Genomic DNA, 48,804 nt, shown 5'->3' on the forward strand with positions numbered 1-48,804 from the left:
CCCCGCCGAGGTGTTCCGGGAAAAGATGATGGAGGAAATGGGTCGACGCCCCTACCCTCAACGCCAATAGGAGTCGCTGTTCAAGTATCGCTCACATTGTGACCAAGGCGCGCCCGCTCGCGGACACGCCTGTCAGGCATGGCGTAAAGCCTCCCTTTGGGGCTCAGCAGCGCCGGTCAGGCAAAGAGATCATGCGCCAGTTCGAGCGCGTCGATCAGCGCGTCGACCTCGGCCTCGGTGTTGTACATGCCGAAGGACGCCCGGCAGGTCGCTGTCACGCCCAGATGGTCCATCAGCGGGCCGGCGCAGTGATGGCCGGCGCGCACGGCGACGCCCTTCTTGTCGAGGATGGTCGAGATGTCGTGCGCGTGCGCCGCGCCGTCGAGTGTGAAGGAGAAGATCGCCCCCTTGCCCTCGGCCTTGCCCTGTATCTGCAGCCAGTTCAGGCTGTCGAGCCTGCCACGGGCATAGCGGGTCAGCGCCGCCTCATGCGCCGCGATCTCCTCCATGCCGACGCCCATCATGTAGTCCAGCGCCGCGCCAAGGCCGATGGTGGCGACGATGCCGGGGGTGCCGGCCTCGAACTTCATCGGCGGATCGTTGTAGATCACCTCGTCGCGGTGGACCTCCTTGATCATGTCGCCGCCGCCGAGGAAGGGGCGCATCTCGGCCATCCTGTCCTTGCGCATGTAGATCGCGCCGGAGCCAGAGGGGCCATAGAGCTTGTGGCCGGTGATGGCGTAGAAATCGCAGCCGAGATCATCGACATTGACCGGGCCATGCACGGCGGCCTGAGAGCCGTCGATCAGCGTGGCAATGCCGCGTTCGCGGGCGGCGGCGCAGATCGGCTTCACGTCAACCCTTGTGCCCAGAACGTTGGACATCTGGGTGATCGCCACCAGCTTGGTCTTCGGACCCATGGCATCGATCACCTTTTGCGGGTCGAGCGATCCGTCGGGCTCGATCTCGACCCATTTGATCACCACCCCCTGGCGCTCGCGCAGGAAGTGCCAGGGCACGATGTTGGCGTGGTGCTCCATCACCGACAGGATGATCTCGTCACCGGCCTGCAGATGCGGCATCGCCCAGCCATAGGCCACGGTGTTGATGCCCTCGGTCGTCCCCGAGTTCAGCACGATCTCGTGCTCGTCGGCGACGCCCAGGAACCGGGCGACGGTGCCGCGGACCGCCTCGTATTTCTCGGTGGCGAGGTTCGACAGGAAGTGCAGCCCGCGGTGCACGTTGGCGTATTCCATCGAATAGGCTCGGGTCACCGCGTCGATCACCACCTGGGGTTTCTGCGCGCTGGCGCCATTGTCGAGATAGACCAGCGGCTTGCCGTTGACCTCGCGGCCGAGGATCGGGAAATCGCCCCGGATTGCGTTGACGTCATACATGTACGGCACCTCCAACAGTGCTTGCCCCGATCACCGAGAGCAACAGGATCAGGCCGAGGACGATGCCGATCCCGGCCATGGCGATCACCCCCAGGGCCTTGAGCGGCGAGCCGAAGCGATGCGCCACGTCGATGAAATTCACGAAAATCCACAGCCCGTAGAGATTGACGATCATGACCAGCATCAGCGCCAGCCCGGGCGCCAGCAGCGTCAGCACCGTGGCCACAAGCTGCACGCCCAGCCGCAGCGCCTGCAGCCAGACGATGAGCACCAGGATATCCTCGAGCCGCGCCTCGCCGCCTAGCCAGCGGCCGACCCGGGCAATGGCAAAGACCGTCATGAGCGCACCCAGCCCCAGCGTCACCGCAAAGGCAAAGGGCGTGGCCATCATGCCGGGCAGAGGCTCGCTCGGCGGCGAGCTCAGCAGGCCGAGGTGAAAGGCCATGGCATTGAGGATGATCATCAGCCCCAGCCCCTGCCACAGCACTGGGCGCGGCAGGTCGAGCATGATCAGTCGCGCGGCGGCCACCCGCGGCGCGACGATGGTTTCGGTCAGAAGGTCACGCCAACCACTTCGGGTCATGTCTCTAGCCCTTTCAAGGGACGTTCCGCCGCCACCAGCCCACCGAACCAGAACCACAGGAAGACGACAAAGGAGAAGAACTCCACCGCCTTGGGCCCCGGTCCCGGGCCGATGAAACCGGCCAGCAGGCCATTGAGCAGGATCAGCGGAGAGGCCGCCAGCAGCGCCCAGAAGAGCGCCAGCCGCGCCCCGAAGAAGCTGCCCTGCCCGCCAAGCGCCCGCGCCGCCAGATGGCTGAGCGCTGCAAGGCCGTAGAAGATCAACGGCGCGATCATCACCCAGGCCAGCAGCGCACCGCCCAGCAGCGGATTGAGCTCCTGACCGTCAAGATGCGCCTGCCGCGCCAAGGGCGGCCATTGCGACACGAAGACCAGAAGGCAGCCCGCCATCAGGATGGCAAGCGCCCGGTCTTCGCGCTGGCCGCGCGCCAGCAGCCGGCGCATCACTGCGCCGGGGCCGCGATAGGTGGCGACGATGTCCTGCGAGAGTGCCATGGCGCCGCGTCAGTCCCGATGGCGGATGAGCCATCCCTCGACGCGACGGGTGATCTCTCCGGCCAGCGCTTCGTCCTCGATCTCGGCCACCGCTTCGGCCAGGAAGGCCAGGGTCAGAAGGTTGACCGCCTGATCCTCGGGCACACCGCGCGAGCGCAGGTAGAACAGCGCCTCTTCGTCGATCGCGCCGGAGGTCGAGCCATGCGAACAGGCCACGTCATCGGCGTAGATCTCAAGCTCTGGCTTGGCGAGGAACTGGCTGTCCTCGTCGAGCAGAAGCGACTGGCTGATTTGATAGCCATCGGTCTTCTGAGCGCCCGGTTTGACGAGGATCTTGCCCTGGAAGACGCCGGTCGCGCCGTTGCGCAGCACCTTCTTGAAGACCTGACGGCTTTCGCAGTTCACCGCGTCATGGGTGATGAAGACCGTGTCGTCGTGGTGGAAATCCCCGTCGCCCACGCAGGCGCCGGCGACATGGGCCACGGCATCGTCACCGGTCAGCTCGAGCACGCATTCATTGCGCGTCATCACGCCGTTGGCGGTGAGCGTGAAACTCTTGAACACCGATTCCGTGCCGAGACGGGCAAACAGATGGGTCACCGCCTGGCGTTCATGGTCGCGGCCCTGAACGCGGACATGGTGCAGCTTGGCGCCGTCGGCGACGTCTGCCTCCATCACCTTGTTGAACCGCGCTGCCGCCGGGCCGGCCTCGAGAATGGTCACCTCGGCACCGCTGTCGACCTTGACCACGTGGTGCAGGATCGCATCGGACGTTTCGGACTTGTGCTCGTAGCGAATGCCGATCGGCTTGGACGGTTTGCCGGTCACGTGGATCAACAGGCCATCGGTGGCAAAGGCGGTGTTGAGCGTCGCCAGCGGGCGCTGCACCGGCTTCTGACCGTTGGTCTCGAGCGTGCCGTAGAGGCCCTGTGCCCAGTGCAGATCGCTGCCGGCTTCGGCCAGACGCTCGATCTTGACGCCTTCGAGCGCCAGATCGTCAGAGGCCTCGGCGTCGAATACTCCGTCGACGAAGACGATATTGAGCCGGTCGACCTCCGAGAAAGTCGGCGCCTCGCCGGTCTCGAACAGCGCCGCACGCGGGGCTTCGACCTGGGTCAGCGTGTCGGGGCGGGTGTATTTCCAGTATTCGTCGCGCCGCCCGGGCAGGCCCATCTCGCGCAGCCGGCCGAGGGCCGACTGACGTGCCGCGTCGGCCCAGCCGCCCTTGGGCAGCGTGAGCGCCGCGATGCGCGCCTCGGTGGCGTCCTGTTTGACTTGCGGCAATGCCATTACGCCACCTCCTCCACCAGATGGGCATAACCACGCTCTTCGACCTCGAGCGCCAGCTCGGGGCCGCCGGTCTTGATGATGCGGCCGTTTGCCATGATGTGCACCACGTCCGGTTTGATGTGGTCAAGCAGGCGCTGGTAGTGGGTGATCACCAGAAAGCCCCGACCTTCGGAGCGCAGCGCGTTGACGCCATCGGCCACCAGTTTCATCGCGTCGACATCGAGGCCCGAGTCGGTCTCGTCGAGGATGCACATCTTGGGCTCGAGCATCGCCATCTGCAGGATCTCGTTGCGCTTCTTCTCACCGCCCGAGAAGCCGACGTTGACCGGACGCTTCAGCATCTCGGCGTCGATCTTCAGGTCCTTGGCCTTGGCGCGGATCATCTTGAGGAAATCGGTGGCGTTCAGCTCTTCCTCGCCGCGCGCCTTGCGCTGTGCGTTCAGGGCGGTGCGCAAAAAGGTCATGTTGCCGACGCCGGGAATTTCGACCGGGTACTGGAACGCCAGGAACAGGCCCGCCGCGGCGCGCTCTTCCGGCTCCATGTCGAGCAGGTCGTTGCCTTCGAGCGTCGCTTCGCCTTCGGTCACCTCGTAGCCGTCGCGGCCCGAGAGCACATAGGACAGCGTCGATTTGCCAGAGCCGTTGGGGCCCATGATGGCATGCACCTTGCCGGCTTCGACCTTCAGGTCGACGCCTTTGAGGATCTGTTTGTCCTCTTCTTCAAGTTTGACGTGCAGGTTCTTGATTTCGAGCATTTTTCTACCTCGTGTAAACGCGTGAAGGCAGCGCCGCCCGAAGGGGCTGCGCCGCGCTGATTTCGGATTTTTCGGTTGTCAGTCGAGCGGCAGGCTCAGCTCTGAAAAGAGAAAGCTCTCGCCGCGGAACAGGATGGACATGGGTTCGGTCGTGCTGCGGACCGTGTTCACCCATTTGCCCGAGAAGGCCATTTCGAAGACCTCGGGGTACAGATGCACCAGGTTGTGCATCATCCCCATGGCCGCCGCGATCCCCAGCAGGCGCACCGCCACCAACAGCTTGGTCGGAGCGGAAAAGACCACGGCCAGCACCGCCAGAACGGCCATCGCCCCGGCGCCGTCCAGCGCCATGCGGATGTCGGGGGTCATCGATGGATCGGGGAGACCGAGAAAGTGAAAGCCCGCCGCCTGCGACAGCGCATAGGCCAGCGCGCCGAGAACGAAGGCCCAGATCATCGCCAGCGGATGCGACCGCGCCGCAGGTGCCCGCGAACCCTTCAGGCGCGCGACCTTGGCCGGGCTGACCCAGGCCGTGCCGGTGCCGTCCGAGACGCCCGGTTGCGGCATGCAGCTGACCTGCCCGGAGTTGATCCGCGCAATCCGCGCGTGAAAACTGGCCTGCCCTTGCGTGCTGATCATGATTTCTGCCTCTTCCGACGTCTCTTTTATTAAGAGTTGTCTGAAAATCGCGGCAGAAATGCGACGAGTTGCCTATCATTGTGAGAAAAATCACAGACATCAGGCGTCACCCGACGCCAGTTCTTCACCAGATTCGGCGCTCTCGGGGCCCGGCGCCGTCGCCGCATGGGCGGCTTTCAGGCGGTCCACGTCGGCGGCATCGCAGATCAGGTGGTTCTTGTTCAACCGATAGCGCTGGTGGGTCGAGACAACCGCATAGCCCTGCGCCGCCACCCAGTCGAGGAACGCCGCCTCGACCGAGTTGTCGACCTCGACCATCATCACCGGCCGCGCCCGTTCCAGCACGCCGGACAGGCCCGCCAGAACCTGCAGTTCCATGCCTTCGACGTCGATCTTGATGAAGTCCGGGGTCACATCTTCCAGCAGCGCATCGCCGCGATGCACCGCCAGTTCGCCCTGCCCCTCGAGCATCCTGGCGCCGCCCAGGTTGCGGTCGCGGTCCTGCATGGCAAATCCGCCGGCCTCGGCATCAGAGACGCCGACCCCCAGGCGCGACAGATCGACGATATCGCGCAGCCCGTTGACCAGCACATTGCTGACCAGAAGTTCGAAGGCCTTTGGGTTCGGCTCGAAGGGAATGACCCTCGACGCGCCCAGAAACAGCGCTGCGAACAGCGTGTGATTGCCGACATTGGCGCCGATATCCACGAAGACCCCGCCCTCTGGGAACACCGACGACAGCCGCGACAGCTCGCTCATCTCGTAGAACTGGCCGCGCCGGTGGTTGCGCTGCACCGGGTCGTTCTTCATGTTCACGCAAAAGGTCACCGGGCGCTCCTGCACCCGCGCATGGACAAGCTGCAGCTCCACGCTCTCGACCGGACGGCCGAGGCGCAGACGTTTCTCGATACGTTTGATACGTGGGATCATCTCTGCCTGCCTGTTCTCGCGGGCGCTCGCACCCTCACACCCTGCCCGTGCGGCACCGGGCGGGCCGAAGGGCCCGCCACGCGCCTCGTGTCACCCGACAGAGCCTTCGAGCGAGATCGCCACCAGCTGCTGCGCTTCCAGAGCGAACTCCATCGGCAGCGCCTGCAGTACTTCCTTGGCAAAGCCGTTCACGATCAGCGCCACCGCTTCCTCTTCGTCCATGCCGCGCTGGCGGCAATAGAACATCTGGTCGTCATCGACCTTGGAGGTGGTGGCCTCGTGCTCGACCCGCGAGGAATTGTTGCGGACCTCGATGTAAGGCACAGTGTGGGCGCCGCATTTGTCGCCGATCAGCAGGCTGTCGCACTGGGTGTAGTTGCGGCTCTCCTTGGCCTTCGGGTGCATCGACACCAGCCCGCGATAGGTGTTCTGGGCGACGCCGGCGCTGATGCCCTTGGACACGATGCGCGACTTGGTGCGCTTGCCGAGGTGCACCATCTTGGTGCCGGTATCGGCCTGCTGGTGGTTGTTGGTGATGGCGATCGAGTAGAACTCGCCCTGGCTGTCATCACCGCGCAGGATGCACGACGGGTATTTCCAGGTCACGGCAGAGCCGGTCTCGACCTGGGTCCACATCACCTTGGCGCGGTCGCCGCGGCAATCGGCCCGCTTGGTGACGAAGTTGTAGATGCCGCCCTTGCCGTTCTCGTCGCCCGGATACCAGTTCTGGACGGTGGAGTATTTCACCTCGGCGTCTTCCTCGACGATGATCTCGACCACAGCGGCATGCAGCTGGCTGATGTCGCGCTGCGGCGCGGTGCAGCCTTCGAGGTAGGAGACGTAAGAGCCCTTGTCGGCAATGATCAGCGTCCGCTCGAACTGGCCGGTGTTCTCGGCGTTGATGCGGAAGTATGTCGACAGCTCCATCGGGCAGCGCACGCCCGGCGGCACATAGACGAAGGAGCCGTCAGAGAAGACAGCGCTGTTCAGCGTGGCATAGAAGTTGTCGCTGACCGGCACCACGGAGCCCAGGTATTTCTTCACGAGCTCGGGATGCTCGCGGATCGCCTCGGAAATCGAGCAGAAGATCACGCCCGCCTTCTTCAGCTCCTTCTGGAAGGTCGTGCCGACCGAGACCGAATCGAACACCGCATCCACGGCCACCTTGCGGCCCTCGGCAGGGGCCTCCTCGGCACCTTCGACACCGGCCAGGATCATCTGTTCCTTCAGCGGAATACCCAGCTTTTCATAGGTCGCCAGCAGCTTGGGATCGACCTCGTCCAGCGACTTGGGCTTTTCCATCATGCTCTTGGGACGGGCGTAGTAATACTGGTCCTGAAAGTCGATCTCGGGGTAGTCGACCATCGCCCAGTCGGGTTCCTTCATCTTCAGCCAGCGCTCGTAGGCCGCCAGCCGCCACTCGGTCATCCACTCGGGCTCTTCGTTGTTCTTCGAGATCAGCCGGACGATGTCATGGGTCAGCCCCTTGGGGGCGTAATCCATCTCGATCTCGGTTTCCCAGCCATACTTGTAGGTGCTGACCTCGCGAACCGCGTCCACGGTCTCCTGATCGACGCCTTCTTTGACCTGGGTCTGGTCAAGAGCTGCCATGATATCTACCTCCGGTGTCACGCCGCGCGGGCGCGATGCTTTTCATATGCTCTGCACCACGCCTCGGCAAAGCGCAGCACATCCTCTTCTGTGGTCGAAGGGCCAAGGCTCACGCGGATCGCGCAGGCGGCCTCTTGCTCTCCATATCCCATCGCGCGCAACACGCGGCTGGATTTGACCTTGCCACTGGAACAGGCCGATCCGGCACTGATCGCAAAGCCGGCAAGGTCCATCGCCATGACCTGCGTCTCACCCTTCCAGCCCGGTGCGATCAGGCAAAGGGTGTTGGGCAGGCGCGACGTCGATTTCCCGACTAAAATAATCTCTTTTTCACGAGCCTCAATGGCTTTTTCTAGAATATTTCTAAGTTCGGCAACCCGTTCCCAGGTGCCATTGGCGAGATCCTGCGCCGCCCGGGCCGCCGCGGCGCCGAATCCGGCGATGCCGATGACGTTCTCGGTGCCCGAGCGCCGGCCCATTTCCTGGCCGCCGCCCTTGATTTGGGTCGCGACGTCGAGCCCACGCTGCAGCACCAGCGCGCCGACCCCCTTGGGCCCGCCCAGCTTGTGCGCCGAGACCAGCGCCATCTGCGCCCCCGACCAGGCAAAGGAGAAGGGCACCTTGCCGAAGGCCTGCACCGCGTCGGTCAGCGCCAGCCCCTGCGGCAGGTCCTGCAGGATGCCGGTCTCGCTGTTGGCCGCCTGCAGCGCCGTGGTGGCGGGATCGCTCACCGCGACCCGCCCCGCGCCGTCCACCGGCAGCGCGCAATCGGTCCAGGCGCCGACGCAATCATGCTCGACCGCACCAGAGGTGATGCCCCGCCCGGCCAGCGCCAGCCCTGCCGCCTCGGTGGCGCCGGAGGTAAAGACGATATCCGCCTCGCCTGCGCCGAAAGCCTCGGCCACCTGCCGCCGCGCGGTCTCGATCAGCCCCTTGGCGCGCCGCCCCTCAGAATGCACCGACGAGGGGTTGCCGACCACATCCATGGCCGCAATCATCGCCTCTCGCGCCGCATCACAGAGCGGCGCGGTGGCATTGTGATCGAGATAGACCCTAGGCACGCGGCAGCCCCTTCTTCTCTTTGAAAATACCGCGGGGGTCCGGGGGCAAAGCCCCCGAAAGACGCTCAGCCATCATCGACCACCGCAAACAATCCGGGCACGGCAGGACAGGGCGCCAGCTCGTTGCCGACGATGTCCGACAGCCGGGTCTGGTGCAGGAAGACATAGACATGCGCCGAGAGCCCCTCCCACAGCCGGTTCGACAGTGATTGCGCCCGGCTGCCCGACAGCCCGCCACTGGCGCCGGCGCCCTTGTGCATCGCATCCACCGTCTCGTCCACCGCGGCGAGGATCTCGACCACGCGGATCTCGGTGGTGGGCCGGGCCAGGCGATAGCCGCCGCCGGGGCCGCGCACCGAGGCCACCAGCTCGGCCCGGCGCAGCTTGACGAACAACTGCTCGAGGTAGGGCAGCGAAATATCCTGCCGCTGGGAGATCTCTCCCAGCGTCACCAGCCGCCCGTCAGGTTGCAGCGCAATATCGACCAGCGCCACCATCGCGTAGCGCCCCTTTGTACTCAGCTTCATCGGTTCTCCCCCGGGACACCCGCTGGCCAGTTGACCTCAGTAACCATTAGGCTTATCTGCCACAAGCCCCGATCCGTTCCCGGCATCGGGTTTAGAACCATTCTAAGGTAACCGAGCAATTGCGTCAACAATTGCCACGCCTTTGCGAGGAGTACAGCCCGTTATGCCCGAGGTCATCTTTCCCGGTCCCGAAGGACGGCTCGAAGGCCGCTATCACCCTCAGAAAGAGCGTGATGCGCCGATCGCCATCGTGCTGCATCCGCACCCGCAGTTCGGCGGGACGATGAACAACAAGGTTGTCTACAACCTGCATTACGCCTTCTACAACATGGGCTTCACCGTGCTGCGGTTCAATTTCCGCGGCGTCGGGCGCAGCCAGGGCGAATACGACCAGGGCGTCGGCGAATTGTCCGATGCTGCCTCGGCGCTCGACTACCTGCAGTCGATGAACAACAATTCCAAGCATTGCTGGGTCGCGGGCTTCTCCTTCGGCGCCTGGATCGGCATGCAGCTTTTGATGCGCCGCCCCGAGATCACCGGCTTCGTCTCGGCCAGCCCGCCCGCCAACATGTACGACTTCTCCTTCCTGGCGCCCTGCCCGGCCTCCGGCCTGATCATCAACGGCACCGCCGACCGGGTCGCCCCGCCGGCCGATACCACCTCGCTGGTCAGCAAGCTGCACGAGCAAAAGGGCATCACCATCACCCACAAGGAGATCGAAGGCTCGGGCCACTTCTTCGAGAACGATCACATGGACACGATGATCGGCACCGTCACCGACTACGTCAAACGACGCCTGACCGAAACGTCGCGCTGAGGACACCGCCATGGGAGTGACAGAGGACCTGGCCGACGATCTGGCCCGCGAGGCCATCGAGGCGGCGGAACTGACCGGCGACGAGACGCTGATCAACGAAATGGCGGCCCATATGGGCACCTCGTCGACCACCACCGAAGAGGCCTTCCTGACGGCCGTGCGGGTGCGGCTGGCCGCCAAGCGCGGCCGGCAGTTCCTCGAACAGCGCCTGCGCGCCTACGAGACCAAACTCAAGGATCAGGGCTGAAGCGCGCCTCGCGGTCCCTATCGCGAAGACGGGCCGTCAGGGCCGGAGGAGCGGCGGCTGACCTTGAGCCAGATGCCGGCATCGGAGCGCACCGTCAGATGCGCCACCGGCACCGGCGCCGGGCGGTCGCTCAGCTCGACGCGGAAGTGCCGCAGCAGGTAGGACAGCAGCAGCGGCCCCTCGACCATCGCGAACCCCGCCCCCGGACAGACCCGCGCCCCGGCCGAGAACGGCAGATAGGCGTCGCGCACGCACTGCTTGCCATTCTCAGTCCCGTAACGCCCCGGATCGAAGTCATCCGGCCGCTCCCAGAGCCGCTCGTGGCGATGCAGATGCCAGGGGCTCAGCACGATCTGGCTGCCCTTGGGCACCGCGCGGTCGCGAAACCGTTCGGGACACTGCGCCTCTCGCACCATCATCGGCACCGGCGGATAGAGCCTCAGCGCCTCGCGAAACACATCGCGTGACAGCCGCAGCTGTCCCATGATGCCGAAGTCGGGGGTGTCCTCAGCGCCCTCCGACAGAAGCCATGGCAGACATTCCGCCTCTTCCGCCAACCGCTCCTGCCACTCCGGATAAAGCGCCATCAGGTAGAGCGTCCAGGCCAGCGCCGAGGCGCTGGTCTCGTGACCGGCGAGGAAGAAGATCGCCACCTGGTCGACCATCTCCTCGGTGGTGAATGTCTCGCCCGAGTGCGGATCCGGCGTGGTCATGATCTTGGTGGCCAGATCGTCCGGCGCCTGTCCCGCGGCAATCTCGGCCATCCGGTCGGCGGTCAGCCGGGTGATCAGCCCGCGGATCGTGGCCGCCGCACGCCGGGTGTCGCGGCGAAAGAACCGCGGCATCCAGCGCGGCAGGGGCACAAAGGCCGCGAGGTTGAGGATCGGCTGGCTGCGCTGGTAATGGCGAAACTCGGAAAACACCTGCGCCGCGATCTCGTGCTCGATCGGGATCGAGAACAACGTGCGAAAGATCACGTCGGCGGCGGCATGGCTGGTCTCGGCCTCGACCTCCACCACCTCGCCGTCGCGCCCGGCCATGCGGCGCACCGCGCTCTCGGCCGCGGCGCGCATCGCCGGGAAACTGTGGCGCAGCTTGCCGCCCTCGAAAGCCGGATCGATGATCCGCCGCTGGCGCTTCCAGGTCTCGCCATTGGTGACAAAGACCGAATTCCCGAGGAGCGGCCGCAGCCCCTCGCCGATGCGGTCGGATTTCGGGAAATCCTCGGGCCGCGCCTTCAGCACCTCCTTCACGAGGTCAGGCTGGTTGACGAGGAAGGAGCGAAAGAACGGCGTGCGGAACTCGGCCATCCAGGCGCGATAGAGCCGCGCCGGCTGCGCCGAGAGGATGTCGCGGCGAAACAGCGCCATGTAGCGCAGAAGCGAGACCTTGTCGGCCCGCGCTGGCGGCTTGGGCGGACGCTTCATGGCGCGGTCGAGGTGAAGCTGTTGACCGGCCGGGTGATCACCGATTTCGACGATCCGCGGCTGCGGTAGCGGTCCGCCAGGGTCAAGGGACCGGCGGTGATGCGGAAGTAGTCGTAGTCGCCGGGCCGATCAAAGGCACAGAGATACTGGAAATGCAGCCGGAAGAAGCGCCAGCGCAACGCCTTCCAGCTTTCCGGCGACAGCGTCTGGGTGAAAGCCGCCGAGAACACCAGCGGCCACTTCTGCCCTGGCCCCGCGAGGCCGCTGACCGCCACCGGATCACAAAGCGCAAAGGCGCAGCCGTCGCCCGGCGCGGTGACGTCGACCCAGAAGAGCTCGTCGCGTTCAGAGAGATAGGCCAGATCGGCGCGCAGCCGCCAGGCGCGCGGCAGGAAGGTGACCATCGGCACCACCTGGCCGAGGCTGAGAAAGCCCAGCGCCGGGCCGTCGGGGCGAACGTGCCCGCCACGGATCAGGTCGGCCAGCACCGAGACACCGAGATGCGCACCCGAGGAATGGCCAACCACGAGGATCTCGTCGACATCGTCGTCGCAGGCGGCGGCGATGCTGCGGGTGAAGCTGGCGATCCGCTGCTCCAGCTCCTGCGGCATCCGGCCGAGATCGCGGGCGTTGTAGGAATAATCGTGCATCAGGTAGTAGACAAAGAGCTTGCTGTCCCAGCGCCGGAATTGCTCGAGCATGGCCCAGGCGAGCCCCAGCCCCGCCGTGCCGCCCAGCACCGGCCCGGCAAACCCCAGCCAGGGCCTGAGCGACAGGCCCAGCTTGACCCCGCCCCAGACCGCCAGCGCCGCCAGCACTGCCTGCCCCAGCAGCATGAAGACCGGGTAGAGCGCGGCGATCACCGGGCCCTTCTGCAGCTTGGCCAGCCGCCAGAAGGCGCCGGAACCGATATAGGCCATGGCGGTATAGAGCATCCGCAGGTAGCTGACAAAGATGCCGTGGCCCATGGATTGCTTGACGATATCCGACCAGACCAGCACCTCGACCTCGGTCTCGACCGGGGTGCCGTCGAACGTCCCTGTGACATGCCAGCCGTAGTTCTCGGCCTTGGCGCGCGGACGCAGGGCGATGTCATAGCCCGAGATTGCGGCCTGGTCTGCACCCTCGCGGCGATAGAGTTCGCGGTACCTGCGGGGATGAATCGGGTCGTAGCCGGGGATGTAGAACACCCGGCGCCTGCGCACCCTGCCTGTCTCGGGACTGCTCATCTGCCACTCGCTGTTTTGCCCCGATCCTACCCCGGTTTGATGGCGAGAGTAAGGCGCTGGACAAGGCCTGCCCCGGCTCCTAGACCTGAGCCATGCGCGAGACACTTGATGCCACCCACCTGCTCTGCCCCCTGCCCGTTCTCAAGGCGCGCAAGCGTCTGAAATCCATGGCGGATGGCGATATCCTCGAGCTGCGCGCCGATGATCCGGCGGCGGTGGTGGACGTGCCGCATTTCTGCGCCGAGGCGGGCCATGCGCTGATCGAGACGCGGCCCGATGGCGACGCCGAGATCTACGTGATCCGCAAGGGCGGCTGAGGCGACAGGAGCCTTTTTCCGAACCACCTCACTCCCAAAGAAAAAGCCCCGGCACCTGGCCGGGGCTCTGTTCGTTCAGCGGCCGATCGACCACCAGCCGCGTTTCTTCGGCTTGTCGGGGTCTTCGGCCTCGGCCTCGGACGTGGCATCGGCGGTCTCGAGCACAGGCTCGGCCTCGGGCTCTGCTGCCTCGGGGGCGGCCTCAGGCTCTTCTGCCGTCTCCGGCTCGGGCTCTGCCGCGGTCTCCGGCTCGGCGGCCGCGTCGGCCTCGGGCGCAGCCTCGGCTTCCGCTTCAGGCTCGGCCTGAGCCACGGGCTCGGCTTCCGGCTGCGCAGAGGCTTCCACCTCGGCCTCTGCCTCGGCAGGCGCTTCCGCCGCGGCTTCAGCCTCGGCTTGCGGGGCTTCCTCGGCCTCGGCCTCGGGTGCCGCTTCTGCCACCGGTGCCTCAGCCTCGGCTTCCGCAGGTGCTTCGACCTCGGTCGCCTCGACAGGTGCCTCAGCTTCGGCCGGCGCCTCGGCGCTCACCTCGGCAGCGGTCTCGGCTGCCTCGACCGGCGCGGCCTCTTCGGCTGCGGTTTCGGCGGGGGCCTCGACCGGAGCCTCCTCGGCCTTCACAGCGGAAAACTTGCGGCGGCTGCTCGACGTGCGGCGGGTGCGCTTGGGCTTGTCGCCGGTCTCCTCGGCCTTCGGGGCGGTCTGAGCCTCGTCCTCGGGCGCATCGCCCTTGGCCTCGGTGTCGTCACCGTTGCCCTGGCTGTCGCCATTCTCGCCGTTGTCACCGTTGTCGCCGTTCTCGCCATTGCCGTCATCCGACTTCGTCTTCCGCCGACGCCGGCGCCGACGGCGCTTCTTGGGCTTGGGGCTTTCCTCTTCGCTGGTCTCCGGCGTCTCGGCCTCGGGGGCTTCTTCGACGGCGGCGGGGGCCTCGTCCTCGACCTCGTCCTCGGCGTCCTCGTCCACCAAGTACATGATCGTGGTGTCAGCCGAGACAACCACCGGCGCTTCGGCCACCTTGCGGGTGGCGGTCTTTAGCTTCTCGATGGTGAAGTCGGGGCTGATCATCGCCGGATCGCCTTCGACCCGGACCGCCACGCCGTAACGCGCCTCGATCTGGGCGATATGTTCGCGCTTGGCGTTCATCAGGTAGTTGGCGATCGACACCGGGCAGCGCACCAGCAATTCCTTGCAGCGGCGGCGGGTGCCCTCTTCCTCGATCTGGCGCAGCACCTGCAGGGCCAGGCTGTCGTCGGAGCGGATCAGGCCGGTGCCGTGGCAATGCGGGCACGGTGCCGTCGTCGCCTCGATCATACCGGGGCGCAGGCGCTGGCGCGACATCTCCATCAGGCCGAAGCCCGAGATGCGGCCGACCTGGATGCGGGCGCGGTCGCTTTTCAGCTTGTCCTTGATCTTCTTCTCGACGGCGGCATTGTTCTTGCGCTCGTCCATGTCGATGAAGTCGATCACGATCAGACCGGCGAGGTCGCGCAGACGCAACTGGCGGGCCACCTCTTCTGCTGCTTCCAGGTTGGTCTTGAGCGCGGTCTCCTCGATCGAGCCTTCCTTGGTGGCGCGGCCGGAGTTGACGTCGATGGCGACCAGCGCCTCGGTCACGCCGATCACGATGTAACCACCGGATTTCAGCTGCACCGTCGGGTTGAACATCGCCCCGAGGTAGCTCTCGACCTGGTAGCGCGCGAACAGAGGCAGCTGCTCGGCGTAATGCTTCACGTTCTTGGCGTGGGACGGCATGATCATCTTCATGAAGTCCTTGGCGATGCGGTAGCCGCGTTCGCCTTCCACCAGAACCTCTTCGATGTCGCGGCTGTAGAGGTCGCGGATCGAGCGTTTGATCAGGTCGCCTTCCTCGTAGATCTTCGCGGGCGCGATGGATTTCAGCGTCAGCTCGCGGATCTGCTCCCAGAGGCGTTGCAGGTATTCATAGTCGCGCTTGATCTCCGACTTGGTGCGCTTGGCACCGGCGGTCCGGATGATCAGGCCCGCGCCCTGGGGCACGTCGATCTCGTTGGCGATTTCCTTGAGCTTCTTGCGGTCCGGCGCATTGGTGATCTTGCGCGAGATGCCGCCGCCACGGGCGGTGTTGGGCATCAGCACGCAGTAGCGGCCGGCGAGCGAGAGGTAGGTGGTCAGCGCCGCACCCTTGTTGCCGCGCTCTTCCTTGACGACCTGCACCAGCATGATCTGGCGGACTTTCACCACTTCCTGGATCTTGTAGCGGCGCGGACGCGGCTTGCGCGGCGGGCGAATGTCTTCCTGGTCGTCCTCTTCGGCGACGGATTCGATTTCGCTGTCCATGTCCGAAGCCTCGGGCTTGGACGTGGTCTCGTCGCTGTCGTCGTCGTCGTCGGAGTCGTCAGCGTCGTCCTCGGTCTCGACCTCGGGGGTCGCGGCCTCGGCATTGTCGGCTTCGGTCTCGGCTTCGGCGTTCTCGTCAGCGGTCTCGGCGGCAGGCGCATCGCCGGCTTCCGAGGGCTCTTCCACCGGCGTTTCGCCCACGGTTTCCATCGGCGACAGCCCTTCGAGCGTCTCTTCCTCGGCGTCGAGGTCGATAGTCTCCATGCCTTCGACTTCGCGGCTTTCGACCGCGTCGGTGTTGGCAGTCTTTTCCGCCTTGGACGAGCTGCGGCGCCGGCGCTTCTTCGAGCGCGAGGCTTCTTCTTCCTCGTCACGCGCCTTCATTGCCTCGGCATAGGCGCGTTCTTCCTCCATCAGCGCCTCGCGGTCGGCGACGGGGATCTGGTAGTAATCGGGGTGGATCTCGGAAAAGGCGAGGAAGCCATGGCGGTTGCCGCCATAGTCCACGAACGCCGCCTGCAGCGACGGTTCGACCCGCGTGACTTTTGCTAGATAGATATTGCCAGCGAGCTGGCGCTTGTTTTCCGATTCAAAGTCGAATTCCTCGACCTTGTTTCCGTCAACCACCACGACGCGGGTTTCTTCCGCGTGGGTGGCATCGATAAGCATTTTCTTGGCCATTGTACTTTCATGCTCTCCCACAAGCGCAAAGCCGCGCGGGAGATCCCGGGCGGCGCGGCGGATTGCAGGAAATGTCCGATTGGGGCGATGGTGCACGCGGTCAGCACAGGCACGGATGCGAAGCCCGAAACGGCCCCTGCTCTTGCCCTCTGAATTCTCGCGCGTTGCATCGCGTTTCTTCTCCGACGGTCTGACCCCTGGTCATCCGCCCGTTTGCGGCCCACCGCTTTCGCGGCCGGGCTGGTCTTGTTGATCGCCGCCACGTCAGTCTGGCGGTCCGGCGATCAGATCGGTCTGTCCTGGAAGTGCCGGGGCGTCTGGCCCACGCGACCTCGAAAACAGCGAAACTTTCGGGCAAGGGGACTGCGCCCACCTGCCTGTTGTCAACATAAGGGCGGATGCGGGGCAAATACAATGGTCAATCGTCGTGACGGGTGGATTGGGCGGAGAAAGGGCGGTTGGAGGAGCTTCGCCATCGCCGACCCGTGGGGTGGCGATCTAACCTTCGTTCGGCGGCACTTTATCCCAGCCAAGTCCGAAATAGATCAGAGCGAAGCGCCCAGCTTAGGCAAATCGCCGCCCCGTGGCGCGGGTCGGCGATGGCGCGGCGGCCTGACGGCCTTGTTCCGCGCCTAATGTCGGGCTCAGGCGTTTCAAGGAATAGAGCTGCTTCGGCCAAGCCCAAAGCTCAAGCCGCGCCATCGCCGACCCGTGGGGTGGCGATACAACCGTCGTTCGGTAGCGCTTTATCTCAGCCAAATCCGGAAAAGACTTGAGCGACGCGCCCAGCTTAGACAAATCGCCGCCCCGGGGGGCGGGTCGGCGATGGCGCGGCGGCCTGCGGCCTTGTTCCGCGCCAAGGCACAACTCAAGCCAACCACTTACCCGACGCTGTTCAACCGCTTGATCAGGCTCGAAGTATCCCAACGCCCGCCGCCCAGCTTCTGCACATCCTTGTAGAACTGATCGACCAACGCCGTGACCGGCAGGCTCGCTCCCACCTGGTCGGCGGTCTTCAGGCAGATCCCCAGGTCCTTGCGCATCCAGTCCACCGCAAAGCCGTGTTCGAACTCATCCGCCAGCATGGTCTCGAACCGGTTCGCCATCTGCCACGACCCCGCCGCGCCGCCGCTGATCACATCGACCACCGCCTTGCCGTCGAGCCCGGCCTTCTGGGCGAAATGCAGCCCTTCGGACAGCCCCTGAACCAGCCCGGCGATGCAAATCTGGTTGACCATCTTGGTCAACTGCCCTGCCCCGCTCTCGCCCAGCCGCCGACAGGCCTTGGCATAGGCGGCAATCACCGCCTCGGCGCGGTCATAAGCCTCCTGATCCCCGCCACACATCACCGCCAGCTGTCCGTTCTCGGCCCCGGCCTGGCCGCCCGAGACCGGCGCATCGACAAAGGCCAGGCCTTTCTCGCCAGCGGCGTCGTAAAGCTCTCGCGTCACCGCTGCCGAGACCGTGGTGTGATCGACAAAGATCGCACCTTCGTCCATGCCGGCAAAGGCACCCTCGTCGCCCAGGCAGACCGAGCGCAGATCGTCGTCGTTGCCGACGCAGGCCATGACAAACTCGGCCCCCTTGGCGGCCTCGGCCGGGGTCGGCGCGGCACGGCCGCCATGCTCTGCTGCCCATGTCTCCGCCTTGGCCGCGGTGCGGTTGTAGACCGTCACCTCGTGGCCCGCTTTGGCCAGATATCCGGCCATCGGATAGCCCATCACGCCCAATCCGAGAAATGCCACCTTCGCCATGTCGCCGCTCCTGCTTTTGTCTTGCATCCGTTTCCTTTAAACGAGTTCTCACCCGCGCCGGACGGGATGACAAGAGGCAAGGCAAAGCGCAGATGGCAAGCTTATTCAAATGGCTGTTCAGGCTGGCAACGGCGCTGGTGGTGCTGGCGACGCTGGCGGCGGTCTCGGTCTATTACCTGGCCTCGCGGTCGCTGCCGGATTACGACAAGACGCTGGCGGTGCGCGGCATCGACGGCCCGGTCGAGATCGTGCGCAACAACGCCAACGTGCCGCATATCTTTGCTAAGAGCGACGCCGATGTCTTCTTTGGCCTGGGCTATGCCCATGCGCAGGACCGGCTGTGGCAGATGGTGACCCTGCGCCGCACCGTCCAGGGCCGGCTGTCAGAGGTCTTCGGCCGCCGCACGCTCACCACCGACACGCTGATGCGCCGGCTCGATCTCTACCCGCTGGCCACCCGCTCGGTCGAGGCGCAGGACGAACGCACCCTCGCGGCGCTCGAGGCCTATGCCGAGGGCGTCAATGCGCGGCTGGAAGAGATCAACCGCTCGGCACTGGGCCGCGGCGCACCCGAGTTCTTCCTGTTCGACGCCCCGATCGCCCCCTGGCAGCCGGCCGACTCGATTGCGCTGGTCAAGCTGCTGGCGGTGCAACTCTCGGGCCAGTTGCAGGACGAGGTGCTGCGCGCCCGCACCTCGCTCCTGATCCCCGACGAGGGCCGGTTGCGCGACATCCTGCCGGATGTCCCCGGCCCCGGCACCGCCGCCCTGCCGGAATACGCAGCGCTCGTGCCGGCGATCCGCCAGGGCCATCAGACCTATGGCCAACTGCCGCGCGATCCGCTCTCGCCCTTCCAGCCGCGCGCTCTGGCCGGCGCCTCGAACGCCTGGGCGGCGGCGCCCTCGCGCTCGGCCAGCGGCGGCACGCTGCTGGCCAATGACCCGCACCTGGGCTTCACCGCGCCGGCGATCTGGTATCTCGCACGGCTCGAGCTCGAGACCGGCGGCGTGATCGGCGCCACCGTGCCCGGCGTGCCGGTGGTGATGGCCGGCAAGAGCCCGAATCTTGGCTGGGGCGTGACCTCGTCCTATCTCGACGATCAGGACCTCTACATCGAGCAGCTCAACCCCGACAATCCGCAGCAATACCGCACCCCCGGCGGCTTCAAGGCGTTCGAGACCCGCCGTTCCATCGTCCGCATCAGGGACGAGGCGCCGGTCACCGTCACCCTGCGCTGGACCGACAATGGCCCGGTGCTGCCCGGCTCGCATTTCGACCTGGGCGCGATCACCCCGCCGGGCCATGTGGCGGCGCTGGCCTGGACGGCGCTCAGCGACGAGGACAGCTCGCTCAGCGCCGCCATGGCGCTGATGTATGCCCAGGACGTCGAGGAGGCGATGGCCACCGGCGAGGATTTCGTCGCCCCAAGCCAGATGCTGACCCTGGCCGACAAGGACGGCATCGCCCTGCAGCTGGTGGGCCGCATGCCGCGCCGCTCCGAACGCCACGAGAGCCAGGGCCGCCTGCCCACCCAGGGCTGGAACCCCGAGAACCGCTGGCAGGGCCACCTGCCCTACGAAGACAACCCGTCCTTCGTGCGCCCGGACGGCGGCATCGTCGGCAATACCAACAACAAGGTGATCGACCGCCCCTTCCCGGACCATGTCTCCTTCAACTGGGGTGACAGCCAGCGCATCGAGCGCTGGACGCGGCTGATGCAGGGCCGCGAGGTGCACACCCGCGACAGCTTTACCGAGGCGCAGCTGGACACCGTCAGCTTCACCGCGCGTTCGCTGCTGCCGCTGATCGGCGCCGACCTGTGGTTCACCGGCGAGGCTGCGCCGGCCGGCACGCTGGCCCGGCAGCGCCAGACCGCGCTGACCCTGCTGGCCGAATGGAACGGCGAGATGAACGAACATCTGCCCGAGCCGCTGATCTACGCGGCCTGGCTGCGCGCCCTGCAGGACCGGCTGATCCGCGACGACCTGGGGCCGCTGGCGGATGAATACACCCACGTCGAGCCGCTGTTCATCGAGCGGGTCTACCGCGACATCGACGGTGCCAGCGCCTGGTGCGACATCCTGCAATCCTCGCCGGTCGAGACCTGCGTCGACATCGCGCGCCTCGCGCTCGAGGATGCCGTGGTGTGGCTGGAAGAGAACTTCGGCCGCGATCTGGGCGCGCTGCGCTGGGGCGATGCGCATGAGGCGACCCACGACCACCCGGTGCTGGGCGAGGTGCCGGTGTTGCGGCATTTCGTGAACATCCGGCAGTCGACCTCGGGCGGCGACCACACGCTGCTGCGCGGCCGCACCATCGGCACCGGGCGCAACCCCTATCTGAACGTGCATGGCGCGGGCTATCGCGGTGTCTATGATTTCGCCGACCCCGACAGCTCGGTCTTTGTCACCTCGACGGGCCAGTCAGGCCACTTCCTGTCACGCCATTACGACGATCTCGGCAGCCTCTGGCGGCGCGGGGAATACATCCCGATGTCACTGGACGAGGAATTGGCGCGGGCGGCGGCGACGGGCATTACACGTCTGATGCCGGCGGAGTGAAGGACAGCGTGGCGTATTTGCGAAAGAGAAGAAGCATCAGGTCTTCTTCTCTTTCAAAATACGCCGCACCCGGTCAGAGCCTGGCGAACTGGGCTTCCTGCTTGCGGGTCCAGGTGACCTGGAGCTTGTAGCCGTCCTCGCCCTGCTGCTCGTCGGTCACCAGACCGCGCTCGAACAGCCAGGCGCGCTTGCGGCCCTCGTTGAAGCCGAGGGTCAGCTCGGTCTCGTGTTTCTCGGCGTCGAGCGCGCGAGTCACCCTGTCTAGGAAGCCGTCCATGCCTTCGCCGGTCACCGCCGAGAGCGTGACGACATTGTCGTCGCGGGCGGCGCGGGCGTGAAGCGCGGCGCGGTCTTCGGGCGAGACCCGGTCGATCTTGTTCCAGATCTCGAACTGCGGCGTGCTGTCCGGCACACCCAGTCCGTTAAGAATGGTGCGGACGTCCTCGGCCTGTTCCTCGGTGCCGGCGTGGCTGATGTCGCGCACGTGGCAGATCACGTCGGCGGCCAGCACCTCTTCCAGCGTGGCGCGGAAGGCAGCGACCAGTTCGGTCGGCAGGTCCGAGATGAAGCCCACGGTGTCGGACAGGATGATCGCGAGGCCGTTTTCCAGTTCGACCGCGCGCATCGTCGGGTCGAGGGTGGCAAACAGCATGTCCTTGGCCATGACCTCGGCCCCGGTCAGGCGATTGAACAGCGTCGATTTGCCGGCGTTGGTATAGCCCACGAGCGCGACGATCGGGAACGGCACCTTGGCGCGGGCCTTGCGGTGCAGGTCGCGGGTCTTGACCACCTTGTCGAGCTGTCGCTTCAAGCGAACGAGCTGGTCGTCGATGGCGCGACGGTCGGCCTCGATCTGGGTTTCGCCGGGGCCGCCGACAAAGCCGAGCCCGCCCCGCTGGCGTTCGAGGTGGGTCCAGGCGCGGACCAGCCGGGTGCGTTGATAGGAAAGCGCGGCCATCTCGACCTGCAGCACGCCCTCGCGGGTGGCGGCACGGTCCGAGAAGATCTCGAGGATCAGGCCGGTGCGGTCCAGCAGTTTGACACCCCAGTCCTTTTCGAGGTTGCGTTGCTGCACCGGGGTCACCGGACCATCGACCAGCACCAGCTCGACATCGGCGGCCTTGAAGCGCGCGCCGAGTTCCTCGATCTTGCCCGAGCCGAAGAGCTTGCCGGGCTGCACGCTGCGCAGCCCCACCACTTCGGCGCCGACGACCTCGAGGTCAGGCAGCGCGGCGGCCAGGGCTATGGCCTCTTCCAGCGCCGGCTCTGGCGCGCGGCGGTCCTGGTCGTTCTTGATGTCGGGATGCAGGACCCAGGCGCGGGTCACATGCGCGTCGTGCTCTTTCAAGCGCCCTCGTCACCGTCATAGAGGTTGATCGGCTGGGCCGGCATGATCGTCGAGATCGCATGCTTGTAGACCAGCTGCGACTGTCCGTCGCGGCGCAGCAAAACGCAGAAGTTGTCGAACCAGGTGATCACGCCCTGCAGCTTGACGCCGTTGATCAGGAAAACCGTCACCGGAACCTTGGTCTTGCGCACGTGATTCAGGAACGCGTCCTGAAGGTTCTGTCTGTCCGAAGCCATACCTAATTTGCCTTTGTTCTTGCCGTAGTTGCCGCGGATCGGCCCCCTCACTGAGGCGCGAGTATGTCTTGCCCGCCAAGGGTTTTCCAGCCCCGATTGCGGAGAATTTATGCTGCGCTGCAGCAAAAGTCAATTGCGCCACAGGTTGGGCGACAAAAGCGCGATGATCGCCAGCGTCTCGAGCCGGCCCAGCACCATCGCCGCGCCGTAGACCAGCTTGGCGCCGGCGTTGAGCTCGACCAGCACGATCGGCGCATCGAGCGCCACGGCGGTCAGCGGCCCGGTGGTCGAAAGCGCCGAGGTCGCCAGCACGATGGCCGCGTCGAAGCGCACGCCGAAGCCGCCGAGGATCACCGTGATCGCCGCCAGCGAGATGGCAAACAGCATGAAGAACACCCAGGCCACGAAGGCACCGTGCCGACGGATCCGCCGGCTGACCGCGCGGGCGTTGCCCACCGAGGAGGGATGCACCAGCCGCTCGATCTCGCGCCGGCCGTTGAGGTAGAGCGCAAAGACCCTGAGCAGCTTGACCCCGCCCGCGGTCGTTGCCACCCCGCCGCCGATCATGGCGAGGCCCAGCAGGATGATGCCGGGGCTGTCCAGGCCGGACCAGCTGCGCGCCGCCGCCCAGTCGGAGCTTTCGAACCCGGTGGTCGACAGGAACGACAGCACGGTGAACATGCTGCCCCAGGCCGCGCGGAAGGCCGAGACCAGGTCGTCGACCTCGTCGACCTCGAAGGCGCCGGCCCAGTGGCGCAGGATCAGAAAGCCCGGGACGATCACCACGAAGGCCAGCCCCAGACGAAACTCCGGATCGTGGCGCAGGTCGGCGGCGGCGCCGGTCACGGTGTCGTTGGTGAAGGTCAGCCGCGACAGCGAGAACATCAGGAAGAGAAAGATCAGCAGTTCGCCGACAAAGCCCGCGACGCCGTTCTGCACCCCGCCGATAGGCGAGATGCCGGAGGTCGCCATGGTCGAGGCGGCATGGCTGAAGGCCGCCAGCGGCGCCTCGCCCGCCACCAGCAGCAGGATCCAGAGCGCCAGGGTCAGGCCGAAATAGACCGGGATCAGCCGCCAGGCGGTGCGCATCATCCGGGTGGTCGGATCGGCGCCCTCCATGTGGGCGACCCGCGCCTCCCCGCCACCGGGCTCGGCGCTGGCCGTCACCTCGAAGCCACCGAGGTTGAGCGGCGCAAGGATCGCGGCGGCCGCGATCCACATCAGAAGGCCGCCCATCCAGCCAACCAGCGCACGCCAGAGGTGCAGCGTGTCGGACAGCCGCTCGGGCGCAAACAGCGTGGCGCCGGTGGTGGTGAAGCTCGAGACCATCTCGAGATAGGCATTGAGAAAACTGGTGGTGCGCAGCGCCTCGTGGAACGGCACCGCCATGATCAACGGCAACACGGTAAAGGCGCCGAGCAGCCCCAGAAGCTGGCGCAAACCGGTGCGGCTGATCGGCCGGTTCGACAGGGCGACGCCCACCAAGGTGACGAAGATCAGCGTCAGAAGGCCGGCGTAGAAGAAGCTGCGCGCCTGGTGAAAGGCCTCGGCCACCAGCGCATGCACCGCCGGCACCATCATCCACAGCCCGCAAAGCCCTACAAGCTGCAGAAAGAACGGGAGGTTTCTGAGGGCCCTGACCATCTAGAAGAAGTCGATCGAGACCTGGAGCAGGCGTTCCACCTCGGGGACATCCTTGGTCATCGAGAACAATGCGATGACATTGCCCTCTTCGATCCTGAGACCGCCGGTCGGGCGCACCACCTTGCCATCCTGCAAGACCGCGCCCACCAGAACGCCTTCGGGAAAGTCGATGTCGCGGATGCGCTGCCCGGCAATCGGCGAGGTCGAGAGCACCTCGGCCTCGATCACCTCTGCCTCGGCATCGCCCACCGAATAGACGCCGCGCACCCGGCCGTGGCGGATGTGGCGCAGGATCGAGCTGACGGTGGTGGCGCGCGGGTTGATGTAGGCGTCGATGCCCAGCGGCCCCATCAGCGGCACCAGCGTCGGATCGTTGATCAGCGCGATCGAGAACGGGCAGCCCTCGGCCTTGGCGCGCACCGCGGCCAGCATGTTGACCTTGTCGTCATCGGTCACGGTCAGCACCGCGTCGGCGCGGTGAATATTGGCCTCTTTCAACAGCGCCGCATCGAGACCGTCGCCATTGAGCACGATGGTCCGTTCGAGGATATCCGCCGCGCGCTCGGCGCATTTGCGGTTCTTCTCGATCACCTTGGCGCGAATGCGCTCGGTCCGGGCCTCCAGCGCCTGCGCCACGGCGAGGCCGACATTGCCGCCGCCCACCAGCACCACCCGCTCCTGCTTGGCCTGCTTCTTGCCGAAGATCTCCATGGTGCGGGCAACGTCGTCGACATGGCTCATCACGTAGCAATCGTCGCCGGCGAAGAGCTGGTCGCCGGGATCGGGAGCAAAGAGCGTGCCGTCGCGGCGGATCGCCACCACCACCGAACGCAGGGTCGAGAACAGGTCGGTGAGCTGGCGCAGCGGCGTGTTCAGAACCGGGCAATCGGCGGTGAGCCTCAGCCCCAGGAACTGCGCCTTGCCGTCGAGGAAGTTCTCGGTATCAAAGGCCGCCGGCGCCGAGAGCCGTTGCAGCGCGGCGTCGGCCACTTCCTTTTCCGGCGAGATCACCACGTCGATCGGCATGTGATCGCGGCGGTAGAGATCGGAATAGATCGCGTCGAGATAGCTCTGCGAGCGCAGCCGCGCCACCTTGCGCGGGATGGCAAAGACCGAATGGGCCACCTGGCAGGTGACCATGTTGACCTCGTCGGAATGGGTGGCGGCAATGATCATGTCGGCATCGCGCGCGCCCGCCCGGTCGAGGATGTCGGGATAGCTGGCAAAGCCGGCGATCCCCTGCACATCGAGCGTGTCGGTGGCCCGGCGCACGAGGTCGGGATTGCTGTCCACGACGGTCACATCGTTGCGCTCGCCCGAGAGGTGACGCGCGATCTGCCAGCCGACCTGACCGGCGCCGCAGATGATAACTTTCATGGCTCGGGTTCCCCTGCCTCGGCTCGCGAGAGACATCCTTGGCAGATGCATGCGAGAGCGTCAACGCGCGACGACTGGCGGGCCCTGCGCTGTGGCCCTGCCGCGTCTGGTGGTGCCTGTTCATTGGCCAGGGGAGCGGCGACATGCGGGGCGCTTTCCCTGGCCCTATGGGACAGCGCAGACGTGTCGGGTGTGGCGCCTTGGGCGGGCGGAGTGTGGCGTATTTGGAAAGAGAAGAAGGGCTGGGGTGGGGCATTGTCGTCCGGAGTGCGCTGCCGGCAAGAGCCCGCCCGGCGGCGGGGCGTTTGGCAAAAGAGCTTGCAGAATCCACCTGAGATTGATGAGAGGCAGCAGGCCCCAACTTCCCCGACCGAGAGAGACCCACGGATGACCCTGCCCAAACCCGCCCTGCCCTGCATCCTTCTGGTCTCGGCGCTCGCGCTCCTTGCAAGCTGCGGCCAGCGCGACAAAGGACCTGCCGAGCCGGACGCGCGGGCGCTGGAGTGCATGACCCGGGCGATGTATTTCGAATCAAACCGCTCGAGCCGCGACGGCATGATCGCGGTGGGGACGGTGGTGATGAACCGGGTCAACTCGCCCGATTTTCCGAACACCGTCTGCGGCGTGGTCTCGCAGAAGAACCAGTTCGCGCCGGGCGTGATGACCCGCCGGATGACCGACCGGGGCCTGCCGCTGGCGCGCGAGGCCGCGCGCGAGGTGCTGCAGGGCAAGCGCCACCCGCTGATCTCCAAGGCGCGGTTCTTCCACGCGGTGAGCTATGTGGCGAATTTCAACAACATCCACTACGTGGCCACCGCCGGCGGCAATGCCTTCTACGAAAAGCGCAAACCGGCGCTGGTGACCCGCCGCACGCCGCCGCAGCAGATCGAGGGTCTGACCGGCGGCTGACGCGCGCCGCCGTCCCGGCCTCCGAGCCGGGACCTCAATGTCGACGCTGTCACCTCGTCCTTCAAACTTGACACTCGGCGCAGATAGCGCCGTCCCGGCCGCCGAGCCGGGACCTCATGGTCGACGCTGTCGCCTCGGCCTTCAAACTTGACCCTCGGTGCAGATAGCACCGTCCCGGCCCCCGAGCCGGGACTTCGCGGCTGACGGTGAGGCCCCGGCGCGGGGGCCGGGGCGTGTATGGCGTCGGTCAAACGCAGCCCGAGATTGAAACGGCGTCAGTCAAGCCACCGGGCGTCTTGGCGATCAAGCCCCCCGCACCGCCAAAGCCATCACCTCCGCGCCGCGGCCACCTCTGCCTGCCAGGCGCGCACCGATTCCAGCGTCTCCCACTTGTAGCGTGGGTCGTCAGGCACGCGGGCGAACCACAGCCGCCCCTGGCCGATCCGCCAGGGATCGAGGATCAGACCCTCTTCCATCGGCCGCCCGCGCGCCGAAACGATCACCGAGACATGCTCGAGCTTGACGTTGCGGGCGTTCGACATGCCGACATGCAGCTCGAGACTGCGCAACCGCTCGGCGCGCAGGGCCGCATGCAGCGCATTGGTGAAATCGCGGCAGACGCCCTTTTCGCGCACCCCGTGCACCACCTTGATGTTGTGCTGCAGCGGCGTGTCGATGACCTGCCACTCTCGCGCCCAGTCGAGCGGGCGCAGCACCGCGACCCGCGCCACCCGGGCGGCCTCTTGCGCGTCGACCTGCGGACCCAGTGCCATCAGCGCCCGGGTGACCTCGGCGATCTTCGCCTCGGTATCACCGGTCTCGGCAAAGCTCATCTCGGGCGCCGGCGCGCCGCAGCCCGCCAGCAGCCCCAGCGCGGCGAGGCCAAGGGCCAGGCGCCGCCGCGTCACGACATGTGCCATCCCTCAGCCCGCTTGCGCCGCCGCTTCGCCCACCCGCGCGATCCGCGCGCCGGACTTCGACGAGGTGACCACGCCCAGCGACTTGAGCTTGCGGTGCAGCGCCGAGCGCTCCATGCCGACGAAGGACGCCGTGCGGCTGATATTGCCGCCGAACCGGTTGATCTGGGTCAGCAGGTACTCGCGTTCGAACGCCTCGCGCGCCTCGCGCAGCGGCAGGGTGGCGAGCGTGCCGGCCAGCACCACGCGGCCCTCTTCCTGCCCCGCCGGCGCATCCTGCGGCAGCTCGTGGGCGTCGATCTCGCCGGTGCCATCACCCAGGATCAGCACCCGCTCGATCAGGTTCTTGAGCTGTCGCACGTTGCCCGGCCAGGTCATGGTCTGCATCAGCGCCACCGCTTCGTCGGACAGGCTGCGCATCGGCAGGCCCTGGCTGTCGTGGCAGGCCTTGATGAAATACTCGGCCAGCACCGGGATGTCCTCGCGCCGCTCCTCGAGCGAGGGCACGGCGATCGGCACCACGTTGAGCCGGTGATAGAGCTCCTGGCGGAAGCGTTCGGCCTCGATCTCCTCTTCGAGGTTGCGGTTGGTCGACGAGATCACCCGCAGATCGACGCGCACCTTGTCGGTGCCGCCCACCCGGGTGAACTGCTGGTCGACCAGCACGCGGAGGATCTTGGACTGGGTGCCCAGCGGCATGTCGGCGACCTCGTCGAAGTAGATCACCCCGCCATGCGCCTGCTCCAGCAGACCGGCCTCGACACCGCGTTCGGCGCCTTCGCGGCCGAACAGCACCTCCTCCATGGTCTCGGGCTCGATCGAGGCGCAATTGACGGTGACAAAGGGCGCCTCGGCGCGGGCGGAATGGGCGTGGATGTAGCGCGCCGCCACCTCCTTGCCGCTGCCCGCCGGGCCGGTCAGCATCACCCGGCCGTTCGACTTGGTGACCTTGTCGAGCTGGCCCAGGAGCGCCCGGAAGGCGGCGCTTTCGCCCACCATCTCGGCGGCCGAGGTCTCCTTGCGGCGCAGCTGCTGGTTCTCGCGCCGCAGACGCGACGTCTCCATCGCGCGGCGGATCACCACCAGCAGCTGGTCGATGTTGAAGGGCTTTTCGATGAAGTCATAGGCGCCCTGCTTGATCGCCGCCACGGCGATCTCGATGTTGCCATGGCCCGAGATGATCACCACCGGAATGCCGGGGTTGTCCCGCTTGACCATCTTGAGGATGTCGATCCCGTCCATCCGGCTGTCCTTGAGCCAGATGTCGAGGATCATCAGCGCCGGCGGCTCTTCGTTCAGGGCCGCCAGGCATTCATCAGACCCGCCGGCAAGACGGGTGGTAAAGCCTTCATCTTCAAGGATATCCCCGATCAGCTCGCGGATATCGCGTTCGTCGTCGACTATAAGAATATCGCTCATTTGCTCGTTTCCCCTCGGTCCTCTTCACTCGCACTGTCCTGGTGGGCCGCCAAAGGCAGCCGGATCACGGCCATCGCCCCGGCATTTGGCTGGCCGTCGAATGGCGGCGCGTCTTCCAGCGCAAGGCTGCCGCCATGTTCCTCGATGATCTTCTTGACGATGGGCAGGCCGAGGCCGGTGCCCTTGTCGCGGGTTGTCACGTAAGGCTCGAAGAGCCGCGCGCGGTCTTCGGGCAGGCCGATGCCGTTGTCCATGATCCGCACCACGGCCTGGCGGCCCTCGGTCTCGCAGGTGACGCGGATCATCGGCACATGGCCCTCGGGCGCGCCGCGCTCCTGCAGGGTCTCGATCGCCTCGCCGGCGTTCTTGATCAGGTTGGTCAGCGCCTGGCTGATCATCGTCGCGTCGAGATCGGCCATCAGCGGCCCCTCGGGCAGCGTCACGTCGAAGCGCACATCGGGCTGGCCGCTTTCCTGCAAGAGCAGCGCGCCGCGCAGCAGGCCGATCACATCCTCGGGCGCGCGGTCGGGTTGCGGCATGCGGGCGAACTTGGAAAACTCGTCGACGATGCGGCGCAGGTCGTTGGTCTGGCGCACGATCACCCCGGTCAGCTCTTCGAGCTTCGCGGCGCTGTCAGGTTCTAGCTCGCGGCGGAACTTGCGGTGGATGCGCTCGGCCGAGAGCTGGATCGGCGTCAGCGGGTTCTTGATCTCATGCGCGATGCGCCGGGCGACGTCGCCCCAGGCCGCCATGCGCTGCGCCGCCACCAGGTCGGAGACGTCGTCAAAGGCCACCACATAGCCCTCGAGCCCGCCGTCATCGCGGCTGCGCGTGGCCATGCGCACCAGCAGGTTCTCCTGCCGGCCCTCGCGCACCACCTTGACCTCCTGCTGCACCACCTGGCGTTCGCCGGTGACGAGCTGTTCGAACAGCGGGCCGAACTCCGGCACCGCGACCTTGAGCGGCACGGTCTGGCGGTTCTCGCTCCAGCCCAGGAGCCGCTCGGCCGAACGGTTGACGAAAGCGACCCGGCCGGCATCGTCGAGCCCGACCACGCCCGACGTCACTGAAGACAGCACGGAATCGAACATCCGCCGCCGCCGCTCGATCTGGCGGGTGTTGTCGAGCAGCGTCTCGCGCTGGCCCTTGAGCTGCCGGGTCATCTGGTTGAAGTAGCGGCCCAGCATCGCGATCTCGTCATCGCCCTCTTCCTCGCGGACCTGCACGTCGAGGTCGCCGGCCCCCACCCGCTGCGCCGCACCGGTCAGACGCCCCACCGGGCGCGACAGCCGCTCGGCAAACCACAGGCCCAGCCAGATCGAGGCCAGGACCAGCAAGAGCGCAAAGCCCAGGTAGATCAGCGCAAAATCGAACAGCCGCCTTCCCCGCTCGCTCTCCTGCTGTTGATAGAACTGCGCGGTCTGCTGGGTGTCGTCGAGCAGGTTCAGAAGCTCGCCGTTGACCGTGCGCGAGATGTAGAGATAGCGGTCGGGAAACTCTTCCAGCGGCACGATGGCGCGGAACTCGCCGTTGGGCCAATCCTCGATCAGGCTCAGGCTGTTGTCGCCCTGGCTGGCGGCGATCTGCGCCGGCGAAGGTTTCTCGAAATCGAACAGGTAAGAGCGTTCGCCCCGGGTGCGCAGCTCGCCGGTGCCGTCGATCAGATAGGCCTCTCGCAGCCCGCGCTGCACCAGCCCCTGCCCGTCGGTCAGCACCTTGCGCAGGTTGGTCGTGGGATCGCGCAGCACCGTTTCGCGCTGGGCATCGATGTAATTGGCCAGGGCCTTGGCATCTTCGGCCAGGTCCTCGCGCTGCTCGGCCTGATAGGCCTTGGCGGCGGCGAGCGAGGCGCCCACCACCTGCCGCACCCGGTCCGAGAACCAGGTCTCGAGGCCGATGTTGATGGTCAGCACCGCAAACACCGCCACCGTCACCGCCGGGATCAGCGCCATCAGCGCAAAGACCCCGGTCAGCCGCAGGTGCAGCCGCGACCCGGCCGAGCGCGCCCGCCGGGCCGCGATCATCCGCGCCACCCGCTGCAGCACCAGCGCCGCGATCAGCAGGACGTAGACGAAATCCGCCAGCAGGATCAGCCGCAGCCCCGGCGCGCTGGCGCCCATGTTGAGCGGGCCCATGACGAGGAAGGTGGCAAAGGCCAGACACGGGCCCAGCAGAACCAGCGTCAGCGTCGCCACGTTCTGGACCCGGCGCAGACGCGCCCAGCGGCGCAGCCCCTCGAGAGAGAGCCTGCGATACGGCGGAATCCTGCCTCCGCCGTTCAAGTCCCGTGGAGATGCATGTGCCCCTGTGGCCACAGACCGCCCTCGCTCAGATGTGCCGCTTTCGCGGCTAACCGCCATATCCTGTGGCTCTCTCCAGTCGAACCACAGGGGTTGCGACATCGGGGCCACTCATGTGGCAGTATTACATCAACTTGCGGCGCCGTGTCACGGGAATATCGAGGTCGGTGATTTTCTTGCGCAGGGTATTGCGGTTGATGCCCAGAAGTTCGGCGCATTTCGCCTGATTTCCGCCGGTGGCTTCCAGCGCAATCTCGATCAGAGGGTATTCCACCTCCTTGAGAATCCGCTGATAGAGGCCCGGCGGCGGCAGAAGCGCGCCATGCAGATCGAAGTAGCGCCGCAGGTGGCGGGAAACCGCCGCTCCGAGCTTTTCGCTGCTGCCACCGGACAGGACAGGCTCCATTTCCGGCTGGTTGCCGAGCACCAGTTCCACCTCGGTGCGGGTGATCTCCTCGGCCCGGCTGGTGAGGGACAGCCGGCGCACCGCGTTCTCCAGCTGGCGCACGTTGCCGGGCCAGGAATAGGCACGGAAGAGCTCGGCCGCATCCTTGGACAGCCAGCGCTTGGGCGCGCCGTCACGCTCGGCCCTGACAAGGAAGTGGTCGGTGAGCAAAGCGATATCCTCGACCCGCTCGCGCAGGCTCGGCACCTGGATCGAGGCGCCGGAGAGCCGGTAGTAGAGGTCCTGCCGCAGCCGTCCCTTGTCGAGCGCCTCGGCCAGGTCGCCCTGGCTGGTGGCCATAAAGCGCGGCACGTGGTCGCCGGGCGTGTCGATCATCCGCACGATCCGCGCCTGGATGTCGTCGGGAATGTCGGTGATCTCATCCAGCAGCAGCGTACCGCCCTTGACCCGCGCCAGCACCCGCGCCGGGCCTTCGATGTCCTGCAGCTCGTTGCCGGTGACGGTGACAAAGGGCAGCGTGCGCCGGTCGGAGAAGTCGTGAATAGCCCGCGCAATCAAGGACTTGCCGGTGCCACTTTCACCGGAAATCAGCACTGGCAGATCGGTGTTCATCACCCGCGCCACCAGACGGTAGAGCGCCTGCATCACCGGCGTGCGGCCCACCAAAGGCAACTCGTCGGGCTGGTCCGGCACATCCGGCGCGGGGCGCGACGGCGCGCTCCGGGCCTCGAGCGCGCGGGCGGTGCGTTTCATCAAATCCGGCAGATCGAAGGGCTTGGGCAGATAGTCATAGGCCTCGGCCTCGGCGGCCTGGATCGCCGTCATGATGGTGTTTTGCGCCGAGATCACGATGACCGGCAGGTCGGGGCGGTCCTGTCGGATTTTCGGCAGCATTTCCAAGCCGTTGCCGTCCGGCATTGCGACGTCCGAGATGACCACGTCGCCCTTGCCCTCGCCGACCCAGCGCATCAGCGTGGTCAGCGACGAGGTGGCATGCACCTTGCAGCCGGCGCGTGTCAGCGCCTGGGTCAGCACCGTGCGAATGGTGCGATCGTCGTCAGCAACCAGAATTGTACCGTCCATGAGAGACCCTCCTACGCCCTGTCGGCCATGGCGCCCTTGGGCACCATCGGCAGGGAAATGCGAAACACCGTGCGCCCCGGCACGGAGGTGACTGAAATCCAACCGTCATGGTCGGAGATGATCTTGCTCACGAGCGCCAGCCCCAGCCCGGTGCCGTTCTCGCGCCCCGAAACGAAGGGCTCGAAGATGTCGCCCTTGAGCGCCTCGGGCAGGCCGGGACCGTCGTCGATCACTTCGACCTGGAGCGGCAAGGTCTGGCCGGTGCCGTCGGAGCGGCGGAGGCGAAAGGCGCGTTCGTAATAGGTATGAAGCCGGATTGTGCCGCCCTCGCGGCCGGCGGCCTCGGCGGCATTGCGGATCAGGTTCGAGATCACCTGCAGCAGCTGGTCGGCATCGCCCCAGACATGCGGCAACGAGGGGTCGTAATCCTCGATGATCTTCATATGTGCCGCAGCCCCCACCAGCGCCGAGCGCCGCGCGCGGTCGAGCACGTCGTGGATATTGACCGCGCGGCGTTCCGGTGCCGAAAGGTTGCCGAACTGCTCGACCTGCTCCAGAAGCTTGACGATACGCCGGGTCTCGCCAACGATAAGGTCCGTCATTTCAAGATCTTCGGCGCTGAGACTCATGCTCAGTAGCTGCGCCGCCCCGGCGATGCCGGCCAGCGGGTTCTTGATTTCATGTGCCAGCATCTCGGCCATGCCGATGGCGCTCTTGGCCGCGGATTTCACCGAATGGCTCTGGGTCATCCGGCCCGCCAGCTCACGCGGCGAGATCAGCAGCATCATGCCGCCCTCGTCGGTCTGCAGCGGCGCGACCTGAAGGTTGCACTGCAGCGGGGCGCGGTCGCCGGTGCCGACATCGACATCGTTGACGAAAAGCGCCGTGCCCTGGGCGCGGGCGCGGCCGAGGCTTTCCTCGAGCGGCGCATCGACGGCCAGCCGGTCCCAGACCGGCTCGCCCCGCAGTGCCTTGGCGGAAGAGTTGAGAAAGCCCTCGGCGGCGGGGTTCACGTCGACGATGCGGTCGTTGTCGTCGATCAGGATCGCCGGCACCGGCAGCGAGGACCAGACGGCATTGTCGGCGGTCGCTTGGGGCGCGGTCATGCCGCCACCTCGGCCTGTCCGGCCAGCGCATCCGGTAACAGCCGCAGCACCTCGGCCGGGGCGCGGGTGGTCAGCACCTGCCGGCGCAGCCCCGGTTCGGTCGTGGCTTCGTCCATGTACCAGCCGAGGTGCTTGCGCGCGACGCGCAGCCCCAGCTCTTCACCGTAAAACGTCAACATTGCCTCGTAATGTCCTGCAACCATGTCGAAAAATGCCTTGCCCAGCGGGATCACGGGGGCCGGCGTGCCAAAGAGATCATGCGCCACCTGCGCCAGGATCCACGGCCGCCCCTGGGCGCCGCGACCGATCATCACGCCCTGCGCGCCGGAGAGCGCCAGCGCCTCGGCGGCCTTTTTGCTCGAGGTGATGTCGCCATTGGCGATCACCGGGATATCCACCGCGGCGCTGACATTGGCGATCGCCTGCCAGTCGGCGCGGCCCTTGTAGAACTGACAGCGGGTGCGACCGTGGATGGTGATCATCCGGATGCCGGCGCTCTCGGCCCGCCGCGCCAGTTCCGGCGCGTTCAGCAGCGCATCGTCCCAGCCCAGCCGGGTCTTGAGCGTCACCGGCAGGTCGACCGCCTGCACCACCGCCTCGATCAGCGTCAGCGCATGGTCGAGGTCCTTCATCAGCGCCGAGCCGGCGGCACCGGCGCCGCTGGACGAGGTCACCTTCTTGGCCGGGCAGCCCATGTTGATGTCGATCAGCCGGGCGCCGTTGGCCTCGATCTGCCGCGCGGCCTCGGCCATCCAGTGCGCCTCGCGGCCGGCGATCTGCACCGCCGTCGCCTCGACGCCATAGCCCAGTTCGGCCTTTTCGCGCACGCCCGGCTTGGCCTGCACCATCTCCTGGCTGGCCACCATTTCCGACACCACCAGCCCGGCGCCAAAGCTCTGGACGAGGTTGCGGAACGGCAAATCGGTGATTCCCGCTAAAGGTGCGAGGAAAACCGGGGGGTTGAGCGATAGGTCTGCCACCTGAATGGTCACGTGCTTAATCCTTGTGCATTCCCCTCCGGCCTATCGTCTGGCCGGGGCAACATCAATCTCTGGGCGGCGTTCTGCGGCTGCGAAAAAGTCGCTTGCCCAAAAAACAGGCAGCAACCCGGGGGCAATTGCCAGTTGCTTCGGCAGGTCGTATCAGGCGGCCATGAAGATCGCAGCCCTGATTGTCGCCGCCGGGCGTGGCACCCGTGCAGGCCCCGGCGCGCCGAAGCAATGGCGTCCGCTGGCCGGACGGCGCGTGGTTGACTGGACGCTCGACGCTTTTGACCGGCCCGACATCGCCAGCCGGGTGCTGGTGATTCACCCCGATGACCGGGCCGAGGCCGAGGGGCTCGACGCGCAACTGGTCGAGGGCGGTGCCACCCGCTGCGACAGCGTGCACCGCGGGCTCGAGGCGCTGGCCGGTCAGGGCTTTGACGCGGTACTTATCCATGACGTCGCCCGCCCCTGCGTGACCGCCCCGGTGATCGACGCGGTGATCGCCGCGCTGTCCAGGACCCCCGGTGCCGCCCCGGCGCTGGCCATCACCGATGCGCTCTGGACCGGGTCTGCGGCCCGCGTCACCGGCACCCGCGACCGTGCCGGGCTGTTTCGCGCCCAGACGCCACAGGGCTTTCGCTTTGATGCCATCCTCGACGCCCATCGCGCGCATGTGGGCGAGGCCGCCGATGACGTCGCCGTGGCGCGCGCATTCGGGCTGGACGTCGCCATCACCGCTGGCGCAGAAGAGAACCTGAAGATCACCCTGCCCGCCGATTTCGCGCGGGCCGAAACCCTGCTGAAAGGAGCGCCGGCAATGCGTATCGGCACTGGCTATGACGTGCACCAGTTCTGCGAGGGCGATCACGTGATGCTCTGCGGTGTGAAGGTGCCGCATGGACGCGGGCTCAAGGGCCATTCCGATGCCGATGTCGGCATGCATGCGCTGACCGACGCGATCTATGGCGCCCTGGCGCGCGGTGACATCGGCCAGCATTTCCCGCCGTCGGACCCGCAGTGGAAGGGCGCCGAGAGCCATATCTTCCTGCGCCATGCCGTTGATCTGGCAGGCAAGATGGGCTTTGTTCTGGGCAACGCCGATATCACGCTTATCTGTGAACGGCCCAAGATCGGCCCGCAGGCCGAGGCGATGCGCAGGGCGCTGTCGGAGATCATGGGGTGCGAGATGGATCAGGTGTCAGTGAAGGCCACAACTTCCGAGAAACTCGGTTTTACCGGCCGGGAAGAGGGGATCGCGGCGCAGGCCAGCGTTCTGCTGGTGGCGAAATGAGCCGCCTGATCGCGACGTGGTTCTATTCCGGCTACCTCAAGCCCGCGCCGGGCACCTGGGGCTCGCTGGCCGCCCTGCCCTTTGCCTATGTGCTGCACCTGCTGGGCGGGCCCTGGCTGCTGCTAGCGGCCACCGTGGTTGTCTTTGCCGTGGGTTACTGGGCCACCGGACAGGAAACTGCCGGCAAGGCCGATCACGACCCGTCAGAGATCGTCGTCGACGAGGTGGTCGGCCAATGGCTGGCGCTCTGGCCGGTGTCCTACGGCGCGGTCTTTGCCGGGGCGGATGTGCTGCGGCTCTGGCCGGGCATCCTTGCCGCCTTTCTGTTCTTCCGCCTGTTCGACATCTGGAAGCCGGGCCCGGTGGGCTGGGCCGACCGCAAGGGCGGGCCTTTCGGCGTCATGCTCGACGACGTGATCGCCGGGGTCTTTGCCGCGATCGTGGTGATCGTGCTGGCGGCGCTGGCGCATCTGGTGCTGATCCCATGAGCGCGGCGGCGGATCTTATCTCGGCCGCGCGGCTTGCCGGGCGCAAGGTGACCTGCGCCGAGAGCTGCACCGGCGGCATGGTGGCGGCGGCGATCACCGATCTGGCGGGCGCATCGGAGGTGTTTGACACCGGCTTCGTCACCTACTCCAACCTTGCCAAGCAAGACCTGCTGGGCGTCGACCCGACCACCCTGCAGGCGCATGGCGCGGTCTCCGAGCAAGTCGCCCGCGAGATGGCAGAAGGCGCCTTGCGGCGCGCCGGGGCCGATGTTGCGGTCTCGATCACCGGCATTGCCGGGCCGGGCGGCGGCACGCCCGAGAAACCCGTCGGCCGGGTCTGCTTCGGCATCGCCACCGACACCGGCACCGAGACCGAGACGGTGGACTTCGGCGATCTGGGCCGCGCGCGGGTGCGCGAAGCGGCGCGGGACCATGCACTGGGACTGCTGCTGCAGGCTTTGCGCAGCATTTAAGCAGCCCCCGGCAAAACGCGCCCAAAAATCAGGCACCCTCTGCATGCCGCGCTTTTGTGCGGCCTTGAGCGGCATTGCTGCTTTTTTTTGCAGCAGCAATGCGGTTTTCCCGGGAAACCGCCACTCAAGAAGGAATCCGAGGGATGAACGGAGCCGACACCGCCTGGATCATCGTCGCAACGGCGCTGGTCCTCTTCATGACGCTGCCGGGGCTTGCCCTGTTTTATGGCGGGCTTGTGCGCGCCCGCAACGTGCTCAGCGTCTTCATGCATTGTTACGCCATCGCCTGCCTGATGAGCGTGCTGTGGTTTGTCGCCGGCTATTCGATCGCCTTTGGCGGCGGCACCAGCGGGCTCTGGGGCGGGCTCGACAAGATGATGCTGCTCGGGATGACCGCCGACGACCTCGCAGGCACCCTGCCGGAAGTGCTGTTCTTTGCCTTCCAGATGACCTTTGCCATCATCACCCCGGCGCTGATTGTCGGCGCCTATGTGGAACGGGTCGGCTTCGGCTTTGTCCTGCTGTTCTCGGGCCTCTGGATGCTGCTGTGTTATGCGCCGGTGGTGCATTGGGTCTGGGGCGGCGGCATGCTGGCCGATGGCGGCATCTTCGGCGAGACCGGCGTGCGCGACTTTGCCGGTGGTATCGTGGTCCACGAAACCGCCGGTCTTGCGGCGCTGCTGATCGCGGTCTTTCTCGGGCCGCGGCGCAACAAGACCACGCCGCCGCACAACCCCGGTTTCGTGATGATCGGCGCGGCGATGCTCTGGGTTGGCTGGTTCGGCTTCAACGGCGGCTCGCAGCTGGCGGCTGACGGCGGCGCGGCGATGGCCCTGACGGTGACACATATCTCTGCCGCGACGGCCTCGCTGACCTGGGCGCTGTGGGAGAAGATCAAGTTCGGCAAGGCGTCGCTCGTGGGCATGGTCACCGGCACCATCGCCGGGCTGGCGTCGATCACTCCGGCCTCGGGCTTTGTCGGCCCGGTCGAGGCGCTGATCATCGGCGCGGTGGCGGGTGTGCTCTGCCAGGAGGCGGTGAACCTGATCCGCAACATGCTCAAGATCGACGACACGCTGGATGTCTTTGCGGTGCATGGCGTCGGCGGCATCTTCGGCACGATCATGATCGCGGTCTTCGGCGCCGGCAGCTTTGTCGCGCAGCTGGGGTCGCTGGCAATCGTGGGCGTGTTCACCGTGGTGGTGACCGTGGTGCTGATCTTCGTGGTCAAGGCGATCACGCCGCTCAGGGTCGATGAAGAGACCGAGCACAGCGGGCTCGACATCATGGTGCATGGCGAACGGGCTTATGACCACGCCAGCTGATCATGTTGGTATGCGATGAAAAGGGCCCCTTCGCAGGGCCCTTTTTCGTGTGCGCAAGCCGCGGATCGCCTGCGCGCGCGGTGGCGATACCACCTGAGTTCTGTGGCGCTTTATCTCGGCCCAATCCGGGCGGCCTCCGAGCGACGCGCTCAGGTCAGCAAATCGCCAGCGCGAGGGGGCGCGCAGGCGATGCGCGGCGGCCTGCGGCCTTGATTCCGCGCGGGGGATTGAGCTCAGGACGTCTGCTTGTTAGCCGCGCATTGACTGCGCGCGCAGTGGCGATGCCACCTGAGTTCTGAGGCGCTTTATCCCGGCCAAATCCGCAAGGCTTCCGAGCGACGCGCTCAGGTCAGCCAAATCGCCAGCGCGAGGGGGCGCGCAGGCGATGCGCGGCGGCCTGCGGCCTTGTTCCGCGCTGGGGACAGGGCTCGAGGGTGACCGCTTTGTGTCCGCGCATTGCCTGCGCGCGCGGTGGCGATACCACCTGAGTTCTGTGGCGCTTTATCCCGGCCAAATCCGGACGAAATCCGAGCGGCGCGCTCAGGTCAGCCAAATCGCCAGCGCGTGGGGGCGCGCAGGCGATGCGCGGCGGCCTGCGGCCTTGTTCCGCGCTGGGGACAGGGATCGAGGGTGATCGCCTAGTGGCCGTGCATTGCCTGCAGGCGGCGGCCAGACGACCAGCGTGTCAGCCGTAAAGCTCGGCGGCCCGCGCCTCGAAGGCGCGCACGACGCGGTGCATCGCCTCGTTGAAGACCACGCCGATGATGCCGCGCAAAATGGCGTTCTTGAACTCGAAATCGACGAAGAAGGCCACGTCGCAGCCACCGTCAGCCCGGTCGGCAAAGCTCCAGTTCGACCGCATGTACTTGAACGGCCCGTCCAGGTACTCGGTGTCGATCTTGCGCGCCTCGGGCCAGAGGATCACCCGGCTGCCGAACTGCTCGCGGAACACCTTGAACGAGATCACCAGGTCCGCCTCCATCAGCACCGAGCCGTCCGGCTGCGGCGTCTCGCGGCGGATGCGCGCGGCGGCGGTCCAGGGCAGAAACTCGGGGTAGCTGCGCACATCCGCCACCAGATCGTACATCTGCTGAGCGGTATACGGGAGATGGCGGGTTTCGGAATGGGTTGGCATCGGGCCCCGGATTTGTCATGACGGTTCGGGGGCCCATGTCGCCCGTACAACACCGGAATTCAAGGGGTGGCCCATGTCTCAGCGTCCATATGTCATCGATCAGATGATCTCGGCCAAGGCCATCGCGGCGCGGATCGAAGAGCTTTCCGAAGAGATCCGCAGCGAATTTGCCGACACCGGCAAGCTGGTGGTGGTGGGTCTCCTGCGCGGCTCTTTCGTCTTCATCGCCGATCTGGTGCGCGAGCTCGACCTGCCGGTCGAGGTCGATTTCATCGAGGCCTCGTCTTACGGCGACGCCATGGAATCGAGCCGAGAAGTGCGCATTCTCAAGGACTTGCGCGGCGCCATCGAAGGCCGTGACGTGCTGGTGGTCGAAGATATCGTCGACACCGGCCACACCCTCAGCCACGTGGTGGCGCTGCTGAATTCCCGCCACCCGGCGCGGCTGCGCTCGATCGCCCTGCTCGACAAACCGACCCGGCGCGAGGTGGATTTCCGCGCCGACTGGATCGGCTTCGAGATCCCCGATGAATTTGTCGTGGGCTATGGCATCGACTTTGCCCAACGCAACCGCAACCTGCCCTTCATCGGCAAGGTGCGGTTCACCGGGGACTGAAATGCACTGGTTTCTGCGCATGGCCCGCTGGGCCCGCAACCCGCCCTCGGCAAGACAGGTGAAGCTGGTGCTGGCGGTGATCGCCGCCTGCATCGCGCTCTGGGCGGTCGAGCGCTACGTCGGCTGGCCGGAGGCACTGACCGCCGAGCGGTTGCGCTGGGGCGGGCCGCGCTGATCAGGGCCCGGCGAGCGCGCAGGCCTCGGCCGACACCACCTCTGTCACCACCGACATGAAGCGCGCCATGCGGGGCGATCCGGCCAGATCGCGATGGCAGAGCACCCAGACCGGGATGCGCATCGGCGGCAGGCCCCGCTCCACCGGCTGCAGATCGGACCGGCCTCTGGCCAGCAGGTGCGGCAGGATCGCGATCCCCTGCCCCGCCGCCGCCATTTCGCGCAGCGCCAGAAAGCTGTCGCCACAGGCGGCGATGGCGTCACGCTCGACGGTCTCGGCCAGCCACTGCGCCGGCGCGGCCCGCGCCAGCGCGCCCGCAAGGCCCAGCCAGCGGGTCTCTTCGGGGTCGCTGGCATAAGCGCCAAAGCCCAGCTCGGCCGCCACCTCGCCCGCCATGTCGGGCGGCAGGGCCCGTGCCGGGCGCACCGCCACGTCGGCCTGCAGCCGGCCCATGTCGAGATGGGCGTTGCTCGACATCAGACAGATGCGATGCGGCGCCATGACCTCGGAGATCCGCCCCATGCCGGCAGCCAGAACCGTGGTGCAGAAGGTATCCGTCGAGGTCAGGCGCAGCACATCGCCCGCCACCTCGCCACCGGCGCGCAGCAGATGGCTGACCCGGCCCAGCGCCAGTGCCGCTTCGCGCGCTGCCTCGATCACGTCTGCGCGATCAACCCGCAGCCGATACCCCTGTTGCGAGCGCTCGAAGACCTCGGCGCCATGCGCCGCCTCGAAGGCCGAGATTCGCCGCAGAACCGTTGCGTGGTTGACCCCCAGCACCCGTGCGGCGCCGCTGACCGAGCCGGTCTCGGCCACCGAAAGCACGAATTTGAGGTCGTCCCAATTGTCGCTCTGCATGAATGCGCACCTGTTTCGCAGGGTTACGGAATATGTTTGTGATCCGGGCCGTGCATACTAAGCTCTGCTTTAGGCACCAACTCCGGGAAGGTACTGATGAAAAAGATTGTAACTGTTCTGGCCGCCGCCGCAATTCTGTCCGGCGGAACCGCAATTGCGCAAGATTACAAGAACCAGATCAAGGCCCGTCAGGGTACGATGTGGGTGATCGCGCTCAACCTTGGCACCCTGGGCGCCATGGCCAAGGGTGAAGCCGAATATGATGCCGAAGCCGCGACCGCCGCGGCGGAATCGATTCACGGCGCCTCGATGATTCATCTCTCGACGCTCTTTCCTGAAGGCTCCGATGCCGGCATGAACGACGCCTCGCGCGCCAAAGAGGAAATCTGGGCCAATTTCGCCGATTTCGAAGCGAAATGGGGCCAGCTGGGCGCCGCCGCCGAGAAGGCCGCCGCCGAGGCCGGCAACGGCAAGGATGCGCTGGGCCCGCTGATGGGCGGTCTGGGCGGCAGCTGCAAGGCCTGCCACGACGATTACCGCGTCTCGCCGAGCTGATCCGCATATGGCGAAAGCGTTGAAAGTGTTGATCCCGGCGGCCCTCGTGGCCGCCGGTGTCGCATGGTTCGTCACCGCGCCGCAGACGCTGGCCGAGGATGAATTCAGCAGTGCCGATGGCGCCGATCCCGAGCGCGGCGAAATGGTTTTCAATGCCGCCGGCTGCGCCTCGTGTCACGCGGCGCCGGGCGCCAAGGGCGACGACAAGCTGGTCTTGGCCGGGGGACAGAGTTTTCCCTCGCCGTTCGGCGCCTTTACCGCGCCCAACATCTCGCCCGACCCCGAGCATGGCATCGGCGGTTGGGGCATTCAGGACCTGGCCAATGCGCTCCTGCACGGCGTCTCGCCGGAGGGGCAGCACTATTACCCGGCCTTTCCCTATACCTCTTATACCAACATGGGCGACCGCGACATCGTCGACCTCTATGCCTATCTTCAGACCCTGCCGCCAAGCGCCGAAGCCTCGAAGCCGCATGAGGTGGGCTTTCCCTTCAACATCCGTCGCAGCCTGGGCGGCTGGAAGTTCCTGTTCTTCAAGGATGACTGGGTGATGAACGGCAATGATCTGGGGGCCGATCTGACCCGCGGCCGCTATCTGGTCGAGGCGCTGGGCCATTGCGGCGAATGCCATACGCCGCGCAATGCGCTTGGCGGGCTGGACCGCAGCCGCTGGATGGCCGGCGCGCCCGATCCGTCCGGCAAGGGCACGATCCCGGCGCTGACCCCTGACAAGCTGACCTGGTCCGAGACGGACATCGCCTATTACCTCGAGACCGGCTTTACGCCCGAGTTCGACAGCGTCGGCGGCCACATGGTGGCGGTGGTCGAGAACATGGCGAAACTGAGCGGTGAGGACCGTGCCGCAATTGCCGCATATGTCAAAGCATTGCCGGTGCCGGAGGCTGCGGGCACAGGGTACTGACGCAGAATCGGTGTAGGCTTTCTCCAGACCATATCTGGGGGGATATGATGCATGTTGTGATTGCCGGGGCCGGGCCAACCGGGCTGACGGCCGCTGTCGAGCTGGCCCGTCTTGGCGCGCGTGTCACGACGCTGGAAAAGCGCCCCGGTCCCTCCTACCTGTCCCGCGCCGTCGGCCTGCAGCCCCGCTCGCTCGAGATCCTGCGGCCCTCTGGCGTCGCCGATGCCATCCTGCGCGAAGCGGTGGCGTTTTCCGGTATCACCTTCCACCTGCGCGCCGAAGAGGTCGCCCGCCTGCCGCTGGGCTTTGACGCCGCCAGCCGGCTGTGGGGGCTGGCGCAGGACCGCACCGAGGCGCATCTGGAAACCGCGCTCACCCATTACGGTGAGATCGTCAGATACGGCGTTGAATTTACAGGATTTACCCAGACCCGGGACGGCGTGACCGTCGACACCACTGATGGCCAGCTCGAAGCGGATTACCTGATCGGCGCCGATGGCGTGCACAGCGCGGTGCGCGCCGCCATGGGGCTGGATTTTCGCGGTCGCGACCTGCCCGGCCTCTGGTCGATCGCCGATGTCGAGGCCGAGGGCTGGCGCGATCCGACGCGCTTTCAGGGCTTCCTGCTTGATCAGGGCGACGTGCTGGTGGTGGTGCCGCTGGAGGAAAACCGCTTTCGGGTGATCTCGTCGCGAGAGGATGCGCTGGCGGCCCTGCCGGTGCCGATGGACATCCGGCGGGTGCGCCGGCGCGGCAACTTCACCGTCTCGGTCCGGCAGGTAAAGCGCTATCAGGAGGGCCGCGTGTTCCTGGCCGGGGATGCGGCGCATTGCCATTCGCCGGTGGGCGGACGCGGCATGAACCTCGGGATTGCCGATGCCGCCGATCTGGCGCAGCGGATCATCGACGGCACCACCGACGGCTATACCGAGACCCGTCACCCCGAGGGCGCGCGGGTGCTGCGCCTGTCGGAACGCGGCCGGAAGATGCTCAACACCACCAGCGCCCTCAGGCGCGGTGCGGCGATCCGGATGATGAAACTGGGCAGCGCGGTGCCGCCGGTCGGCCGGGCGATGGTGCGGCGATTGGTGTCGGGGTAGCGCGATTGGCGGGGGTGGTGGGTTGGAAACCCACCCTACGGCGGACGGTGAGTTGCAGGCCCACCGCTCCCCGTAACCCTGAACCTTACCCCTTGGCGAGCTTGGCGTCGCGATTGGCCTTGAGCCGGGCGAAATCGTCGCCGGCGTGGTAGGACGAGCGGGTCAGCGGCGTGGCCGAGACCATCAGGAACCCCTTGCCATAGGCCGCCTTTTCGTAGGAGGCAAACTCGTCGGGGTGCACGAAGCGTTCCACCGCGTGGTGCTTGGGCGTCGGCTGCAGATATTGCCCGATGGTCAGGAAATCCACGTCGGCGGCGCGCATGTCGTCCATCACCTGGGTGACAGACTGGCGATCCTCGCCGAGGCCGACCATGATGCCCGACTTGGTGAAGATCGAGGGATCAAGCTCCTTGACCCGCTGCAGCAGCCGCAGCGAGTGGAAGTAGCGCGCGCCGGGGCGCACCTCGGGGTAAAGGCCGGGCACGGTCTCGAGGTTGTGGTTGAAGACGTCGGGTTTGGCCGCGACCACGACTTCCAGCACCTCGGGGGCACATTTCAGGAAATCCGGTGTCAGGATCTCGATCGTGGTCTTGGGCGAGCGGTGCCGCACGGCGCGGATGGTCTGGGCGAAATGCTCGGCCCCGCCGTCGTCGAGGTCATCGCGGTCGACCGAGGTGATCACCACGTGGTTGAGGCCGAGCTTGTCGACCGCATGGGCCACCCGGCCGGGCTCGAAGGCGTCAAGCGCGTCGGGGCGGCCGGTGGCAATATTGCAGAAGGTGCAGCCGCGGGTGCAGATGTCGCCCATGATCATCATGGTGGCATGGCCCTGCGACCAGCATTCGCCGGCATTGGGGCAGCCGGCCTCTTCGCAGACCGTCACGAGCTTGTTCTCGCGCATGATCCTGCGGGTCTCGTTATAGCCTTCGCCGCCGGGGGCCTTGACCCGGATCCAGCTTGGCTTCTTCGGCTGCGCATTGTCCGGACGATGGGCTTTTTCCGGATGGCGCTGCTCAGGGATCTTGAGGTCTCGCACGTAATTTTCCCCGCGACTCTGGCTTGTGGGCTCGCCTATAGCATAAGTCCTTGCAGTGAGCCATGCGAGTCCGACAATGCTGTCATGTTGTCGCTCATCCCCCGGTTTACAAGTCCCGCTCACTGCAAGGCGGATCCCCTGAAATCGCTCTTGGATTCTGCAGCTGCGAAGGGTTTACTTTGCGCACGCAGCATTACATATGCCGCGGGCCGGCCCGCCCGGCGACAGACCTTCAAGGCCGCCCTGACCGGCGCGAGACGATTGACGGAGAGCAAGATGAAAACCGGATACAGACTTCCCGACGTGACCTTCCACACCCGCGTGCGCGACGAGAGCGTCGAAGGGCCCAACCCCTTCCGCTGGGAAGACAAGACCACCGCCGATTACTTTGCCGGCAAGCGGGTGATCCTGTTCTCCCTGCCCGGTGCCTTCACCCCGACCTGCTCGACCTACCAGCTGCCCGGCTTCGAGAAGAACGCCGAGACCTTTGCCGCTCATGGCATCGACGCGATCTACTGCATGTCGGTCAACGACGCCTTCGTGATGAACAAATGGGCCGCTGATCAGGGTCTCGAGACCGTGCAGGTCATCCCCGACGGGTCGGGCGAGTTCACCCGCAAGGTGGGCATGCTGGTGGCCAAGGACAACCTGGGCTTCGGCATGCGCTCCTGGCGTTATGCGGCTGTGGTCAAGGACGGTGTCGTCGAGGCGTGGTTCGAAGAGCCGGGTCTGGCGGACAACCATGGTGAGGATCCCTATGGCGTGTCGTCGCCGGAGACGCTGCTGGAATATCTCGCCGAAGAGGCCAAGGGCGTCGCGGCGGAATAAACCGCGGGACATTCGGGGGCTCTGCCCCCGGACCCCCGGCGGTATTTGGAAAGAGAAGAAGGACTGGGGGGTGCCTCGGTCCTTTTTTCGTTTCTAGAGGATGGGCCAGGGGCTGGTGGGCTTGGTGCGGCGCAGGACGAAGTTGGTGTGGCTGGCGCGGACGAGGCCGGAGGCGAGAATGCCGCGCATCAGGAAATGTTCGAGGTCTTCGGGGTCTCTGGCGGCGATCTTCAGGATGTAGTCGCTTTCGCCGGTAACGCTGGCGCATTCGGTGATCCGGTCCTCGGTCTGCACCAGGCGGTTGAAGGCGGCGATGGTGTCTTCGCGGTGGTCCATCAGGGTGACAAAGACATAGGCCAGGGCGTGAAGGCCCAAGAGCTTGGGGTTGAGCCGCGCGGTATAGCCGGTGATCAGCCCGGCCTCCTCCATCCGCTTGATCCGGCGCCAGCAGGGCGAGGTGGACAGCGCGACCCGGGTGGCGATCTCCTGGATCGAGGCCTTGCCGTCGGTCTGCAGGATGTGGAGGATTCGGCGGTCGGTGTCGTCGAGCGTGAGGGTCATCTTGCCGTCTTTCGGTGCGCTATGGGCAAATCCTGCCTCGATTTTCGCATCAGGCAGCAAGATCGGCAAGAATTTCCTCTCGTCTTGGTGGAAAGTCACGGCAAGGAGGAACCACCCATGCCGAAATCCACCAGCTATTCCGCCAAGATCCCCGACGACCGGGGTTTCATCGCCTATGACGCCGAGGAAGACGCCGTCTGGCGTGACCTCTATGCGCAGCAATTGCCCAATGTTCAGGCCCATTCGGCGCGCGCCTATCTCGACGGGCTGGCGCGGGTGAACCTGCCGCAGGACCGGGTGCCGCAATGCCCGGAGGTCTCGGAGACCCTGCAGGCGCTGACCGGCTGGAGCGTCGAGCCGGTGCCGGCGCTGATCCCCTTTGGCCGCTTCTTCTCGATGCTGGCCGAGCGGACCTTTCCGGCGGCATCCTTCATCCGCCGGCGCGAGCATTTCGACTATATCGAGGAGCCTGACATCTTTCACGAGATGTTCGGGCATACGCCGCTGCTGACCGATCCGCGCTTTGCCGGCTTCAGCCAGGCGATCGGTCAGGCCGGGCTGAAGGCCGGGCCGAAGGACTATTCCTGGCTGATCCGGCTTTACTGGTTCTCGATCGAGTTCGGCCTGGTGGTCGAGGACGGCGGTTACAAGGCGCTGGGCTCTGGCCTCGCCTCGTCGGTGACCGAACTGCCCTGGAGCGTGCAGGCGCGCGGGCCGGAGCGGCGGCCGTTCGACATCATCGACATCCTGCGCACACCCTACCGGATCGACATTCACCAGCCGATCTACTTCGTGATCGAGGATCTCGACGACCTGTTTGCCGCGGCCGAACGGGACCTGCTGGCCGATGTGCACCAGGCACAGGCGCTGGGACTGCATGCCCCGGCCTATCCGCCGAAAGACAACGCTGCCTGAGGAGGGCCTGAAATGACGACCTGCAATATCGGTGGCGGATGTTCCGCCGACACGCCCGTGCTGGACCGGGATGCCGCCAGGGCGCAGATGGCCGGGCTTTCGGGCGACTGGCAGCTGTCGGAGGATGGCACCACGATCACCCGGCGGATCACGGTGAAGGGCTTTGCCAAGGCGGTCTACCTCGCCAACCTCGCGGCCTGGATGGCCGACCGGCATGGGCATCACCCCGACGTGGCCTTTGGCTGGGGCTATTGTTCGGTCAGCTACACCACGCATGAAGCCGGCGGGCTGACCGAGATCGATATTGCCTGCGCCAGGGAGTTCGACGCGCTGGTAGCTTGAGGCCGCGGCGCGAAAGTAACCGCCTTATCCCAGATCGCCTGTTGTTTCCGGCGATCCTTAAGCAAACTGACACGGGCTTGTGACATTTGGCGGCTAAGGCAAGCGTGCCAGCATCCTTTCCCATCAGTTACAGAGACCAGATCGACACATCGCCGTCGTCGAACCTGAAATATTCTACGTCTATTAACCGGTCGGTGCCGTCCGCACCCACCACGGTCACGGTGTCGCCGGAACGGGTCAGGGTATAGGCGCCGGAGTTGCCGTTGAAGAGCGAGAAGTCCGACCCAGCTCCTCCATCGATTAGGTCATTGCCAAGCCCACCTTTGAGATAGTCGGTCCCGGCGTAGCCAAAGATGAAATCGTCTCCTTCCAAACCGAAGAGCTGGTTGCGCCCGGACGACCCGCGCAACTCGTCGTCAAAGCGCGAGCCTACCAGGTTCTCGATCTCGAAATAAAGGTCCCGCGCTGCGACGCCTCGCGAGCCGTAGCCCGTCTCCTGGCCGTTGACTTGCGCACCGTTGGAGAGGTTGGCGGCGACGCCGGCTGCGGCGTTAAAATATGTCACCGTATCAATGCCGTCGCCACCAAAATAGCGCTCGCGTCCACCGGCGGAGGAGACGAACCAATCATAGCCTCCGAGACCGCGGAAATCGTTCTGCCCGGTGTCGCCGTAAAACACGTCTTGACGCGCCGACCCAGTGATCCGCTCGATCGATGTGAGATCAAGCGCTGCTGCGAGGCCGGTGTTGTTAGCGGGATTGGCCAAATCGACCACAAGCCCGCTGGCTTGGGCGCCACTGGGCGGCAAACCGTTCGAACTGAAGATTTCGGCCACGACATTGTCAGCACTTGACTGGTAGTCAAGGAAAGACAGCATGTCCTGACCGGTGCCGCCGTCGATCGTGTCGTTGCCCGGGGTCGCGATGATCCAGTCATAATCGCCGAGGCCGCGGATCTCGTCGTCACCGTCCGAGCCGCGAATGCGATCAGCAAAGATCGTGGCGGTCAGGCGCTCGATATTGCCGAATTCAATGTTTTCGCCGCCGTCATGGTTGACAGCAGTCCCCGCCCGCATGTCGATATCAAGTCGATATTGCACATTGGTCCGGCCCGGTGTGTCCGGCAAGTTTACGAAGGACAGCATGTCGCGGCCGTCACCGCCGTCAATTGTGTCAGAGCCGCCGCCAGGGGTGATCCAGTCACCGCCCCCCAGCGCGTCGACGTAATCGGTGTCGGGCGTGCCGTAAATGACCTCGGCATTTGCCGTGCCGGTGATCAGGTTATAGCCCAGTTCGACCGCCCTGTTCTGGGCGCTGGTGACCATTTCTACCGTGCCGCCGCCATCGGTATAATTGACCCGAGCGGTGATGCGGGCGCCCAGGTCGTCCGGTGTCAGCAGGAATTCCGGGTCACGGGCTCCGGTGATGGGCGTGCCATCGCGCATCCAAATGTAGGTATAAAGGCCGAGGCCGTCGATGTCCTGCACTGAGCTGGCCACCGCATGCAGAACCGATCCGACGGTAAACTCGCCGCTGATAATGACTGCACCGGTAGGTGCATCGTTGACATTCGCCACTGGGGCACTCCTGTCGCTGCGCAGCGTTTCGAGCGTTCCTTGTCCGTCGGTGTATTGCACAATCACGTCGATCCTGCGTCCGACATCGGCCTGTTCCATCCGATATTGGGCTGCGCTTGCGTCCTGAATGTCGACTCCGTTGCGTCGCCACTGATAACTGAAGGTCCCTAGGCTCAGGATGCATTGATTTCTATGGCGCAGCGTGATTCACGGTTCCGAAAAGGAGCGGTGACATGAGCGATCT

46 protein-coding genes are annotated in these 48,804 nt (G+C 66.0%); 17 read left to right on the forward strand and 29 right to left on the reverse strand.

All coding sequences use genetic code 11. The features are described 5' to 3' along the window. Positions 1 to 176: 176 nt before the first annotated feature. From ACN0SE_RS18840 to ACN0SE_RS18885, 10 genes are all read right to left on the reverse strand, one after another. Positions 177 to 1,397: a cysteine desulfurase gene (locus ACN0SE_RS18840; RefSeq protein WP_417526076.1), complete on the reverse strand. Its 1,221-nt coding sequence runs from the start codon at positions 1,395 to 1,397 to the stop codon at positions 177 to 179. Then, on the reverse strand, positions 1,390 to 1,980 hold the full coding sequence (locus tag ACN0SE_RS18845; protein WP_417526077.1) for a YIP1 family protein: 591 nt from the start codon (positions 1,978 to 1,980) through the stop codon (positions 1,390 to 1,392). Before ACN0SE_RS18845 ends, ACN0SE_RS18840 begins: the two co-directional genes overlap by 8 nt. Then, complete coding sequence (locus ACN0SE_RS18850) at positions 1,977 to 2,474, reverse strand: YIP1 family protein (RefSeq protein WP_417526078.1); 498 nt, start codon at positions 2,472 to 2,474, stop codon at positions 1,977 to 1,979. Before ACN0SE_RS18850 ends, ACN0SE_RS18845 begins: the two co-directional genes overlap by 4 nt. A 9-nt stretch (positions 2,475 to 2,483) precedes the next feature. Continuing rightward, the gene (gene sufD / locus ACN0SE_RS18855) at positions 2,484 to 3,764 is read right to left on the reverse strand and encodes a Fe-S cluster assembly protein SufD (protein ID WP_417526079.1); all 1,281 of its coding nucleotides are present in this window, start codon (positions 3,762 to 3,764) and stop codon (positions 2,484 to 2,486) included. Further along, positions 3,764 to 4,519, reverse strand: coding sequence for a Fe-S cluster assembly ATPase SufC (gene sufC / locus ACN0SE_RS18860; RefSeq protein ID WP_417526080.1), 756 nt, complete (start codon positions 4,517 to 4,519; stop codon positions 3,764 to 3,766). The genes sufD and sufC overlap by 1 nt, the downstream gene beginning before the upstream one ends. Positions 4,520 to 4,597: 78 nt before the next feature. Then, positions 4,598 to 5,158, reverse strand: coding sequence for a hypothetical protein (locus ACN0SE_RS18865; protein WP_417526081.1), 561 nt, complete (start codon positions 5,156 to 5,158; stop codon positions 4,598 to 4,600). Positions 5,159 to 5,257: 99 nt separating this feature from the next. Then, positions 5,258 to 6,088, reverse strand: a complete 831-nt coding sequence (locus ACN0SE_RS18870; RefSeq protein ID WP_417526082.1) for an FkbM family methyltransferase — start codon at positions 6,086 to 6,088, stop codon at positions 5,258 to 5,260. A gap of 90 nt (positions 6,089 to 6,178) precedes the next feature. Beyond that, a complete protein-coding gene (gene sufB, locus ACN0SE_RS18875; protein WP_417526083.1) occupies positions 6,179 to 7,699 on the reverse strand; it encodes a Fe-S cluster assembly protein SufB in 1,521 nt (506 codons plus the stop codon). Between the two features lie 17 nt (positions 7,700 to 7,716). Next, complete coding sequence (locus ACN0SE_RS18880; RefSeq protein ID WP_417526084.1) at positions 7,717 to 8,760, reverse strand: cysteine desulfurase family protein; 1,044 nt, start codon at positions 8,758 to 8,760, stop codon at positions 7,717 to 7,719. Positions 8,761 to 8,825: 65 nt separating this feature from the next. Continuing rightward, positions 8,826 to 9,287, reverse strand: coding sequence for an Rrf2 family transcriptional regulator (locus tag ACN0SE_RS18885; protein ID WP_417526085.1), 462 nt, complete (start codon positions 9,285 to 9,287; stop codon positions 8,826 to 8,828). Positions 9,288 to 9,450: 163 nt separating this feature from the next. Between ACN0SE_RS18885 and ACN0SE_RS18890 the strand changes: the two genes are divergently transcribed. Then, the gene (locus ACN0SE_RS18890; protein ID WP_417526086.1) at positions 9,451 to 10,104 is read left to right on the forward strand and encodes an alpha/beta hydrolase; all 654 of its coding nucleotides are present in this window, start codon (positions 9,451 to 9,453) and stop codon (positions 10,102 to 10,104) included. 10 nt (positions 10,105 to 10,114) lie between these two features. Then, entirely contained in the window at positions 10,115 to 10,351 is a 237-nt protein-coding gene (locus ACN0SE_RS18895) for a hypothetical protein (protein WP_417526087.1), read from the forward strand. 17 nt (positions 10,352 to 10,368) lie between these two features. Here ACN0SE_RS18895 and ACN0SE_RS18900 read toward each other — a convergent pair whose 3' ends face one another. Together ACN0SE_RS18900 and ACN0SE_RS18905 are read right to left on the reverse strand one after the other, a co-directional pair. After that, a complete protein-coding gene (locus ACN0SE_RS18900; protein WP_417526088.1) occupies positions 10,369 to 11,778 on the reverse strand; it encodes a cytochrome P450 in 1,410 nt (469 codons plus the stop codon). Then, complete coding sequence (locus ACN0SE_RS18905; RefSeq protein WP_417526089.1) at positions 11,775 to 13,007, reverse strand: hypothetical protein; 1,233 nt, start codon at positions 13,005 to 13,007, stop codon at positions 11,775 to 11,777. The genes ACN0SE_RS18900 and ACN0SE_RS18905 overlap by 4 nt, the downstream gene beginning before the upstream one ends. Before the next feature lie 92 nt (positions 13,008 to 13,099). On the opposite strand from ACN0SE_RS18905, the gene ACN0SE_RS18910 reads away from it, so the two are divergent. After that, complete coding sequence (locus ACN0SE_RS18910) at positions 13,100 to 13,324, forward strand: sulfurtransferase TusA family protein (RefSeq protein ID WP_417526090.1); 225 nt, start codon at positions 13,100 to 13,102, stop codon at positions 13,322 to 13,324. Positions 13,325 to 13,399: 75 nt separating this feature from the next. Here ACN0SE_RS18910 and ACN0SE_RS18915 read toward each other — a convergent pair whose 3' ends face one another. Together ACN0SE_RS18915 and ACN0SE_RS18920 are read right to left on the reverse strand one after the other, a co-directional pair. Next, positions 13,400 to 16,318 carry an Rne/Rng family ribonuclease gene (locus tag ACN0SE_RS18915; RefSeq protein ID WP_417526091.1) on the reverse strand — a complete coding sequence of 973 codons (2,919 nt, stop codon included), beginning with the start codon at positions 16,316 to 16,318 and terminating at the stop codon, positions 13,400 to 13,402. A gap of 881 nt (positions 16,319 to 17,199) precedes the next feature. Continuing rightward, complete coding sequence (locus ACN0SE_RS18920; protein ID WP_417526092.1) at positions 17,200 to 18,072, reverse strand: NAD(P)-dependent oxidoreductase; 873 nt, start codon at positions 18,070 to 18,072, stop codon at positions 17,200 to 17,202. A gap of 92 nt (positions 18,073 to 18,164) precedes the next feature. On the opposite strand from ACN0SE_RS18920, the gene ACN0SE_RS18925 reads away from it, so the two are divergent. Beyond that, on the forward strand, positions 18,165 to 20,633 hold the full coding sequence (locus ACN0SE_RS18925; RefSeq protein WP_417526093.1) for a penicillin acylase family protein: 2,469 nt from the start codon (positions 18,165 to 18,167) through the stop codon (positions 20,631 to 20,633). Positions 20,634 to 20,706: 73 nt separating this feature from the next. Here ACN0SE_RS18925 and hflX read toward each other — a convergent pair whose 3' ends face one another. The 4 genes from hflX to trkA form a co-directional block, all read right to left on the reverse strand. Next, complete coding sequence (gene hflX, locus ACN0SE_RS18930; protein WP_417526094.1) at positions 20,707 to 21,981, reverse strand: GTPase HflX; 1,275 nt, start codon at positions 21,979 to 21,981, stop codon at positions 20,707 to 20,709. After that, complete coding sequence (gene hfq, locus ACN0SE_RS18935; RefSeq protein WP_048531263.1) at positions 21,978 to 22,217, reverse strand: RNA chaperone Hfq; 240 nt, start codon at positions 22,215 to 22,217, stop codon at positions 21,978 to 21,980. The genes hflX and hfq overlap by 4 nt, the downstream gene beginning before the upstream one ends. Positions 22,218 to 22,346: 129 nt before the next feature. Further along, on the reverse strand, positions 22,347 to 23,861 hold the full coding sequence (locus tag ACN0SE_RS18940; RefSeq protein WP_417526095.1) for a TrkH family potassium uptake protein: 1,515 nt from the start codon (positions 23,859 to 23,861) through the stop codon (positions 22,347 to 22,349). Then, positions 23,862 to 25,238, reverse strand: a complete 1,377-nt coding sequence (gene trkA / locus ACN0SE_RS18945) for a Trk system potassium transporter TrkA (protein ID WP_417526096.1) — start codon at positions 25,236 to 25,238, stop codon at positions 23,862 to 23,864. A 387-nt stretch (positions 25,239 to 25,625) separates the two neighbouring features. Between trkA and ACN0SE_RS18950 the strand changes: the two genes are divergently transcribed. Next, a complete protein-coding gene (locus ACN0SE_RS18950; protein ID WP_417526097.1) occupies positions 25,626 to 26,147 on the forward strand; it encodes a cell wall hydrolase in 522 nt (173 codons plus the stop codon). Positions 26,148 to 26,476: 329 nt separating this feature from the next. Here the strand turns inward: ACN0SE_RS18950 and ACN0SE_RS18955 are convergent, their stop codons facing one another. The 6 genes from ACN0SE_RS18955 to dusB all read right to left on the reverse strand — a co-directional run bounded on the left by ACN0SE_RS18955 (position 26,477) and on the right by dusB (position 34,370). Further along, positions 26,477 to 27,067, reverse strand: coding sequence for a hypothetical protein (locus ACN0SE_RS18955; protein ID WP_417526098.1), 591 nt, complete (start codon positions 27,065 to 27,067; stop codon positions 26,477 to 26,479). Positions 27,068 to 27,070: 3 nt separating this feature from the next. After that, a complete protein-coding gene (locus ACN0SE_RS18960; protein ID WP_417526099.1) occupies positions 27,071 to 28,483 on the reverse strand; it encodes a sigma-54-dependent transcriptional regulator in 1,413 nt (470 codons plus the stop codon). Next, a complete protein-coding gene (locus ACN0SE_RS18965) occupies positions 28,480 to 30,765 on the reverse strand; it encodes an ATP-binding protein (RefSeq protein WP_417526100.1) in 2,286 nt (761 codons plus the stop codon). Before ACN0SE_RS18965 ends, ACN0SE_RS18960 begins: the two co-directional genes overlap by 4 nt. Positions 30,766 to 30,907: 142 nt before the next feature. Beyond that, positions 30,908 to 32,272: a response regulator gene (locus ACN0SE_RS18970; protein WP_417526101.1), complete on the reverse strand. Its 1,365-nt coding sequence runs from the start codon at positions 32,270 to 32,272 to the stop codon at positions 30,908 to 30,910. A gap of 11 nt (positions 32,273 to 32,283) precedes the next feature. Beyond that, on the reverse strand, positions 32,284 to 33,378 hold the full coding sequence (locus ACN0SE_RS18975) for a two-component system sensor histidine kinase NtrB (protein ID WP_417526102.1): 1,095 nt from the start codon (positions 33,376 to 33,378) through the stop codon (positions 32,284 to 32,286). Next, positions 33,375 to 34,370 (reverse strand): tRNA dihydrouridine synthase DusB, encoded by a 996-nt coding sequence (dusB, locus tag ACN0SE_RS18980; RefSeq protein ID WP_417526103.1) that lies wholly within the window; start codon positions 34,368 to 34,370, stop codon positions 33,375 to 33,377. Before dusB ends, ACN0SE_RS18975 begins: the two co-directional genes overlap by 4 nt. Positions 34,371 to 34,530: 160 nt before the next feature. Here dusB and ACN0SE_RS18985 point away from each other — a divergent pair, with 160 nt between their 5' ends. The 4 genes from ACN0SE_RS18985 (at position 34,531) to ACN0SE_RS19000 (ending at position 37,941) form a co-directional block, all read left to right on the forward strand. Further along, the gene (locus ACN0SE_RS18985; RefSeq protein WP_417526104.1) at positions 34,531 to 35,655 is read left to right on the forward strand and encodes a bifunctional 2-C-methyl-D-erythritol 4-phosphate cytidylyltransferase/2-C-methyl-D-erythritol 2,4-cyclodiphosphate synthase; all 1,125 of its coding nucleotides are present in this window, start codon (positions 34,531 to 34,533) and stop codon (positions 35,653 to 35,655) included. Then, a complete protein-coding gene (locus ACN0SE_RS18990) occupies positions 35,652 to 36,143 on the forward strand; it encodes a phosphatidylglycerophosphatase A (RefSeq protein ID WP_417526105.1) in 492 nt (163 codons plus the stop codon). The genes ACN0SE_RS18985 and ACN0SE_RS18990 overlap by 4 nt, the downstream gene beginning before the upstream one ends. Next, positions 36,140 to 36,616, forward strand: a complete 477-nt coding sequence (locus ACN0SE_RS18995; RefSeq protein ID WP_417526106.1) for a CinA family protein — start codon at positions 36,140 to 36,142, stop codon at positions 36,614 to 36,616. The genes ACN0SE_RS18990 and ACN0SE_RS18995 overlap by 4 nt, the downstream gene beginning before the upstream one ends. Before the next feature lie 143 nt (positions 36,617 to 36,759). Continuing rightward, the gene (locus tag ACN0SE_RS19000; protein WP_417526107.1) at positions 36,760 to 37,941 is read left to right on the forward strand and encodes an ammonium transporter; all 1,182 of its coding nucleotides are present in this window, start codon (positions 36,760 to 36,762) and stop codon (positions 37,939 to 37,941) included. Between the two features lie 685 nt (positions 37,942 to 38,626). On the opposite strand, the gene ACN0SE_RS19005 is transcribed toward ACN0SE_RS19000, so the two are convergent. Next, complete coding sequence (locus ACN0SE_RS19005) at positions 38,627 to 39,076, reverse strand: type II toxin-antitoxin system RatA family toxin (RefSeq protein WP_417526108.1); 450 nt, start codon at positions 39,074 to 39,076, stop codon at positions 38,627 to 38,629. Between the two features lie 73 nt (positions 39,077 to 39,149). Here ACN0SE_RS19005 and hpt point away from each other — a divergent pair, with 73 nt between their 5' ends. Together hpt and ACN0SE_RS19015 are read left to right on the forward strand one after the other, a co-directional pair. Next, complete coding sequence (hpt, locus tag ACN0SE_RS19010) at positions 39,150 to 39,692, forward strand: hypoxanthine phosphoribosyltransferase (protein WP_417526109.1); 543 nt, start codon at positions 39,150 to 39,152, stop codon at positions 39,690 to 39,692. 1 nt (position 39,693) lies between these two features. Then, positions 39,694 to 39,867 (forward strand): hypothetical protein, encoded by a 174-nt coding sequence (locus ACN0SE_RS19015; RefSeq protein ID WP_417526110.1) that lies wholly within the window; start codon positions 39,694 to 39,696, stop codon positions 39,865 to 39,867. Here the strand turns inward: ACN0SE_RS19015 and ACN0SE_RS19020 are convergent, their stop codons facing one another. Next, on the reverse strand, positions 39,868 to 40,725 hold the full coding sequence (locus tag ACN0SE_RS19020; RefSeq protein ID WP_417526111.1) for a LysR family transcriptional regulator: 858 nt from the start codon (positions 40,723 to 40,725) through the stop codon (positions 39,868 to 39,870). Positions 40,726 to 40,821: 96 nt separating this feature from the next. On the opposite strand from ACN0SE_RS19020, the gene ACN0SE_RS19025 reads away from it, so the two are divergent. The 3 genes from ACN0SE_RS19025 to ACN0SE_RS19035 are packed head-to-tail and all read left to right on the forward strand — an operon-like array spanning position 40,822 to position 43,302. Further along, positions 40,822 to 41,280 carry a c-type cytochrome gene (locus ACN0SE_RS19025; RefSeq protein ID WP_417526112.1) on the forward strand — a complete coding sequence of 153 codons (459 nt, stop codon included), beginning with the start codon at positions 40,822 to 40,824 and terminating at the stop codon, positions 41,278 to 41,280. A 7-nt stretch (positions 41,281 to 41,287) separates the two neighbouring features. Further along, positions 41,288 to 42,202 carry a c-type cytochrome gene (locus tag ACN0SE_RS19030; protein ID WP_417526113.1) on the forward strand — a complete coding sequence of 305 codons (915 nt, stop codon included), beginning with the start codon at positions 41,288 to 41,290 and terminating at the stop codon, positions 42,200 to 42,202. 47 nt (positions 42,203 to 42,249) lie between these two features. Next, entirely contained in the window at positions 42,250 to 43,302 is a 1,053-nt protein-coding gene (locus tag ACN0SE_RS19035) for an FAD-dependent oxidoreductase (protein WP_417526114.1), read from the forward strand. A gap of 85 nt (positions 43,303 to 43,387) precedes the next feature. On the opposite strand, the gene lipA is transcribed toward ACN0SE_RS19035, so the two are convergent. Continuing rightward, positions 43,388 to 44,338, reverse strand: a complete 951-nt coding sequence (gene lipA, locus ACN0SE_RS19040) for a lipoyl synthase (RefSeq protein ID WP_417526115.1) — start codon at positions 44,336 to 44,338, stop codon at positions 43,388 to 43,390. A gap of 276 nt (positions 44,339 to 44,614) precedes the next feature. Here lipA and ACN0SE_RS19045 point away from each other — a divergent pair, with 276 nt between their 5' ends. Next, positions 44,615 to 45,166: a peroxiredoxin gene (locus tag ACN0SE_RS19045; RefSeq protein WP_417526116.1), complete on the forward strand. Its 552-nt coding sequence runs from the start codon at positions 44,615 to 44,617 to the stop codon at positions 45,164 to 45,166. 93 nt (positions 45,167 to 45,259) lie between these two features. Here the strand turns inward: ACN0SE_RS19045 and ACN0SE_RS19050 are convergent, their stop codons facing one another. Then, positions 45,260 to 45,727 carry an Lrp/AsnC family transcriptional regulator gene (locus ACN0SE_RS19050; protein ID WP_417526117.1) on the reverse strand — a complete coding sequence of 156 codons (468 nt, stop codon included), beginning with the start codon at positions 45,725 to 45,727 and terminating at the stop codon, positions 45,260 to 45,262. Positions 45,728 to 45,844: 117 nt separating this feature from the next. Here ACN0SE_RS19050 and phhA point away from each other — a divergent pair, with 117 nt between their 5' ends. Then, positions 45,845 to 46,642 carry a phenylalanine 4-monooxygenase gene (gene phhA, locus ACN0SE_RS19055; RefSeq protein WP_417526118.1) on the forward strand — a complete coding sequence of 266 codons (798 nt, stop codon included), beginning with the start codon at positions 45,845 to 45,847 and terminating at the stop codon, positions 46,640 to 46,642. A gap of 12 nt (positions 46,643 to 46,654) precedes the next feature. After that, positions 46,655 to 46,984: a 4a-hydroxytetrahydrobiopterin dehydratase gene (locus tag ACN0SE_RS19060; RefSeq protein WP_417526119.1), complete on the forward strand. Its 330-nt coding sequence runs from the start codon at positions 46,655 to 46,657 to the stop codon at positions 46,982 to 46,984. Between the two features lie 127 nt (positions 46,985 to 47,111). Here the strand turns inward: ACN0SE_RS19060 and ACN0SE_RS19065 are convergent, their stop codons facing one another. Further along, positions 47,112 to 48,659 (reverse strand): hypothetical protein, encoded by a 1,548-nt coding sequence (locus tag ACN0SE_RS19065; RefSeq protein ID WP_417526120.1) that lies wholly within the window; start codon positions 48,657 to 48,659, stop codon positions 47,112 to 47,114. Positions 48,660 to 48,804: the final 145 nt, after the last annotated feature.

It is taken from the genome of Marinovum sp., from assembly GCF_048263515.1.
In the GTDB taxonomy this organism is placed as follows: domain Bacteria; phylum Pseudomonadota; class Alphaproteobacteria; order Rhodobacterales; family Rhodobacteraceae; genus Marinovum.

Bases quoted from the DNA above. Each gene is read 5' to 3' on its own strand.
- ACN0SE_RS18865 (WP_417526081.1), bottom strand. From the start codon at position 5,158: ATGATCAGCACGCAAGGGCAGGCCAGTTTTCACGCGCGGATTGCGCGG.
- ACN0SE_RS18990 (WP_417526105.1), top strand. From the start codon at position 35,652: ATGAGCCGCCTGATCGCGACGTGGTTCTATTCCGGCTACCTCAAGCCC.
- ACN0SE_RS18890 (WP_417526086.1), top strand. From the start codon at position 9,451: ATGCCCGAGGTCATCTTTCCCGGTCCCGAAGGACGGCTCGAAGGCCGC.
- ACN0SE_RS19015 (WP_417526110.1), top strand. From the start codon at position 39,694: ATGCACTGGTTTCTGCGCATGGCCCGCTGGGCCCGCAACCCGCCCTCG.
- sufD (WP_417526079.1), bottom strand. From the start codon at position 3,764: ATGGCATTGCCGCAAGTCAAACAGGACGCCACCGAGGCGCGCATCGCG.
- ACN0SE_RS19045 (WP_417526116.1), top strand. From the start codon at position 44,615: ATGAAAACCGGATACAGACTTCCCGACGTGACCTTCCACACCCGCGTG.
- ACN0SE_RS18840 (WP_417526076.1), bottom strand. From the start codon at position 1,397: ATGTATGACGTCAACGCAATCCGGGGCGATTTCCCGATCCTCGGCCGC.
- ACN0SE_RS18975 (WP_417526102.1), bottom strand. From the start codon at position 33,378: ATGACCGCGCCCCAAGCGACCGCCGACAATGCCGTCTGGTCCTCGCTG.
- ACN0SE_RS18905 (WP_417526089.1), bottom strand. From the start codon at position 13,007: ATGAGCAGTCCCGAGACAGGCAGGGTGCGCAGGCGCCGGGTGTTCTAC.
- ACN0SE_RS18920 (WP_417526092.1), bottom strand. From the start codon at position 18,072: ATGGCGAAGGTGGCATTTCTCGGATTGGGCGTGATGGGCTATCCGATG.
- ACN0SE_RS19020 (WP_417526111.1), bottom strand. From the start codon at position 40,725: ATGCAGAGCGACAATTGGGACGACCTCAAATTCGTGCTTTCGGTGGCC.
- ACN0SE_RS18845 (WP_417526077.1), bottom strand. From the start codon at position 1,980: ATGACCCGAAGTGGTTGGCGTGACCTTCTGACCGAAACCATCGTCGCG.
- ACN0SE_RS18995 (WP_417526106.1), top strand. From the start codon at position 36,140: ATGAGCGCGGCGGCGGATCTTATCTCGGCCGCGCGGCTTGCCGGGCGC.
- ACN0SE_RS19030 (WP_417526113.1), top strand. From the start codon at position 41,288: ATGGCGAAAGCGTTGAAAGTGTTGATCCCGGCGGCCCTCGTGGCCGCC.
- ACN0SE_RS19050 (WP_417526117.1), bottom strand. From the start codon at position 45,727: ATGACCCTCACGCTCGACGACACCGACCGCCGAATCCTCCACATCCTG.
- hpt (WP_417526109.1), top strand. From the start codon at position 39,150: ATGTCTCAGCGTCCATATGTCATCGATCAGATGATCTCGGCCAAGGCC.
- ACN0SE_RS19060 (WP_417526119.1), top strand. From the start codon at position 46,655: ATGACGACCTGCAATATCGGTGGCGGATGTTCCGCCGACACGCCCGTG.
- ACN0SE_RS18900 (WP_417526088.1), bottom strand. From the start codon at position 11,778: ATGAAGCGTCCGCCCAAGCCGCCAGCGCGGGCCGACAAGGTCTCGCTT.
- ACN0SE_RS19065 (WP_417526120.1), bottom strand. From the start codon at position 48,659: ATGGAACAGGCCGATGTCGGACGCAGGATCGACGTGATTGTGCAATAC.
- ACN0SE_RS18955 (WP_417526098.1), bottom strand. From the start codon at position 27,067: ATGGCACATGTCGTGACGCGGCGGCGCCTGGCCCTTGGCCTCGCCGCG.
- ACN0SE_RS18850 (WP_417526078.1), bottom strand. From the start codon at position 2,474: ATGGCACTCTCGCAGGACATCGTCGCCACCTATCGCGGCCCCGGCGCA.
- ACN0SE_RS18915 (WP_417526091.1), bottom strand. From the start codon at position 16,318: ATGGCCAAGAAAATGCTTATCGATGCCACCCACGCGGAAGAAACCCGC.
- trkA (WP_417526096.1), bottom strand. From the start codon at position 25,238: ATGAAAGTTATCATCTGCGGCGCCGGTCAGGTCGGCTGGCAGATCGCG.
- ACN0SE_RS19000 (WP_417526107.1), top strand. From the start codon at position 36,760: ATGAACGGAGCCGACACCGCCTGGATCATCGTCGCAACGGCGCTGGTC.
- ACN0SE_RS19035 (WP_417526114.1), top strand. From the start codon at position 42,250: ATGCATGTTGTGATTGCCGGGGCCGGGCCAACCGGGCTGACGGCCGCT.
- phhA (WP_417526118.1), top strand. From the start codon at position 45,845: ATGCCGAAATCCACCAGCTATTCCGCCAAGATCCCCGACGACCGGGGT.
- ACN0SE_RS18895 (WP_417526087.1), top strand. From the start codon at position 10,115: ATGGGAGTGACAGAGGACCTGGCCGACGATCTGGCCCGCGAGGCCATC.
- ACN0SE_RS18985 (WP_417526104.1), top strand. From the start codon at position 34,531: ATGAAGATCGCAGCCCTGATTGTCGCCGCCGGGCGTGGCACCCGTGCA.
- ACN0SE_RS18870 (WP_417526082.1), bottom strand. From the start codon at position 6,088: ATGATCCCACGTATCAAACGTATCGAGAAACGTCTGCGCCTCGGCCGT.
- ACN0SE_RS19005 (WP_417526108.1), bottom strand. From the start codon at position 39,076: ATGCCAACCCATTCCGAAACCCGCCATCTCCCGTATACCGCTCAGCAG.
- hfq (WP_048531263.1), bottom strand. From the start codon at position 22,217: ATGGCTTCGGACAGACAGAACCTTCAGGACGCGTTCCTGAATCACGTG.
- ACN0SE_RS18885 (WP_417526085.1), bottom strand. From the start codon at position 9,287: ATGAAGCTGAGTACAAAGGGGCGCTACGCGATGGTGGCGCTGGTCGAT.
- sufC (WP_417526080.1), bottom strand. From the start codon at position 4,519: ATGCTCGAAATCAAGAACCTGCACGTCAAACTTGAAGAAGAGGACAAA.
- ACN0SE_RS18940 (WP_417526095.1), bottom strand. From the start codon at position 23,861: ATGGTCAGGGCCCTCAGAAACCTCCCGTTCTTTCTGCAGCTTGTAGGG.
- ACN0SE_RS18910 (WP_417526090.1), top strand. From the start codon at position 13,100: ATGCGCGAGACACTTGATGCCACCCACCTGCTCTGCCCCCTGCCCGTT.
- ACN0SE_RS18925 (WP_417526093.1), top strand. From the start codon at position 18,165: ATGGCAAGCTTATTCAAATGGCTGTTCAGGCTGGCAACGGCGCTGGTG.
- ACN0SE_RS19025 (WP_417526112.1), top strand. From the start codon at position 40,822: ATGAAAAAGATTGTAACTGTTCTGGCCGCCGCCGCAATTCTGTCCGGC.
- sufB (WP_417526083.1), bottom strand. From the start codon at position 7,699: ATGGCAGCTCTTGACCAGACCCAGGTCAAAGAAGGCGTCGATCAGGAG.
- ACN0SE_RS18950 (WP_417526097.1), top strand. From the start codon at position 25,626: ATGACCCTGCCCAAACCCGCCCTGCCCTGCATCCTTCTGGTCTCGGCG.
- ACN0SE_RS18960 (WP_417526099.1), bottom strand. From the start codon at position 28,483: ATGAGCGATATTCTTATAGTCGACGACGAACGCGATATCCGCGAGCTG.
- ACN0SE_RS18970 (WP_417526101.1), bottom strand. From the start codon at position 32,272: ATGGACGGTACAATTCTGGTTGCTGACGACGATCGCACCATTCGCACG.